The following is a 56,870-nucleotide window of genomic DNA, read 5'->3' as shown; positions in this document are numbered from 1 at the left end:
GGAAGCCAGCCAACGACGAGCGGAGAGTTGCGGTGCGATGCCCAAATGCCGATACCTGTACCGATCGCGGCACCCACCAGCACGTCGCTCTGCCAATGTGCGTGCACCTTCATGCGGGCGACGGCATCATATGCGGGAAGCAAGGCCAAGGCGTAGACAGCCGGATGTTCGTCGCCATAGTTCACGATGAAAGGCGTCACCGCCGCGGACAAGGCCGCAACTTCGCCGCTGGGAAAGCTTTGCCCGTGATGGAAGAAGCGGTCGGGGTCGTCGGTTTGCGAGGGGCGCTCGCGCCCGAAGGCGTGCTTGAGCGCCTGCGTGCCCGCGCCGGTGACCACCATGGCATCCACTGAGCGCCAGAATGTGTCGCCGAGTTCGTCATGGTCTCCGAGTGCGAGTGCGCCGACTCCCACGGTAACGATGCTGCCGTAGATCAGCACCTTCTGATTACTGCGTTTCCAGATGCCGCTGTTGTCGTAAAGCAGGCGATGGTCGATGCCCAGTGGACCTCCACTGGCAGCGGCGGTACCCGCGAACAAAAAGATAAAGATGAAGATAAAGGCACGCATGAGACTTTCCATGGCAGCCCGACAGCGTCACCAACGTACGCCGATGCTCTTACGATTACCTTTGCTGGCGAGCGCTACCCAATCCGTCGCGCCTCCGGCCATAAGCTGGTACTAAGCAAATTGAAAGCATGAAGACCCCGACACTGGCAGACGTTCGCAAGCCGAATCGGGTCAGTGAGGCCGCGCGACCATCAATTCGAAGCCGCTTACTTGCCGCCCACCACCAGAGGCCTTCGCACCTACCAGGAATACCTCGTGTGTTTTTGGGTCCAAGGCCAGCGTGCGCGCGCTTTTCAGCGTCGGGGTCGCGCCCATGGACTTATAGTGGTCGGCGTCGACCTGCTTCACGACATAAAGCGCGCCAGCGCGGCTCGCACTAAAAAGCAGGTGCGTGATCGGATCGTATGCAACGGCATCCGGATCCTTGCCGATGGCGACCCGCTCCACCTGGTGCCCGTCGTATGCGTCGGTGACGATCAACCAGCCGTTTGCGCAGACCGAGAACAGCCGGCCCGCTTTGGCATCGAAAGCAAGGCCTGTGGGTTCTTCGCACGGTGCGAGGGGCCAGACATGTTGACGTCCGACCTCATCGAACGTCAGATAGTCTCAGCCGCCCGCGCCGCCGAGCGCGTACCGCTGCACGACTGCATAAGAGCTTGCCGATGCGGCAGCAGCGGATGCGCAGACAGATAAGCCGGCAGCCAACATCACCACCAACCCGGATATATTCCTCATGGGCATTGTCCCCTGTGTGTGGATAGTTGGCGCCGCAGCGGTCCATACGTGTGCCGCACTTAAGCATTGCACCCGCGACTTAGTACCACCTTAATTCAGCCGGACGGCATGTCTGAGAATATCGTCCTCAGGATGCGAGCAACTCATCCAGCTGCGCGAACTGCTCGGGCAGGCCGTCCGCCGAACCAGCGAGGGCTTCATCGCGGGCCGCTTCGGTGGGATAGAGCTCGTGCAGCGTGACCAGCGTCTTGCCGTCGTTTTCCTCGAACGTCACCGTGGTCACGGCGCCCTGCTCGCTTTCTTCGTTCGTCCATACGAGGCGCTTGTTCGGCGTTACCTCCTTGTACGTGCCGAAGAACGCCATGGGCTGATCGAAGGCCGGGTGGCGGAACACGAGCCGATACGAGCCCCCGGTGCGAATATCCATGTCGCACGAGAGAAGCGACAGGCCAGCCGATTTGGGAACCCACCAAACCTTGAACAGTTCGGGATTGCTCCATGCTTCGAAGACGATGTGCGCCGGGGCATCGAATGTTCGTGTCACGACGAGTTCGCGGTCGGACTTGCGTTCCACGGCGGTGTGGTTCGTGGTGCCGGTACTACCTTCGTTTTCTTTGGGCATCTACCTTCTCCTCGCGTTTCATGTGTTCGACAAGCTTGTCCAGCGCATCAAAGCGTGCGCTCCAAAGTTGGCGGTGCCGCTCTATCCAGGCCGCCTCTTCCTCCAACCGGCGCTGTCCGAGCCTGCAGGTGCGGACGCGCCCGACCTTCTCCGTGATCACTAGCCCCGCCTCTTCCAGGACACTGACGTGCTTCTTCATGCCCGTGAGGGTCATGTGAAACCTTTCGGCAAGATCGCTGATGGAGGCGTCTGAACTTCCAAGCTGCTCCAGCACGCCGCGCCGGGTGACATCGGAGAGTGCGGCGAAGGTAGTGTCAAGACGAGTTTGATAGTGAACCATGTGGTTCACTGTAGAGCAGGCGCGGACGATTTACAAGCGGATCCACTCACACAGTCGTAAACCGCGCGTAGTCTTTCCGATGTTCCAATGAACTCGCTGGCCACACCTACCCAAATGGCATTCATAACACTAGGATCGTCCGTTGATCGGACGCAAGGAAATAGGCAATGACGAAGCTGGCAAACGGGTTCCTGCTTGCGGCTCTGCTGACAAGCGTCGCCCACGCACAGACCAATGCGGGTGATCAGAAATCGGACCCCGACCTTCCTTTCACCATGAAGAAGGTGGCCAGCCTCGATCTGCCTTGGCGCATCGCGTTCCTGCCCGATGGCCGCATGCTGGTGACCGAGAAAGTCGGTCGCCTGCAGCTGGTGACGCCCCAGGGCGCCAAGACTGAGGTCAAGGGCGTGCCCGCCAGCTATTTCGAAGGCCAGAACGGCATGCTGGGCGTCTTTCTTTCGCCCCATTACGCCCGTGACCACAACGTGTACCTCACGTATGTCGCGCCCGGTGACTATGGCGGCGGCCTGGCCATGGGTCGGGGTCAACTCGTGTTGGACGGCGACCAGGCCCATCTGGAGGGCTTCCAGGTGCTGTGGCGTCAGATGCCCACGGGCAAGGGTGGCCAGGCCGGCGCCCAGATCGCCTTTTCACCGGACGGTAAGTACCTCTTCCTCACCGTGGGCGACCGGCAGCGGTTCACGCCCGCACAGGATCCCGACCAGCCGGTAGGCAAGATCCTGCGGCTGACGCTGGACGGCAAACCTGCGCCGGGGAATCCGTGGGCGGGAAAGGTCGGCGCTCGCACCATTCCTCTTATCGATCCGGCCGCCGATACCGAGGCAGCGAAAACGGCGCCCGTGGTCAGCACCTATACGTTCCCCGGACCCAACCTGACGCCGGCGGAAACCTGGAGCACCGGCCACCGCACGCCTTATGGTCTCGCCTTCGCTCCTGACGGTCGACTATGGGAACTCGAGCATGGCCCGCGCGGCGGCGACGAACTGAACCTGATCCAGCGTGGCAAGAACTACGGTTGGCCGCTGGTTTCGTACGGCGCCAACTATAACGGCGTGCCCATCTCAAGCCCCGATTCTCGGCCCGACCTCGCCAAGCCTGTGATCTATTGGGTGCCGGTGATCGCGCCGGGCAATATCATGTTCTACAAGGGCAGCCTGTTTCCGCACTGGAATGGCAGCGCCTTGATCAGCGGTCTGGTCAGTCTGGGAATCGTTCGCGTCACGTTTGACGGCAAGGGCGGCGCAACCGCGGTCCAGCGCTGGGACCTCCGCAAGCGCGTTCGCGATATCGAGGAGGCGCCGGACGGCTCGCTCTGGCTGTTAGAGGATGCCGAACCCGGCGGCCTGTTCCACCTCACACCGACGCCTGCAGGGCAGCACAGCGAGCCGCCCCGCTAAAGATGTGCCCGTACTGGCTTCCGTGGTGCCGGCGCTCGATCCAGTCAGGATGACCGAGCCGCCCTTGACCATCAAAGGCAGCGCCTTCTGGACCGTGAAGATCGAGCCTTTCACGTTGGTGTCGAAGATCTCGTCGATGTGCTTGGCGGTGATCTCACCGAGCGGAAGCTGGCTTCCCGCCCCGGCATTGGCGAAGACGATTTCGCCGCGGCGCGGCCGATGCCGGGCGAGTCGCGGCTGGTTGAACTCCTTGGGAAGCCCCCTGTGCCACCAGGGTGAGTCCGGCGCGGAACGCCGTGGCGCCACCATTGGAAGGATGGCGGATCTTCGCTGCATCCACGGCGATAGTTAGCAAAGCGTCGGCCGCCACGTTACCCACGGCGACCACCGTGACAGCCGGCAGCGCATCGATCAGTTTGCGCAACCAGAGGACTCCGACGGCTTTTTCCGGCTTGCTGGGCGGTCGGTTCGACAACGGATCGTCCGCGAAGGGATGCCACGGGAAGGCGCCCCACAAGAGAGTGGACTCGGCGAGGCCCTGGTCACGGAGCGCCCGCCACACGATGGTCGACGACGGCTCCCGCCATGGCAAACGGCGTGACGTCAGCCGGCCGTCGAGCTTCCCTACCCTGGGCACGCCCTCCTCGAGCAGCAGGGCTTCCGAGGTGAAGGGCGACCCGGTGACCCGCGTGCCCTGATAGCCGGGCGCCTCACCTACCAGCAGCAGCTTGGGGGCGGGCGCGGACAGGTGTCGCCGGAGGCGTTCGCGGCGCTTTTCTACCGCCGCCGGGTCGATATCGTCGCTGGAGACATCATTCCAGGGATCGAACACACGGGGCATGTCCGACGTCGGAGCGGAAAAGAAGTCGGCAAGGAACGCTTCGATCTTGGGATGCGCGTGCACGCTCTGGCTCCGGATTTCAGTGTGAATCCGACACCGGGCAACTGGGCGTGGATCAGTCGACCAATTTTAGCACCTGGACATCCAACGCCTACGCGCACCTGCGGATCGGTCAGTCGTGGACGCGCGGGTAGCTCACCAGGCCGTCGTCGCGGACCAGTCCCGCCGGAGTCAGCCGAGCCTCTTCAACGTGCCCCACGTCGAAAACATGCAAGACGTCGCGTCCCGAAGCCATGGCATAGTCGGCATAGTTGTGGTCGTCGACATACTCGTGTACCCAGCTGCCTGAAGGAACCGTGCCACCGGGCGGGACAATGTCAGGTGAAGCAGGCGACCGCCCTTGCCCACTAGTCGGCGCGGGTCGGGATGCGCGCCTGCGACATCTAAGGTCGTCCTGTCCCGGGTTGTATTCCCAATGTCGTGTCCCGATCCGCCAGGCGATTCACGAGAGGAATAATCGCCAGCGCCAGTACGCCGGCGATGCCGGCGACGATCCCGATGCTGCCAAGGCCCCATGTGGGAATAGCGATGCCGCCAAGCACCGCTCCGACTGCGATGCCGGCATTCGCAGCCGCCACATTCGTGGTGCCTGCCAGCGCTTGCGAATGCGTCACGGACTTCATGACCCGAACCTGGGAGACCGGGAAGAGCGCCGTATACGCGATACTCCAGGCTGCCAGCGCGAACAGGAACCCAAGCCGGGAGCCGGTCATGGCGAATGCCGCGAGCATTCCGACGATGAGCAGGGCCACGAATCCGCCGGTGGCCGCGAGTGGCGAGCGGTCGACGAGTTTCCCTCCCAGCGCGTTACCCACGAGTCCAATCGCACCGAAGCCCATGAGCCACCAACCGACCTGAGCCGACGGCACCGAAGCCAGGCGCTCGAGTACGTCTGCCAGGTACGTGTACGCGGTGAACATGGCAACGAATACCACGACGGACAGCGCGACATTGCCCAGGAAGAAGGGTTCGCGAAATATCGCCGCCTGGTCGCGAAGATGTATGCGCGGCGAGCGCTCGATCCGCGGCATGGTGGCGGCCAGTGTCATGGCCATCACGGCGCACAGAACTGCCAGCAGCCAGAACGCCGCCCGCCAGCCCAGCGCGTCGCCGATCAGGGTCCCGAGAGGAATACCGAACAACAGCGCGGCGGAGATGCCGAGGTAAACCCGCGACACCGCCTGCCCCGCCCGATCGGCGCCGGCGAGCTTCGCGGCTGTCTCGCTGGCCGTTCCCCAGAACACCGGAAGAGCCAGCGCCGGTACGAACCTCGCGATAGCCAATACCCACAGTGACGATGCGCTGGCTGCCAGCGCGTTAGCAAGGGCGAACACGACGAGAATGGCGACGAAGAGTCTCTTCCGGTCCACATGCGACAGTGCCGCCGTAAGCGGGGGCCCCGAGAGTGCGACGACCACGGCGAACAGTGTGACCAGCTGTCCCGCCGTCGAGATGGAGATGCCGAGGTCTCGCGCCAGCGCAGGCAGCAGGCCGACGATCAGGTACTCCGTGGTGACAATGAGGAAGGCAGCGACGGCGAGAATGACCACCGGTAACCGAGACGACAGATTTGACATCCCGCCATGCTAAGGTTTCCCCTGCTTCCTATTCCGGGAAGCTTTTCCGGCCTTTGCGGAACCAGATTCCCTAATCGAATGCAGCCTTCGGAGCGACTCAACGGCATTGGCGTTTTCGTCGCGGTTGCCGATGCCGGCAGTTTCACGGCGGCCGCCGAGCGCCTGCATCTCACCGCTTCCGCTGTGGGCAAGGCCATCGGGCGGCTGGAAGCGCGACTCGGCAAGCGCTTGTTCGCCCGGTCTACGCGGCGCGTAACGCTTACCGACGAGGGAGAAGCTTATCTGCGCGTTTGCCGCTCGGTACTCGGCGAACTGGAGGAAGCCGAGCAGGTGCTGCTCTACGGAAGCGATGCGCCCGTCGGAAAGTTGCGTATCGACCTTCCTGTGACCTTCGGTCGCCTCAAGGTGATGCCGGTACTGCTTCCCTTCCTGGTGCGCCATGCGGATCTGCGCCCGGTCATCAGCTTCACCGACCGGTTCGTCGACATCGTGGACGAAGGCATCGATGTTGGCATCCGCGTCGGACACCAGGAGGTGTGGCCGGAAGCCATCGGCCGCGCCTATCTTGGCAAGGAGCGCAAGGTGTTCTGCGCATCGCCGGATTACCTGGCGGCACACGGCGAACCGACCGACGCGATGGCCCTGCGAACCCATTCGGCCGTGCTCTACGGTAAATCCGACGCGACTCCGGCACCCTGGCTTATCGGGTACGGTACCGCGCCTGTGGAGCAGTTCCTTCCGGAGGCACGCCTGATCCTGGGTAATGCCGAAGCGCAGGTCGACGCGGCCATGGCAGGTGCCGGCGTCGCGCAGCTACCGACGTGGTTGATCGACGAGCACCTCCAGCGGGGAGAACTTCGCCACGTCCTGCCCGGGTTCGACATCGAGGGCTTGCCGGTGCATGTCACCTGGCCTCGCAGCCGCCGGTTGCTGGCGAAAGTAGATGCCACGGTGACGCACCTGGTGAACACCGTGCCCGGCCTGCTCTCGCGCCAGCTCACACAGCCAACGGCCGGGGGTTGAGCGGCAACCGGCGGTGGATGGCCGTCGCAGCGATCGCCGCATGGCCCACCGCCACGCTGATCTGATTGAGCCCGCTCACGACATCGCCGGCGGCGAACAGCCCGGGGACGCTGGTCTCCATCACGTCGCTAACCAGAAGCTTCCCATCGCCGTCGGTCGCCGGCTCGAGCGGCGCCGCGAGTTGCGTGGCCGGATCGGACCCGAGCACCGGGTATACGGTGTCCAGCTGTAACGCATCGCCATCGTCCAGCATGGCGGTGCATCCGCCGGACGAAAACCGCAGGTCGCTCACGCCCGCATGCACACCGACCCCTGCCGCTTCGGCGCGTGCCCGCTGCTCCGCGCTCGGCGACGCCCGCCCCGCCGCCAGCACATGGACATTCGCGGAAAACGTCCTGAGAAAGATGGCGTGCCCCAGGCCTTCTTCGATGGGTGCGTAAACGCCGATGGCCTCGTCACGCGCCTCGTAGCCGTCGCAGACGGCGCACAGGCGCAAGCTGCCGGCGGCGATGGCCTGCTCCACGCCGTCGACCGCAGGAAGCCGATCGACCACCCCGGTGGCCAGCAACACGCTACGCGCGCACCAGTCCTGGCTGTTACCCGTCGCGCGGAACAGATCGTCTTCCCGCGCGAGTTCTTCGGCCCGCGCGCGAACGATCGGCACCTGGTGACTCTCCGCCTGCGCCCGGAAACGCGCGAGTAGTTCGTTCCCCGCCACGCCGAAGGGAAATCCAGGACAGTTGTGGCTGGCGGGGATCCAGCGTGCACGTGACTGTCCGGCATCGACGACGAGGATCCTGCGGCGGTATCGTGCGAGATAGGTCGCCGCGGTGAGACCGGCCGGCCCGGCTCCTATGATGAGGCAGTCATAGACGTCGCTCACGATCCGATTCCCGCAAAGAGGGCATAGATAAGAGGGTATACGTCTAACCGCAGCGTCGGCCCCGTGAAATCCCGGTATCGGGATCAGGGCAAAAGCACCCACCGCCGCTGAAGCGGCTCCCCCGGATTCGGTGCCGATCAAGGCCCCGCAATATCTCGCGCCCTGACTACCGGCACATGCGCGGTCGCCTGCGGGCTTCCTATGGTCGGGCGTTTGCTCCTTCCTCCAGGGACCTCCCCCACATGCGCTACTCCCTTCCGCTGGGCATCTTCCTCGCGCTCAGCACCGTTGCCTGCTCGCCTTCGGCTCCGCCTGCACCGCCGCCGCTGACGGACTTCACCACCAACTCCGGCGCGCCCCTTACGCCTGAGCAGCAGGCCATCACTTTCGAGCACGCCGATCTGCATTTCCGCGTGCACCCGGAAGCACGCCGCCTCGAAGGCGATACCACCCTCACCTTCCAGTTGAAGGCGCCGCTCAAGCGCATGGTGCTCGACCTCGACCGCAACCTGCCGATCGACGCCGTGGAAGTCGATGGCCAGCGCCTGGCCTCGTCGGGCTATCGCAACACCGACGGGCACCTGGAAGTCGATCTTCCGCATCCCTTGAGCGCCGGCGCCAGGACGTCGATACGCGTGATCTACCACGGCCGGCCGCATACCGCGGTCAAGCCACCGTGGGATGGCGGCATGGTCTGGTCGACCACGCCGGACGGCCAGCCCTGGATCGCCACGGCGGTGGAAGGCGAAGGCTGCGACCTCTTCTGGCCGTGCATCGACCATCCCACCGGCCGGCCGAAGCTCGTGGATGAATACGTCACCGTGCCGGCGCCGCTGGTGGCGGTGGGTAATGGGGTGTCCATGGGCATGGAAGAAAAGGACGGCATGCGCACCTACCATTGGCGAGCCCACGAAGTGAGCACGTACGGCATCTCGCTGAACATCGGCCCTTACCGCGAGCTTTCGGGCACGTACAAGAGCCGCTTCGGCGACAGTTATCCGATGCGCTACTTCTACGTGGACGACGAGGCCAAGGCGAAAACGCTCTTCGCCGAGTTCCCGCACATGCTGGACTTCCTGGAAGGCACGATCGGCCCCTATCCGTTCCGCTCGGAAAAAATGGGCGTGGCCGAAACGCCGTACAAGGGCATGGAACACCAGACGATCAATGCGTATGGAAACAACTACGCGAAGACACCGTACGGCTATGACGACCTCCTGCAACATGAACTCTCCCACGAGTGGTTCGGCAACCAGGTGACCAATGCCAACTGGGACGACATGTGGATCCACGAGGCATTCGCGACCTACATGCAGCCCCTGTACGCGGAATCGATCGGCGGCAAGCAAGCCTATTTCGCCAGCCTCATGCGCCTGCGCAGCATCCTGTCCAACCACCACGCCATCGTGTCGGGCACGCCGCTGCGCGAAGAGGACGTCTATAACGACGAGCGCGGCGGCCCGGGCCAGGATATCTACAACAAGGGTGCGCTGATGCTGCACACCCTGCGCAACTACATCGGCGACGACGCCTTCTATCGCTCGGTGCGCCTGATGGTGTACGGCACCGAGAATCCGGTGCCGGGCAATTTCTCGCCGCGCTATGGCACCACGAAAGAATTCATCGACATCGTCGACAAGGTCACCGGCAAGGACATGCACTGGTTCTTCAACGTCTACCTGTACCAGGCGGCGTTGCCCGACCTTCAGGTGACACAGGAAGGACAGGTGCTGCACCTTGCCTGGTCGGTACCTGGAAAGGGTCCCTTCCCGCTCCCGGTGGACGTGAAGGCCGGCGACCGCGTGGTGACCCTGCCCATGACCGACGGTCATGGCGACGTCACGCTGCCGAACGAGAACGCCTTGTACGTGATCGATCCGGATTCGAAGCTCCTCCGTCGCGATGCCGGCATGGAGGCGTTCCGGGATTACATGGAGCAAAAGCGCAAGGCGCAGAAGAAAACCGGATAAGCGGCTTTGCTATAGGCAATGCCCGGTCGCCGCACCCGAGCTAGGGTGTGGCGACCGCTGGTGGGAGACTGACGCGCAGCTCGCGATAGGCACGCGCGAGTTCGACGAGCGAGAAATGCCGGTTCAGGCCGCTCGGATTCGGCAGGACCCACGCCTCGCTTCCGCCGAATGTTTCCGCTTGCCGTCCCCACGCGAAGTACGCGCGGCCGCTGTGTACGATCCAGGCCGGTTTACCCAGGAAGGCGACGACGTGCGGCCGTAACCGGCGAATTTTCGCTTCAAGGTCGCACAACCCGGCACGAAGCTCAGATACGTTTACCTCGGCGGCGGTTCGCGAGGCGCGCGGTACAGCCGTCGTGAGGCCATAACCGAATTCCAGCAAGCGAACATCCTCTGCAGGCGTCAGCTGCACGGGCGTGAAACCCGCCAGATGCAGCGCGGGCCAGAACCTGTTCCCTCGACCGGCAAAGTGCTGCCCTATGCCGGCCGCATGCTGGCCAGGATTGATGCCGCAGAAGACGGCCGACAAGCCCGGGGCCAGGATGTCCGGGAGTTTCATGACTTCGGCCGCGCGCGCGTGAACTCGCGGGCAATACCACGCAGGAGCATGCGACCGATGGCCGGATCGCCGTAGTGCCCCGTGATCTGCGCACGGACCACCAGTCCTTCCATGACGACCGCCACCGCTTCGGCGACCTGCCGCGGGCGCGATAACCCCAGGCGGCCCGCCAACTCCTCGACGTAGTTCGCGATATCGGTCTCGTGATCCGCGACGACGCGCGCGATCGGCTCCTCGCCGTGAGCGCGCTCCGCGACGGTATTGGCGAAAGTGCAGCCACGGAAACCAGACTGGGCAAACCAGGAGTCCATCACGTCGGCGATGACCTCGAGCCCTGCCCCCTTCTTCGCCAGGCGGGCTTCCACTTCGGTGCGAAACCAGCCGATCCATTCCATGCGCCGGTTTTCCAGGAACGCCACGATAAGGTCCCGCTTGGCGGGGAAATGGCGGTAGAACGACATCTTGGCCACGCCGGACTCGGCAATGATCCGGTCGATACCGGTGGCGCGGAGACCGTCGCTGTAGAAGAGGCGGTCCGCGGTATCAAGGATGCGCTGGCGGGCGGGAATGGGGGTATTCGTGGTCTGGGTCATGGAGTGGCTCCTCCTTTCGTCCATCTTGACATACAGACCTGTCTCCCTCAACTATATGGACATAGACAGACCTGTCTTCTCCAGTATCCCCTCGTGAACGCCACGACCCGCAGCACCCTCCTCGATTTCTTCGCCGAAACATCGTTCCTGAGCGCGGGAAACGCCTCTTACGTCGAGCTCCTGGCCGAGCAGCCCGCCTAGACCCTCTCGGCCTGGACAAGAGTGGTTCCTCCGCGGAACTCGACCATGATGCGCACGGTTTCAAGGATGCTGACCCTTGCGTATGTGCTGCTCGCCGGTGCGGGATCATCGATGGTCCTGCTGGTGCTTGGCGTCATCGTGCTCGACATCGGCGTGCAGTCCGGCCTGGTGTCCAACCAGACGCGCGCGTTCTCGGTCGACCCGAATGCACAGGGACGCATCAACAGCCTCCGCCGTTACGCCATCGAACCGGCCTGACGTCGGCGAGCCCGGAAAGCGGCGGGAACTGTCGTGGCGGGACCATCCGTCGATCGTAGGTCAGGCCTGGAACAAACCGAATTGCGCGCTCGTCAGGTGGGCGAAGCTGTCGTTCATGGGAGACAGGATGGCGTCGGCGACGGGCTGCAGCTGGTTCGACAGATAGTGCTCATAGTCGATCCGCGAAGCCAGTGCCTCGAGCGGCTCTGGGCCGTTAACGGTCATGACGTAACTGATCCACCCGCCGTTCTGGTAACGGCGGGGCCGACCGTGACGCGTGTTGAAGTCGTCGGCCACCCGTGCCGCGCGCACTTGCGGGGGCGTGTTGCGCTGGTAGTCGCTGAGCTTGCCGCGCAACCGCTTACGGTAGACCAGCAGGTCGTCCAGTTCGCCCGCCAACAGGCGCCGCGCATACGTCTTGACGAAGTCGGCATACGGTTGCTCCTTGAAGATGAGCAGGTAGAGTGCCTGCTGGAACTTCTGGGCCAGCGGCGTCCAGTCGGTGCGCACTGTCTCCAGGCCGCGATACACGACCTCTTCCGTGCCGTCTTCAGCCACCACCAGTCCGGCATAACGCTTCTTGCTGCCCTCCTCGCTGCCGCGGATGGTGGGCATGAAGAACCGTTGGTAGTGCGTGTCGAATTCGATCTCCAGGGCGCTTTCGAGCCCCATCGTGTCTGCGAGGTGGGCTCGCCACCAGCGGTTCGCCTTATCGACCAGTGCTTCGGCGATCGCCTCCGCCTCGGTTTCGCTGCGGCGTTGTTTGAGCCAGATGAAGATCGAATCGGTGTCGCCGTAGATCGCCTCATAGCCCTCGGCTTCCACGAGTTCCCGCGTGCGGCGCATGATCTCGTGGCCGCGCAAGGTAACGGCCGACACCAGCCGGGGGTCGAAGAAGCGGCAATCCCGTGCTCCTAGCACGCCGCAAAAGGAGTTCATCAACAGCTTGAGCGCTTGCGACAGCGGCTGGTTGCCGAGGCGCTTGGCCTCGTCGCGGCGCTTCCATAACTGCGTGACGATGGCCGGGAGGCAATGCTTCCCACGGGAGAAATAGCTGCCGTCGAAACCGGGCACGGACGCCGACGGCGACGGATCGAGCAGCCCCTCCACCAGGCCCACCGAATCGACCAGGTAAGTGCGGATGATCGATGGATACAGACTCTTGTAGTCGAGCACCAGGACGGAATCGTAGATGCCCGGGCGCGAATTCATGACAAATCCGCCGGGAAACGGCGCATTCGGAATATCGCCGACATTCGGGGCGACATAACCCGCTCGGTGCATGCGCGGCAGGTAGTGGTGGCTGAAGGCGGCGATGGATCCACCGAAGTGGTCCGCCGCCAGGCCCGTCACCTGCGCCCGCTCGAGCAGGAACTCGAACAGCTTCGCCTTGGCGAAGATCCGCGTCACCAGCTCGCAATCCTTCAGGTTGTAGCGGGCGAGCGCCACCTTGTCTTCGCGGAAGCGGCGGTCGATCTCCGCCATGCGGTGGTACGGATCGTCGATCGCCTTGCCCTCGCCAAGCATGGTCTGGGCGACGTACTCCAGGCTGAAGGACGGCGAGCTCCATTGCGCGGCGCGCAGCGCTTCGATGCCGTCGATCACGAGGCGCCCCGCGGTGGGGGCGAAGAGGAAGCCTTCGCGCGTGCCGTGCGCCCGCCATTCGATCGGCAGGCCACCGCGTGCCAGCAACAACGGCACGCGATGCGTGTCCGCATGCTTCTGCAACAGATTCAGGTCGAACTGCACGAGGTTCCACCCGATGATGGCGTCCGGATCGTGTGCCTCGAACCAGGCGTTCAGGCGGTGGATGATCTGCGCCGGTTCCGCGACGTACTCGAGATCGAAGTCCTCCGGTGTTTCCGCGCCCGGCGCCGCTTCGCCGAGCATGTACACCTGTCGCTGCCCGCAGCCTTCCAGCGCCACGGAATACAGGTCGCCATGCGCGCTGGTCTCGATGTCCAGGGACACCGCGCGCAGGTTGGGCCGGTAATCCGCGCGGGGCGTGAGCCTGGGATCGAGGATGCGGTCTTCCTCCGCCACGCCGCCTTCGACACTCACAGCGGCGGTGATGAAGCGCTCCATCATGTAGCGGTCGTGGGGGCGTACGTCCGCCTCGTACAACGGCACACCGCGCTCCCTCAGGCGCCGCTCGAGCAACACCATCTGCTTATGACCGCGCGTATAGACACCCAGCACGGGCTCCTGGGCAAAGGTCTTCAACGGCAACGGGCGCAGCTCCGCGGCCACGCCCCTCCGCGCCACGGTCTCGATCTCGGTGCGCTTAGACTCTCCGGCGAATGCCACCGACCGCTGTGCGGACACGATGACCTGCCTGGGACCCTCGTCGGTGGCCACCCAGAAATCAAGATCGGTACCGTGCCCCGTATCCCGCCAACGGCGGGTAAGGATGAAGCCCGGTCGGCTGAGAGAACTCATCTTAGGGAGATGGCGCGCGCGCCCTTGCCAGAACCAGCGGCAATGATACCTGCCAGATAAGTCTGAACGTGCCATTAGGAAAATGTGCACGCAACCCGCGTTGCCGTTAACAGTGTCATGACGATCCTGCCTTAATGCCGACACAATGGTGACGTTTACTTGACGCGTGTCGCAAAAACAGCATTCCTCGCTTTAAGGCACGTGGAGTGCCATCTATGCTGAAGCAGTGCATCGATCCCTATTCCCCATGCAACAGGGGATCGGTACTGGCGAAGGACATCGTGTTACACACGAACGGCGTCGGCACGGGCGGAACGTCAATCGCCTGCCGAAGAGCGTCCGCCTCATGACCCCAGTAACGCACCAGGCAGGTGCGAAAGACGCCTTGTCCCCATGGGCAGCGCGGTATGTTGTTGCGTAAAAATACCATGAAACCAGTTACTTGCATCGACCAAGGCTTCCCGGCCCATTCAGAATAACAGCGTTATAAACGTCTGGACGTCCATTCAGATTCGGGAAAGACGCAGCCGCATGACGACTAAGATTGATCTGGTTCATGACGACGACACTATCGATCTCAACGCGTTGTTCGGTACGTTGCTCGACCATAAGTGGCTCATCGTGGCCATCACCGGCATGTTCTTCGTGGCCGGCGTGCTCTATACGATGCTTGCCACGCCCATCTACCAGGCGACGGCTGTCGTGCAGGTGGAGCAGAAAACGCCGAGCCTTCCAGGGCTGAGCGATCTCACCCAGTCGCTGGGGACGACCGCGTCGCAAGCCACCACCGAGATCGCGCTGATAACTTCCCGCCTCGTCGTGGGCACGGCGGTAAAGGACCTGCATCTCGACGTGCAGGTGCAACCGCAGCGCCTGCCGCTGTTCGGCGACTATCTCTCGCGAGGCCATAAGCCGGGTCAACTCGCCCCGCCCCGCTTCGGGCTCAGCCGCTACGGCTGGGGCGGCGAGGTCGTGGACATCTTCAGGCTCGACCTGCCCGACACATTGATGGGAAAGAAGCTCGAACTTCGCGCGGAAGACGGCAACAGGTACGCCCTGTACGACAACAACGACAAGCGCATCCTCGAAGGGTCGGCAGGCCAGTTGGTGCATGGGGCCGGCGCGACCATGCAGGTGAAGCAGCTCATCGCCAACCCCGGCACCCGCTTCGACGTGGTGGTGCAGCCGAGCCTCAGCACCATCGGCAAATTGCAGGGCGACGTGATGGCCCTGGAGCAAGGCAACGACTCGGGCATCATCGGGCTCACCTATAACAACGCCGATCCCGACCTGGCACAGCAGGTGCTCGCGCACATCACGTCGGCCTATGTACGCCAGAACGTGGAGCGCAATTCAGCGGAGGCCGCCAGCCAGCTGCAGTTCGTGAAGGACCAACTACCCAAGGTGCGCCAGGAACTGGACAGGGCCCAGGCGGCCATGAACGACTTCCAGACGAAGGCGCACTCAATCGATCTCAGCATGCAGACCAAGGGCCTGCTCGACCAGATCGTGGCGGTGGAAAACAGCATCCAGCAGCTGCACCTCCAGGAAGCGGACATCGAACGCCGGTTCACCCACGACCATCCAGCGTACAAGGCGCTGCAGCAGCAGATGGGCCAGCTCCAGGCGCAGAAGGACAAGATGCAGAAAGAGGTGGGCGATCTGCCGGACACCCAGCAGCAGCTTCTCAAGCTCAATCGCGATGTCCAGGTCAGCAGCACCACGTACACCAGCCTGCTCAACCAGGCACAGCAGCTGGACATCGCCCGCGCGGGCACGGTGGGCAACGTCCGGATCGTGGACACGGCGGCGGTGGACAAGACCCAGCCGGTGCAGCCGCGCAAGGCCCTGGTTGTCATCGTGGCAACCTTCCTCGGCGGCTTCCTCGCGCTGGCCTTCGTGTTCCTCAAGCAGGTTCTCAATCGCGGTATCGAAGACCCGGCGGCCATCGAAGACCTTGGCCTCCCGGTGTATGCATCGGTTCCGCTGGGTTCGGGACCCGGCGTCCGCGCGCCGAAGAACCGCCACGGCAAACCTGGCCGCGGCCCCTTGCTGGCGATCGGCTCTCCGTCCGATCTCGCGATCGAAGCCATCCGCAGCCTGCGCACCAGCCTGCATTTCGCCCGGCTCGAGGCAAAGAACAACATCCTCATGATCACGGGCTCCAGCCCGTTCGCGGGCAAGACCTTCGTCTCGGCCAACCTGGCGGCGGTGATCGCGCAGGCGGGCCAGCGCGTGTTGCTCGTGGATGGCGACATGCGCCGCGGCACGTTGCACCAGGTGCTGGGGATCAAGCCCAGGCTAGGACTGTCGGACCTGCTCGTGGGCGGAGCGGAATTAGCCGACGTGGTGCAGTCGGGTCCGATTCCGAACGTGTCCTTCGTGAGCCGCGGGCGGGTGCCACCCAATCCTTCCGAACTGCTGATGCACGAGAACTTCAGCCGGTTCATCGCCGCCGTGGTGCCGTCTTACGACCTGATCATCATCGATACGCCGCCGATCCTCGCCGTGACGGATGCCGCGGTGATCGGTCACCACGCTGGCACGAGCCTTCTCGTGGCTCGCTTCGGACTGAACAAGGTACGTGAGCTGGCCCTGGCGAAACAACGTTTCGAACACAACGGCGTGGAACTGAAGGGCGCGATCTTCAACGCCGTCGAACACCGCACGTCCGGTTACTCCACGTACGCCTACTACAAGTACAAGGCCGACCCGGCCTGAACCGCATGAAGCGAAGACCATGACGCGCATCCTGATCGTCGGAAACCACACCTGCGGAAACCGCGGCGACTGCGCCATCCTCCGCGGCCTGCTCGAATGCCTGGAGGACGCGCTTCCGGGCAGCCGGATCGACGTCACCAGCCGCTTTCCGGTGAGCTCCGAATACCTGCTGGGCCGCCCCCTGCTGCCCGACACATTGAACCGCTACTACCTGGATGCCCGCAGGAAGCGCTTCGGCGCGCTGCGCTCGACGGTGTTGCGCAGGCTTGTTCCGCGACTGCTCCATGGGCACCTGCGACGACGATGGTGGGCCCGCTGGGCTCCCCTTCCACGACTCCATCGCCAGTACATCGCCTCGCTGGCGGCATATGACATGGTGATCCAGGTGGGCGGTTCGTTCTTCGTGGACCTCTATGGCGCCACGCAATACGACCAGGCCAGTTGCGCCTTGCTCGCCGGTCGCCCCATCTACATGATCGGCCACAGTGTCGGCCCGTTCCAGCACACCTTCTTCCGCAAGGTCTCGCAGGATGTGATGGCACGTGTCGACGCACTGGCTTTGCGCGAGGAAGTCAGCGCGCGGCATATGCAGGATGCCGCCATTCCGCAGGACAGGCTGCGCTGGACGTCGGACACGGCGTGGCTCGTGCATCCCGGGGATCCCGGGGAAGTCGATACCGCGAAGCCCACGGTCGCCGTGACCTTCCGCGAACTCGCCCCCTTCGACAAGCGCCTGGGCGTGACCCAGGCGCAGTACGAAGGAGCCTTCGCCGAACTGCTGGATGCGGTGATCGAAGCCGGCTTCCACGTCCGCGCGTTTTCCACCTGCACGGCCATCGACGGTTACCCCAAGGACGATCGCATGATCGCACTGAAGGTGCGCGCACGCCTGCGCCGTCCGGAATCGTTCGACGTCGAAATGGATGAGCTCAACGATGTGCAGCTCGGCCGGCGCCTTGGTGCCTGCGTCCTCACCATCGGCACCCGTCTCCACAGCGCGATCATCTCGATGAACTTCGGTACCCCCTCCGTAGCGCTCAACTACGAGCACAAGTCCGAAGGCATCATGAAAAGGCTCGGCGTGGACGACCTTGCTATGCCGGTGCATTCCCTGCTCGACGGCACGCTGCGCGACAAGGTGCTCGCCCTGCTCGACGATTCCGGCCTGCGCGCGCGCGTCGCGTCCGCCGTGGCCCGCGAGAAAGCCTTCGCGCGCGAATCCCTGCTCGCCACGCTCGCCATAGGACCCTGAACCATGTCGGTCCTCTTCGTCCTTCCCGAGTTCCCCAGGTATTCGGAGACCTTCGTCATCGACCAGATCGTGGGTCTGCTCGACCGCGGCTTCGACGTGCGCATCCTTGCCGTCAGCCGCGGCGCGGCGCCGACGCCCGGCGACATCGTGGCCGTGCGCGGCCTGATGGACCGCGCCACCTTCATCTTTCCCCAGGCCGCCAGCGCATCGGCCAGCTGGCAGGTCGCGCTGCGACGTCTGCGCGACGTGCTGCCCGGCCTGCCCCTTTCGCGCGTACGCCGCGCGCTCTCGGTCCGGCGTTACGGCCATGCCGCGAAAAGTCTGGTGCTTGCTGGCGCGGCCCGGCGCCTGCGCGAGCCACTCAAGGCGCGGGCGATCATCGCCCACTTCGGCCCCACCGGCGTGCTCGCCGAGCACCTGCGGGCGTTGGGCCTGCTCGAAGGCCCCCTGTATACGGTCTTCCACGGTTACGACCTGTCCCAGCACAGCGTGCTCGAGCGGCATGTCCACGATTACCGGCGCCTGTTCGACAACGGCGACCACATGCTTCCCATCAGCGCGCTCTGGAGCAGGAAGCTCATGACGCTCGGCTGTGCCCCGGAAAAGATCCAGGTGCACCGCATGGGCGTCGATCTCGACAGCTTCCGCTTCGCCCCGCCGGAGGACAGGGTGCCGACGCAGACGCGCCCCCTGCGCGTCCTCTGCGTGGCCAGGCTGGTCGAGAAGAAGGGCGTGACCTATCTCTGCGATGCCGTGGCGCAGCTGGCGTGGCGTCGTGTACCCGTCGAGCTCGAGGTGATCGGCGACGGCCCGCTGCAAGGCGACCTCGAGCGCTTCGTCGCGGCGAAGGCCCTGGGCGAACGGATCTTCATCCGCGGCCGCCGCGACAAGGCGTATGTGCAGGCGGCGCTCGCGCGCTCAGACGTGTTCGCGCTGCCCAGCGTCACCGCGGTGGATGGCGACCAGGAAGGTATTCCTGTATCGCTGATGGAAGCGATGGCGAGCGGCGTGCCCTGCCTGTCCACCGTGCACAGCGGCATACCCGAATTGATCGAGGACGGCCGCTCGGGGTGGCTGGTGCCCGAGCGCGACGTCGATGCGCTGGCCGACACCCTGGCCAGCATCCAGCGCGGCGACCACGACCTTCCCGCCATCGCCCGGTATGCGCGCCATACCGTTGAAACCCACTTCAACCAGAGCCGGTTGCACGACCAGCTCGCCGCCCGGTTGGCCTAGGAGACCCGCGCCATGTCGTCCGCAAGACGCGATGCCCTCTGGACCGCCGGGTCCACGTCAGTCAGTGCCGCCAGCCAGCTGTTGCAGATCGCGGTACTCGCCCACCATGTCGATGCGCACCTGCTAGGCGCGCTCGCCATCGTGAACGTCGTCAATGCGATCGCCACGATGCTGCAGGACATGGGCCTCAGCAGTTACCTCGTACACAGGCAGGACATCACCCGCTCCGAACGCACTTCGCTGTTCATGATCAGCACCGGGCTAGGGCTGTGTTCCGCATTCGTACTGTTCATCGTCTCCTACCCTATCGCCGACTTCTATGGTTCAGAGGCGCTCGGAGACCTGCTCCGCCTGTCCACCGCGAACTTCGTGCTGCTGGGACTCGCCGCGCAGTACCAGGCCAGCCTGATCAAATCCTTCCGCCTGCCCGAACTGGCGCGTGTCGAAGTCAGCGGGCGGCTTTGCGGCCTCGCCACCCTGCTGATGCTCGTGCTCGTCTTCGGTGCCTCCATCGAGGCCGCGGTCTACGCGATGATCGTCAACAGCCTGGTGCGGCTGGTGTGCTTCCTGACGGTGGCCGAACCCGACTGGCACCCGGGCCGGGCGTACGACCGCCTCATCGTGCGCCAGGCGTTGCGCTATGGCGCGTTCCAGCTCGGATCGCAGGTGATCAACCAGCTCCGCAGCCAGGCGGATCAGATCATCCTCGGCAAGTTCCTCGGTCTCGCCGCGCTGGGTGTCTACTCACTCGCGAAAGAGCTGGTGCTGCAGCCAACGAAGCTGATCATGCCCGTGGTGCAGCGTCTGGCCTTGCCCAGGCTGGCAACGCGACAGGACGACCCGGCGGCGCTTCGCGATCTGTACCTCACGGGCCTGCGCGCCGTGTCGGTGGCCGCCGCGGGCGTGTTCATCATGCTGGCGGTGTTCGCACCCGCCGCGGTGACGATCCTTTACGGCCAGCGCTACGCGGGTGTATCGCACCTGATCCCGCTGATGCTGCTCTTCGGCATGCTGCGGCCGCTGGGCTCGCTGATCGGCGCGCTCAGCCAGAGCCTAGGCCGTTCCGACATCGAGTTCGGCTGGAACCTGAGGATCTTCAGCGTCACTCTGCTGGTGACGGTGATCGGCGCGTATTCCGGCTCGCTCGAAGTGATGGCGATGGCGCTGGCGGTGAGCCAGGTGCTGGCGACCGTGCTGTCGTACTACCTGTTCTCCTCCAAGATCATCCGCATCACCGCGCGGGAATTTTTCAGTTCCTGGATCGTGGAGAGCTTTGTGCCCTACGGCTTCCTCATGCTGGCGGTGGCGCTCTATCCCGGCGAGGACTGGAAGGCCAGCGTGGTCCGCTTCGTCCTCGTGACGCCGCCGCTGCTATGGGTGGCCTGGCGCACCCGCGACATGTGGCTCCATCGCTTCGAGCAACCGGTGAGTGCCTGATGAACGATACGACCGCACCTCTGGTCAGCGTGTACATACCCACCCGGAATCGTTCGGCGCTGCTGCGGCGTGCCCTGGATTCGGTACTTGAGCAGACCTGGCCCAGGATCGAGATCCTCGTCTGCGACGAGGCATCGACGGACGAGACACCGGAGGTCCTGGCCTGGTACGCGCGCTGCTATCCGGGCAAGTTCGTTTGCCTGCGCAACGAGACGCCGCAGGGCGCCTGCCGTGCCCGCAACCGTTGTATCGAACATGCGTCCGGCACCTATGTCACGGGGCTCGACGACGACGACTTCTTCCACCCGCAACGAATCGAGTGCCTCGTCAACCTGTATCGACGCCATCGGCCCTCGTTCGCATGCAGCCGTTTCCGCTACTTCCAGTCCGTTTCCCAGGTGACCTCATTGCGGGACCGGCTCCACGCCGAGGCGGAACTGGCCAGGGCCGATCCGCTCGACCTCCGGGAGCTGCTGTACGCGAACCTCGCCGGCAACCAGGTGCTCACCGAGCTGTCGCGCATGCGCGAGCTCGGTGGCTTCGACGAGGCCATGCCTTCCTGGCAGGACTACGACACGTGGATACGGCTGGTCGACCGCTTTGGCCCCGCCGTGCGCGCGCGAGCACTGCTTTCCTTCGTGGACGACGACCGCTCGCGTGCCCGGATCCGTAATTCGAGCAAGCGCGCCGAGGGTAGCGAGCGCTTCATCGCCAAGCACGAGCGGCTGATGAACGCCGACCAGCGGCGCAACCATCGCAACATCCAGTACGTGATGAACCGGGAGCGGCCACCGCTGGGCGAGATCGTGCGCAATGTGTCGCTAGGCGGTTACAAATCCACTATCAAGCTGTTGCTGCATAAGTTCTTCGGTGTGGCGATCGGATGAAGATCAACAAGACACGGGCCGCCGCGGTCGTCCTCATGGCGATGCTGTTCGTGCAGGTTCCCCTGACCCACAGCGCGGCCAGCAAGTCGCACGTGAACGTCTACCACATCCTCCTCCTGCTCATGCCCGTGATCTATGTCCCGGCCCTGCGCTACCTGAAATTCAATCCCGCCACCGCGTTCATCGCCACGATGGCCCTGACCTCGGCAGGTGCGGCGGCGGTATACGGGGGCGGCATGCGCTCCACGCTGATCGTGTTCGTGGCGGCAGCGTACTTCCTCGGCGTGGTGTTCGGGCGAAAGCTGCCCGACCTGGACCTGCGCCGTATCTTCGTGTGGATACTCGGCTGCTGCATCGTGTTCATCCTTCTCCGCGACGTTGTATACGCGGGCCAGCTGGGTGCCGTCTATGCGCGCAGCGAGGGTGCGTCGGGCGTGCTCTACATGTCCACCGGCGGCCGCAATATCGAGGCCAGCCTGCTGGCGCTCTTGTCCATTCTTCTCCTTGGCACCCGCGCCTACCCGATCGCCGCGGGCATCGCCTTTCTCACCAGCGCCATGATGCTTTCACGTGCCGGCCTGGTGGGCGCGGCGGTATCCATCGGGATTGCCGCCTATCGGGCGAGGAAGACGCGCTCGTACTACCTCTATACCTTCCTCGGCATCGCCATGATCGTGCTCGTCGGCGGGCTCGTGCTGTCGTCGGTGGTGGATATTCCCGTGCTGGACCGCTTCAACCTCCAGGCCGAGACCCGGCTCGAACACAAGAACGTCGGGCGCCTGGCCTTGTGGAACAGCGCCACGCAGGCACTGGAACAGAATTTGTTCGGGTACGGGGTGGGTAACGGCGTTCCGCTGATGGAACAGATTTCCGGCCTGACCTTCGTGGAGAACAACGTCCACGACATCTACCTGCAGTTCCTCCTCGAGGGTGGCGTTCAGTCGCTGCTGCTGTTCCTGGCGATGGTCGGACACATCCTGTTCCGTCCGGCCGAAGGACAGCAGCGCAACATCAAGGCCTTCCTGCTGTGCTACCTGATGCTGGCCTTTATCGAATTCAGCGGATACGAAGCCTACTTCTGGTTCTTCGTAGGCATGTTCTACGCGCGTAACGACATGCGCGTCCGGCTGCGCGAGGAATCGAGCAAACCACGCCCTGTAGGAGCGGGCCTGCCCGCGACATCTTTTCGACCCGGGGTAACAGGGCCTGTGACGTCTCGCGAAACGATGTCGCGGGCAGGCCCGCTCCTACAGGAGGAAGCTGGTCATGCTTGACGATTTCCGCGCGGACGTGCGCCGCTACACATCCCTGCCGGGTTACCGCGGCATGCTGTGGTGGATGCTGGACCAGTCGTTCTGGGTGATCCTGTGCTACCGCGTCATCGCCACGGCTCGTGGCAGCCGCCTGCACACGCCGCTGCGCGTGCTGGAGAAAGTGGCCGAGTTCGTCTTCAAGTGCTACCTGCCGACCACGACGACCATCGGCCCCGGTCTCGTGATCTACCATGCCTTCGGCGTCATCGTGAACGGCAAGACGACGATCGGCGCGAACTGCACGCTCTATGCGCGCGTGTGCATCGGCAACCGCTGGCCGGGCGACGGTACGCCGGTCATCGGCGACAACGTCACCATCGGCACCGGCGCATGCATCTTCGGACCCGTGGTCATTCCCGACAACTTCGTGGTGAAGGCCAATGCCGTCATCACCCCCTCCTCCCTAACCACGATCCCTGTTGGAGCAGCGTCATGAGCGAGGCCGCCGTGAGATTGTCCATTGTCATCATCACCTGGAATGAATTAGGGAACCTCGAGCGCTGCCTGCGCTCCCTGATGGACAAGGTGGACTTCGACCGCGACGAGGTGATCGTCGTGGACAACGGGTCCGTCGATGGCAGTGCCGAATTCGTCGCCACACTGCCGCAAGTTCGCTACTTCCCGCTGGAGCGGAATTTCGGCGTCGGACCGGCGCGGAACCGTGGCCTGTTCCTGGCCCGCGGCAAGTACTGCATGACCCTGGACAACGACACCATTTTCCTCACGAACGATCCCGGCAGCATCGTGGACGAGTTTTTCCAGGCGCACCCGGACGCGGGCGTGGTGGGCTTCGAACTGCTCAACATCGATCGCAGCCGGCAGGACTCGACGCGGCGCTTCCCCCGCTTCTACCAGCCGATCGCGGCGCGCGTGCCGTTGAGCCGCAGGTTGGGGTTCGTGCGCCGCGAATTGGAACGGCACCTGATGCTGGACACACGCTTCGACGAAGGCAGCGATCCGCTGGAAGTGGATTATGTGCTCGGCGCCAACCAGACCTTCACCAAGGAGGTGGCCGCGCTCCTGATGGGCTACGACGACCGCATCTTCTTCGGTCCCGAGGACGCCGAGTTCTGCGTGCGCACGCGAAAGATGGGCCTGCGCAATTACTACAGCCGGAAGATCTCCGTGATCCACGACTACAAGCGGCGCACGCGCAAGTTCTCGAAGCTGACCATCAAGCATCTCGCCGGCTTCGCCTATATGCTGAGGAAGCACGGCGGCGTGTATCGCTACTCGCTCAGCGAGCGGCGCTGAGGGGGCGTCATGGACCGTCGCGCTTTCCTCAAGCGGACTGCCTGCACGCTGGCCGTGACCGCCACCCTGCCCCTGTATGCCGTTGCCGCAGCTACCGACAGCGGCAAGCGCTACTACGTGGACAGTGCCGCCGGTGACGACGGTCACGACGGAAGCAGCGTCGCGCAAGCGTGGCGAAGCCTGGGCAGGCTTAACCGGGCACGGTTCGGTCCTGGGGATCGCATCTTCTTCAAGCGGGGCGGCGATTACCGGGGCGTGTTCGAACCCAAAGGCTCCGGCCGCGCGGGCGCACCGGTGGTGGTGGACGCCTATGGCGAGGGCGCCCTACCTCACCTGCACGGGGATGGCGCCGCCGCCTCCACGGTGCTGCTGCGGAATGTCGAATATTGGAACGTGCGCAACCTGGCGATCTCCAACCATGGCGCACAGGCCGCGCCGCGGCGCACGGCGCTGCATCTGCTGCATGAAGATGCCGGCGTCGTCCATGGCATGGTGTTGCAAGGGCTGCACATCCATGACGTCAACGGCTCGCCGGTAAAGAAGGACGGCGGGGGCAGCGCCATCCTGGTCGAAACCAAGGGCAAGGGCCGTCCCACGCGCCATGACGGTCTCACCATCGCGGACAACACGATCGAACGCTGCCAGCGCGACGGCATCCTCTTCCTTCGCGCCGGTGCCCGAGCCGGTGGCCTGGCTACCGGCGTGGTGGTGCGCGGCAACCGCATCAGCGGCGTTCCCGGCGATTGCATCCTGGTCAAAGGCTGCGACGGCGCCCTTGTGGAGCGTAATACGGTAAGCCAATGCGGGAACCTGCCGCGCGGCGAGGCCGCCGCGGGCATGTGGCCGTTCGACTGCGACAACACGCTGATCCAGTACAACGAGGTCAGCGGGCACAAGGCTCCGGCCGACGGGCAAGCTTACGACGCGGATTTCCATTGTCGGGGCACGATCATCCAGTACAACTACAGCCACGACAACGTGGGCGGCATGGCCCTTGTCTGCAACGACGGCCGGGACGCGCAAGGCATCGGCAACAGCGGCACCATCGTGCGCTACAACGTCAGTATCAACGACGCCCTGCGCAAGAGCGGAAGCGCCTCATTGCGCATTTCCGGCCCGGTGGATGGCAGTCAGATATACAACAACATCATCATCATTCCCGAGAAGCCCGATGCGGGTTCCCAGGTCACCGTCTTCAAGGCGACGAGCTGGAAAGGCGTACCCAGCAGCACGGCGATCCACGACAACATCGTGGTGGCCCCCGGCTCGCCCGGTATCGACATGAAGCTGGCAACGCAGACGCGACTCGGCGAGAACCATTTCGCGGAGAACAAACAGATGCTCGACCGCTTCCGGACACGCCGGCCCTCACTGGCGGAAGTGAATGCACTGGTGAAGGCGTGCTTCGCCAACGGCAAACCCGTAGACGACGCCATGGAGCGTATCGCGCGACTGGCGTAATCACTTGCCCGCTGCCGCGGCAGGCACCTATCCGGCTCCCCATGGAACCGCCCTACTGCGATACGGAGCCGGCTGACGCAGGCGAGGCCCTGCGCGCTTCGAGGGCCAGGATGATGCGCTTGCCAAGCGCCTGGCCTGGTACCTCCACGAAACGGTAGGTCACGGTCGACACCAGCACGGTTCCACCCAGTGCCAGCAGCACCGTGGCGAGGAAGTAAATATCCGGAGACAGATGGGTATCCGCGTGCAGCTTCCCCAGCACCTTCCGCGCCACCTGCAGCATGGCGAAATGCGTAAGGTAGCCGCTGAAGCTGATTTTTCCGATATGCCGCAGCGGCGCATTCACCAGCCAGCGGTAGGACTGCCGGTACAGGGACAGTGCAAGGATGGCGAAGGCGGCGCCATACAGGAAGACTGCCCTCGGGTCATCGATCCATTGCGGCGCGATCATCAGGATAGCCACCGCCAACATGAACCAGCAGCCATTATGGAGACGGTCGCCATTCCTGAAGAAGGATGTGAGCCGTCCCGCCTGTTCAAAAAGCACGAAGTAGGCACCGATGCCAAAGAGGAAGATCGGCAGCTGGTTGGGCAGCCAGATAAAGACGAACCGCTGCCACAGTTGCGCGTCGGCGATAGGCGGATGCCCGAGCAACGGCGTCCACGTCACGACATCCACGACAAGGAGCAACACCAGCGCCGCAAGCGTGCGAGGGAAGTTGTGCAGGGCCAGGAACACGAGAGGAAAGACGATATAGAACGACATCTCCACGCCGATGGACCAGCCACCGGGCACGACATCGTTCGCACCCAGCAACCAGGTGGGGTTCCACCCGTTGGTGAAGCTAAGCGTTCCCAGCACCGTCCCCGGCGGCGGGACGTCGTGCCCTTTCAGCACCGCCGGTGCCAGACAGTACACCGCGAACGCCAGGTAGAACATCGGGGCGATGCGGAAGAACCGGCGCAGATAGAAATTCAGCCAAGGCGTGGCTTCGGCGGAACGCTTCCGGGCGGAGAGGAAGAGGGTCAGTGCGCTGACCACGAAGAACAGCTGCACGCCACGCGCGCCCTGCGCGGCGTAGCGGCTCAGCCAGGGCGACATAAGCGCTTCGCGCCCCATCGCCTGGTAGATCTCGACGTTTCGCTGCGCGTGACTGATGAGCACGCCGATAATCGCGATGCCGCGCAGGGCATCCACGAAATCGAGCTGGACCTTCGGCGCGGCCTGCATCTCAGAAGCGCGGCTGCAGGTGCCAGCGCCAGGCGCTGTCGAGGATATCGTCGAGCGCACCGATCCGCGGCTGCCAGCCCAACCTCTCGCGTGCCTGCAGGCTGGACGCCACGAGCGTGGGGGGATCGCCCGGCCGGCGTTCGGCGATCGCATGGGGGACGGGGCGCCCCGTGACGCGCTGGGCGGCCGCTATGACTTCATGAACACTGAAGCCCTCGCCATTGCCTAGGTTGAACGTGAACGCTCCCTCATTTTTCTCCAGGAACTCGACCGCCAGCAGGTGCGCCGAGGCGAGGTCGTTCACGTGGACGTAGTCGCGCACGCACGTTCCATCGCGCGTCTCGTAGTCGTCGCCGAACACCTTGAGCCCGGGCCCGTTTCCGAGCACCGCCCGCAACAGGTTCGGTATGAGATGCGTCTCCGGGTGGTGCGATTCGCCGATCGCCCCGGAGGGATCAGCGCCGGCGGCATTGAAGTACCGCAGTGCCACCGAGCGCAAGCCATAAGCCCGGTAGGCGTCCTGCAGGACACGCTCGACCATCAGCTTGCTCTGGCCATAGGGGTTGATCGGATCGGTGGGATGGGTTTCGTCGATGGTATCGCTACGGGGGTTACCGAAGACCGCTGCCGTGGATGAGAAAACGAGCCGCCGGATGTCCGCCTCGCGCATCGCCGCCAGCAGTACGAGGGTATTGCCCACGTTGTTGCGATAGTACTGGTAGGGATCCACGACGGACTCTCCCACCAGTGAGCGAGCGCAGAAGTGCATCACCGCATCGAACTTGTGTGTCGCAAACAGGCGCCACAACCTCGCCGCGTCGCCGATGTCGCCATGTACGAACGTAACATCGTCGCCGGCCGCCTCGCGATGCCCCGTCGACAGGTCGTCGTAGACGATCACCTCGTGCTGGCTCTCGACAAGGTAACGCACCATGTGCGAACCCACGTACCCCGCACCGCCACAGATCAGGAACTTCAATCGATACCCCGCCAGGAGAGTGAATACAGGTGCCGAGCTCGCTTCTTAACCACGCACCTCCCTTACCGGAGCGACCACCGCGGGCGCTTCGCTGTGCACGAAGCCCTTGAAGATCGTGAGGAAGATGATGCGCAGGTCGAACGCCAGCGACCAGTGATTGATGTAGTAAAGATCGCATTCGATGCGCTTGACGAGATCCGTGTCGCCCCGCCACCCGTTAATCTGCGCCCATCCGGTGATGCCCGCCTTTACCAGGTGCTTGTGCATGTAGCCGGCGATCTCCCCCTTGAACTTCTCGACGAACATCGGCCGTTCCGGGCGTGGCCCGACGATCGACATGTCGCCACGCAGCACATTGATGAACTGCGGCAGTTCGTCGAGGCTGGTCTGGCGGATGAACCGGCCGAAGCGCGTGGTGGTCTTCGCCTGGGCGTTGCCCCACTGAACGGCCTTGTTCTTCTCCATGTCCACGGGCATGGAGCGGAACTTCAGCATCTCGAATTCCTTTCCATCCAGCCCCACGCGGCGCTGCCGGTAGAGCACGGGGCCAGGGCTGGAAAGTCTCACGCCGACCGCCAGCGCAAGCATCAGCGGGCTGATCATGAGCAGGATGCCGGCTGCGATCACGCGATCTTCGACCACCTTGAGGATCCATGCGTGACCCAGCAATGGGCTGTCGCGCAAGGTGACCATGGGTACGCCACCGCAATCTTCCATGCGGTGGTTGATCAACTGCCGCCCCAGCATGTCCGGCACGAACTTCACCGTCATCACCCGCGCTTCCATCCGGTCGAGCGCATAGCCGATGGCGCGATGCGCGCTCACCGGAAGCGCCACGAGCACTTCGTCCCATTCGCCGCCGTCGAGGATCTCGTCGATATGCAACAACGATCCGGCAGACGGAACGCCGTCGGGAACACCATGGTCGTACGTCGTCGAAACGTAAGCGGTGATCGTCAGGCCTAGCCCTGGGTTCGCCTTCACCTGCTCCACCATGTGCAAGCCGGATTCGGTCGCACCGATCAAGAGGCACCGACGCATGCCCACGCCGCGGCGACGCAGGTACCACAGCGCGGCCACCGCTACCTGTCGCACGGATGCCATGAGTGCAAGGCCCAGGAAGAAGGTGAGCATCACCCAGGCACGCGAGTACAACTCGCTGACTTTAAGCAGGTAACCCAGTGCGATAAGGGCGGCGAAGCCCGTCGCCCATGATGCTGCGATGCAGCAGTATTGCTCGAAAGAGCGTTGTCCAAGTGGCTGTTCATACGCCTTGAAGAAGACCGACGCGGCAAGCGTCGTGAGCAAGAGGATGACCAACGCCACCGCATAGAGGCTGCTCATTCGCAGCGTGTCGAAGCGGACGAAGTAAGCGAGATAGCCGGCGGCTATCGCGCAGAGCGGATCGCTTACCCGGAGCTCGAGATCCAGCAACGCATTGAATTTGGACAACTGCATGACAAGTACCTTCTGCCGAAGCGAGAGGCGCCGGGGTTGCCGGGATGCCCAGGTACGTGTCCCCACTGTAGGAACGGGCACCCCACCGCAACGACGGGACCCATTCCGACACGTTTCTATTCGCGTTCCCAGCACAGGGAATGCTCTTTAAGAAATGTCGTACTTATCCAGTACGACGGCTCATGCTGCACCGCAGGGAAAACATCGCGCAATTGGTTAACTGAAAATTTGGGAGTGGTGTCACAAAAACAATCGCCTGCAGCGTGCGTTCAGCGTGCTGCCTTGACCGTGGAACATAGTTGGGTGTGAATGAACGACGCATTGCGCGAACAAAAGCATGTTCATGAATGTGATGCGTGCATCATCCTCTTCACTCGGAGAAATAATGTGAGACGTCTATTTGTTGCGTGCGTTCTTCTCGCCGTGGTTGCTCCACTATGGGCCCAGAGCCAACGACCCGCCAATGCTGCGAACGCGTCCGACGGCGCGCAAAACGCTACCCGCAAGCCGCAGGTCGCTACGCCGAATCAGGCTCACCAGGCCGCCAAGGGCGCCATTTCGCCCGCTCGCATGGGTCCGGGCACGGCGGCGATGGCTGCGGCATCGGGCGCCACCGCCAACGATGCCAGCGGCACCGGCAACGATGGAACCGGTGGCACGGGTGGGACCGGCGGCACCGGTGGCACGGGTGGTACCGGCGGCACGGGGGGAACGCACTGAGCCGCCTGTCAGGCGTCTGGACGTCTAGATGTCCGTTATATCGTTCATGTTCCCGAGCGGTTAATGTTCGATCGGTTTAATGGCATCGACATCCTCCTCCACACGGCGCCACGCGAAGGATTTATTTCCCAATGAAGTTCCTGCCGACCCTCGGTCTGGCCGGGTGCTGTCTGCTACTCCAGGCATGCATCCTGGCACCCGGCCAGCACATGAAAACCGGCGAGCTGAACGACAAGGAGAGCGCGGCGGGCAGCCGTTACCAGCTGGTTCCCATCACGCCGAAGCTGATCGCAATGGATCGTGCCAGTGCAAGCGTGGCAGGCGTCGATCCGGCCCTTACGGCGTATAAACCGGACTCCTATCGCATCGGTGCCGGCGATTCGCTCTACATCACGGTGTGGGAACACCCCGAACTCACCTCGCCGGCCGGTTCGCAGCAGCAGACCGCTGCCAACGGGCGCCTGGTGCGTCCCGACGGCACGCTGTTCTATCCCTATGTGGGCCTGCTGCACGCAGCCGGCCTCACGGTGGAAGAACTGCGCACGGCGATCACCGACCGGCTCACGAAGTACATCGAGAAACCGCAGGTCGACATCAGCGTCGTCAATTTCGCCAGCCAGAAGGTAACCTTGAGCGGGGCCTTCGTGAAAACGGACCCGCAAGACATCACCATCACGCCTCTGACGTTGAGCCAGGCCATCGGCTCCGCCGGCGTCAACGCGCAACTGGCGGATTTGTCGGACGTGGTCCTGCGCCGCGACAACCACGAATACCACCTCGACCTCGATGCCCTCTCGCGCTCACGCGAAGGCGGTCAGGAAATCTACCTGAAGGGTGGCGACAGCATCTATCTGCCCTATAACGACCGCCACGAAGCCTATGTGATCGGCGAGGTGCTCCGGCCCCAGGCCATCGCGTTCAAGACCAGCGATCTCACCCTAACCCAGGCGCTCGGGCGAGCGGGCGGCCTCAACCAGACCAGCGCGCGCGGCAAGTCGGTTTACGTGATCCGCGGCGTGGAAGATTTCGAGAAGGCTCCGGCCACGATCTACCAGCTCGACGGCACGTCGCCTTCGGCGTTCGCCGTGGCCGCGCAGTTTTCCGTCAAGCCAGGGGATGTCGTCTTCGTCGGGGCCGCCGGCATCACGCGCTGGAACCGCTTCATCAGCCAGCTGTTGCCTCTTTCGGGGCTGATCAGCAACGCGGCCAACGCCCAATACAACCTGGATCGCGACAGCCAGCTCTGAGCGCAGTCACTCCACTCACCCTCTGAAACTGTACAGGCGACACAAATGAAGGTCACCATTTTCGGCACCGGCTACGTGGGTCTGGTTACCGGTGCCTGCCTCGCGGAGATGGGCAATCACGTGGTTTGCGTGGACGTGGACGAGGCGAAGATCGAAGGCCTCCGTCACGGCATCGTTCCCATCTTCGAGCCGGGGCTCGAGCCTATCGTCAAGCGCAACCACGCCTCAGGACGGCTGGACTTCACCACGGATCCCGGGCCAGCGATCGCACATGGCGATCTCATCTTCATCGCCGTGGGCACGCCGCCCGACGAAGACGGCAGCGCCGACATGAAGTACGTGCTGGGCGTGGCGCGCACCATCGGCGAGCACCTCGATGGCTACGCGGTGATCGTCAACAAGTCCACGGTGCCTGTCGGCACGGCCGATCGCGTACGCCAGGCCGTGAACGACGTGCTGGTTACACGCGGTGCCGCCGCCGATTTCGACGTGGTGTCGAATCCAGAATTCCTGAAGGAAGGCGACGCGGTGGAAGATTGCCTGCGTCCGGACCGCATCGTGGTGGGTTCGTCCAGCGATCGGGCCGTGGCGCGCCTGCGCAAACTCTATGCACCGTTCAACCGCAACCACGAACGCATGGTGGTGATGGACGAGCGCTCGGCGGAGCTGACCAAGTACGCCGCGAACGCGATGCTCGCGACCAAGATCAGTTTCATGAACGAGATCGCCAATATCGCCGAGCGCGTGGGAGCGGACGTGGAGCTGGTACGTCAGGGCATCGGCGCCGATCCACGCATCGGTTACCACTTCATCTACCCCGGCGTGGGTTATGGCGGCTCCTGTTTTCCGAAGGACGTGCAGGCCCTGGAGCGGATCGCACGTGGACATGATTACGACGCACGGCTGCTCGCGATGGTCGAGGCCGTCAATGCCGACCAGAAGACCCGGCTCTATAGCCAGATCTCCCGTTACTTCGACGGCGACCTCACGGGGAAGACCGTCGCCTTGTGGGGCCTGGCGTTCAAGCCGAACACCGACGACATGCGCGAAGCCCCCAGCCGCAAGCTGATGGAAGCGCTGTGGGTGGCCGGCGCGCGCGTGCGCGCATACGATCCCGAAGCCCGCGCGGAAACCCGGCGCATCTACGGCAAGCGTGACGACCTCGTGCTTTGCGACGATGCGTACGACACCCTGGAGGGTGCCGACGTGCTGGCCCTGGTCACGGAATGGAAAACCTTCCGCAGCCCCGACTTCGCACGGATCAAGGCCGGGCTGGCAAGCCCGGCCATCTTCGACGGTCGTAACCTTTACGATCCGCGCGCCGTCGAGGATGCAGGCATCGCTTATTACGGCATCGGACGCGGCCGATCCCTGCAGCGCTGAGAGCACAGGCGATCGTGGCCCGTCGCGAGATACCTTCCATGCGTCCGCCCCGACGGCCCCTCCTCCTCGGCAGCCTGGGGCTGGTGCTGGCCGCGTTGAGCGCATGCTCTTCGGTATCGCGCGGCAGCCTCGAGTCCGTGCGCCTTGCGATGCGGCGGGAAACCGTGCATCCCACGGCGGAATCGGTGGCGGCAACGCCCTACTTCCAGCTGCAGGTCAACGGTCCCGACGGCGAAGCCATCCTGATCCTTTCCCGCGTCGGGAACGGTGAACTGGGCTGGTACGGCACCGGACACGATGCGGTGGTGACGCGAGATGGGCTCGTGATCAAGACCATCGGCCTGCCGCAGAACCTGGACGGTTCGACCTTTCCCGCCGTCAATCCGTTCCACGACGGCTTGCAGCGCCTTACCGCTCCCCTCGATTACACGCGGCGGGCCGACTGGTCGCCGGGCTATCGCTATGGCGTCGAGCTGAAGGCCCGGCTGGAACCGAGGGCGATCGAAGACGTGGACATCCTCGGCACGGTGCATCGCCTGCGCCGTATCGACGAGCACCTGTCCGTGCCATCGCTCGGCGTGAGCATGACCAACCGCTACTGGGTCGATCCAGCCGATGGCTTCATCTGGAAAAGCCGGCAATACATCGCTCCGGGCCTGCCGCTCGAACTGATCCAATTGCAGCCGTATCGCGACACCGTGCCCGAGGCCGCCGCAGGGAAACGGGAAGCGGGTGCCTACCCGGGCGGCACCCGCCTGTCCGCTGTCGCGGCCAGGCAAGTCGATCCGGATGCCTACCTGCTCGGCGCCGCGTGGGTTCAGCCATCCCTGCAACGCGAGCAACTGCGCCTGCGTGCCGGCCTCGTGTACGAACTGGGCGCGATTCGCCTCAAGGCATTGGGCGCGGACGACATCGTGCTGTCGGGTGCGAGCAAGGCGTTCGAGACGTGGCTGTCGGGTCTTCCGATTACCGGGCGGCGCACGGGCGTGGCGCTGGACCCCGACCGACTCGAAGTCACGCCCGCGGATGACTGGCCCGTCCGCGAAGGCGATACGCTGCTCTATCCGCGGCGTCCTACGGACATCCGCGTGGTGGGCGCGGTAGACAAAGCCTGCCACTTGCCCCAGGTGCCGATGCAGGATGCGCGACGCTACCTTTCCGCCTGCACCGCATCGGCTGCCGCGGATCCGGATACGATCTACATCGTCCAGCCCGACGGCGCCGTTTTCGAGCAAGGCACCGCCTTGTGGAACCGCGGCCCGCCGCGTCCTCTCGCACCGGGTGCCTGGATCTACGTGCCGTTCGACAGGCATGCCATCGCCGGCGCGGCCGACGACACTTTCAACCGGGACGTCGCCAGCTTCCTCGCCACCCAGGTACTCGACGAAGGCGGTGGGGGCTGATGCGGCAGACCGCCTGGCATGGCTGCTGTCGCGCCGCCTTCGCGCTGCTCGCCGGAGGCGCTTCCGTCACCCATGCGCAGGAGATGTACACACAGAGCGACTTTGGCGGCGTGGGGCTCCTGCAGACACCCACCGCGCGCATGGCGCGCGAAGGCGAATTCAGCTTCGTACTCAGCCGCACCACGCCCTATACGAACTACAACGTATCGATGCAGCCCCTGCCCTGGCTCGAGGGGTCGTTCCGTTACACCAATGTCAGCAACCGGCTCTACGGACCGCGTTCGCTCAGCGGAAGCCAGACCTATAAGGATAAATCCATCGACGCCAAGGTGCGCCTCTGGCAGGAAAGCCGCTGGCTTCCCGCCGTGGCGGTCGGCGCCCGCGATATCGGCGGTACGGGCCTGTTCTCGAGCGAATACGTTGTAACGAGCAAGCGCGCGGGGCCGTTCGACTTCAGCGTGGGCCTGGCCTGGGGCTACATGGGTGCGCGCGGCGATATTGCGAACCCCCTGAACGTCATCAGCGACCGTTTCAGGACGCGTCCCGCCGGCGGCACAGGCACCGGCAAGTTCAGCACCAACAAGTTCCTGCGCGGACGGCCAGGCTTCTTCGGCGGCATCGAATATCGATCGCCCTGGGAGTGGCTGCTGCTGAAGGCCGAACTGGACGGCAACGACTACAAGCACCAGCCGCAGAACAACAACCAGCCGCAACGCTGGCCCGTGAACCTCGGCGCGGTGTTTCGCCTCAATCGCAACGTCGACCTGACCGTGGGCTACGAACGCGGCAACGTCGTCACCGCCGGCCTCAACCTGCACAGCAACCTCGCGACGCACGTCGACCCACCGAAGTCGTTCGATCCCAGGCCGGAACCGGTCGCCGTCGAAACGACGCAGACGGATGCCAGGCCGGCAGAACGGAAGGCGCCGGAGCAGGTCGACTGGCAAGCGGTGGCGAAGAACCTGCACGACAACGCAGGCATCGACGTGTCGCGGATCGGCCGGCGCGGTTCGGAGCTAGTCGTGCATGGCGAGCAGCAGCGCTTCTTTTATCCGGCGGAGGGTGTCGGGCGCGCCACACGCATCGTCGACAATCGGGTGGACGACAGCATAGGGTGGCTCACGGTAGCCAGCGAGCGGAACGGCCTGCCAACCGTGGAAACCAGCGTGCACCGGCCACGCTTCATCGAACTGCTCGACCATCGCCTCGACCTGGCGGACTTCCGTCGAAGCGTTGAACAGGACCCGGTGACGGCGCGCGATGAGGAAGTGCTGTACCGTGCGCCGCTGAAGCGCTTTACCGGCGGCCTGTCGCTTGGCTACCAGCAGAACCTTGGCGGCCCGGACGCCTTCGTCCTCTACCAGGTGTATGGCGCGGCGTCGGGCACACTCAACTTCAGTCGCAACCTCTGGCTGGACGGCGTACTGGCCGTCAACCTCTTCAACAACTACGACAAGTTCAAATACGACGCCCCGAGCAACCTGCCCCGCGTACGCACGAACCTGCGCCAATATCTCACTAGTTCGGACATCACCCTGCCGAACTTCCAGCTGACGGGCACGCATCGCCTTGGTCAGGACCTCTACGGCCTCGCTTACGCAGGCATGCTGGAAAGCATGTATGCCGGTGCCGGCGGAGAAGTCCTGTATCGCCCCTTCGGTGAACGATGGGCCGTGGGCGCGGACGTCAACTGGGTGAAACAGCGTGGCTTCGACCAGGACTTCTCGCTACGCCGTTACCACGTGATCACCGGCCAGGCCACCGGCTATTTCAATACCGGTTTCCACGACGTCACCGTGGCGGTGAGCGTGGGTCGTTACCTGGCCGGCGACTGGGGCAGCACGGTCGACGTATCGCGTGAGTTCCATAACGGCGCGCGCATGGGCGCGTATGCCACGATCACCACTAAATCGGGTGGCTCCGGCTACGGCGAAGGCAGCTTCGACAAGGGTATTTACGTGTCCATTCCCTTCGATATGCTGCTGCCGCATTCCTCGCGCAGTCGCGCCACCCTGCTCTGGCAGCCGCTGGTCCGCGACGGCGGTGCGCGCCTCAACAAGCGCTACACCCTTTACACGCTTACCAACGACCTGGATGGCGACCTGTTCGACAAGAACCTGGAGAAGATACGCGAATAGGCCCTTACAGGTAGTGCAACCAGCTGGTCACGCCCTGCTCGATCAACGCATAGGCCTGTTCGTACGCCGGCCGGCGCTGGCGGTACGGATCGGGGATATCGCGACTACCCAGCCATTTGTCGAGAAGAAAGACCTTGCCGCTGGCCTCCGGCGCCATGCGCCGGATCGCATCGACGTGGCTTCGTTCCATGACGAGGATGAGGTCGGACCGGCGCAACAGGTGTGCATCCAGTTGACGGGCGACGTGCCCTTCGCCATCCACGCCATGCTCGAGCAACAACGCCAGCGCTGTGGAATCCATGGAATGGCCCGTCATGGCGCTGAGACCGGCACTCGACACGGTGGCGCCATGGCCCGGGCCAAGGCGATCGCGAAGCAGGTACTCGGCGGTTGGACTTCGACAGATGTTGCCGACGCAGGCGATCAATATTCGTTGGAACATGGTGTGGCCATAATAGACGACAGACAGGAGAGCCGCACGTGACGCCATGGATCGCCATTACCGCCCTTGGCGACAGCGCGGTGCTGTTGCCGATGATCGCCTGGATCGCGATCTGCCTCATGCTGCCTCCGCCTCACCGGCGCGACGCGTGGCGCTGGGTGCTGGCCGCCGTCGTGTGCGGTGGGTGCGTGATGCTCTCCAAGCTGTTGTTCATGGCCTGGGGCATCCGGCCGCCGGGGCTCGACTACACGGGGTTCAGCGGACACACCGCCCTGGCGATCCTCGTCTGGCCGGCGGTGGCGGCCTTGCTCATGCGTAACCGTCCGGCGTACCAACGCTGGATGGCGGTCGCTTTCGGAGCGCTCATCGGCCTGGCCGTGGGCGTGTCCCGGCTGGCCCTGAGGTTCCACAGTCCGTCGGAGGTATGGCTGGGTGCCATCCTCGGCGCGGCGGTCGCCTTCTGGTTCCTGCGTGGTCTGTCGTCGACGCGGGCGACGCCCGGCGACCCCGCCGGTTGGCGGAAAGCGGTGCTGGGCTGCGGCACGCTGGCCATCCTGGTGCTCTGCTATGGACGGGTATTTCCGTCGCAACACCTCTTGCAGGATATGGCTGTGTGGCTGAGCGGCAGCCCGGATGTCTTTACGCGTCACGGAAGGCCGGGCTGACGCGCCTATACTGCCAACGCAGCGGAGCAGTGGAATGCCAAGCGTCCTTTCGGTCAACGTGGGCCTGCCACGCGACGTGGAATGGGAAGGCCGTGTCGTGCGTACCGGCATCTTCAAGGCGCCTGTCCCGGGCCGTGTCATGGCCCGCACGCTCAACATCGACGGCGACGGGCAGGCCGACAAGGCCGGCCACGGCGGCCCCAACCGTGCGGTGATGGTCTACCAGATCGAGTCCTACCGTTACTGGGAAACGTTCCTTGCGCGCCCGACGCTGGAATACGGCCAGTTCGGGGAGAACCTCACCATCGAAGGCCTCCCCGATAACGAGGTGCGCATAGGAGACCGCTACCAGATCGGCGGAGCGCTCTTCGAGGTTACGCAGCCACGCGTCACCTGCTACCGCGTGGGTATTCGCATGAAGCACCCGCAGATGGCGTCGCTGCTCGTGGCGCACCATCGACCTGGCTTTTACTTCAAGGTGATCGAAGAAGGAGAGATCGGTGCCGGCGATGCGATCGAAAGGGTTTCGCAGGGCCCGGAAGACCTCACGGTGGCCGATGTGGATGCCCTGCTCTACCTTCCCGGCCATTCGCGCGACACGCTGGAGCGCGCACTGCGCATACCGGCGCTCAGCCCCGGCTGGAAACAGTCGTTCGCACAGATGCTGGAAGACGAGGAGCGTCCCAAAGCCGCCGCGCGGGCGCTTCCGGCATGGACCGGTTACCGCAACCTGGTAGTGGAGAGCATTCGTAGCGAAAGCGACGTGGTACGCTCGTTCGTCTTCGTGAGCGCTGACGGATCGCCCCTGCCGCCGCCCCTGCCCGGGCAGTTCCTCGCCCTGCGCATCCGCCTCGAAGGCGGGCTTTCGCCGATCCTGCGCAGCTATTCCATCTCCGGCCATGTTCCGGAGCGCAGCTACCGCATCAGCGTCAAGCGCGCGGACGGCGAAGGCAGCCGCTTCCTGCACGACCACATCGCCGTGGGAGACCACGTGGAAGCCAGCGCGCCGCGAGGCGACTTCACGCTGGTAACGGACGGCTCACCGGTCGTCCTCGTCAGCGCGGGCATCGGCGTCACGCCACTCCTTTCCATGTTGCGCGCGCTGGCGACGGAACCTTCGCCGCGCGCGGTCTGGTGGATTCATTGCGCCCGCCGCGGCAGCGAGGATGTCTTCACGGCGGAGGCGCGCGACATACTCGCCGAGCTGCCCGGCTCGCGCGGCCTGGTGTTCTATAGCCGCCCCGTCGATACCGATAGGAAAGGTCGGGACTACGACGTGGCCGGACGCATCGACCGCGCGCAACTCGAGGGCCTGGGCCTGCCGGAGGACGCGCACTATTACCTCTGCGGCCCCCAGGCTTTCATGCGGCAGATGCTCGACGACCTCCAGACGCTCGGTGTGGCCGGCAACCGCGTCCACAGCGAAACCTTCGGCCCGGGAGCTTCCATCACGCCTGGCACCGTCGGCCCGGGAAGCCACATGCCTCATCCCCCGGCCACGGAAGGCTCCGGGCCGATAGTCACCTTCAATCGCAGCGGCCTGAGCGTGCATTGGGATGCCCGTTACGGATCCCTGCTGGAACTTGCCGAAGCATGCGACGTCGCGGTGCGCTGGTCCTGTCGTACGGGCGTGTGCCATACCTGTCAGTGCGGCCTCGTCGACGGCACGGTGGATTACGCACCCGACCCGCTCACGGCGCCACTGGACGGTGACGTGCTCATCTGTTGTTCGAAACCACGCGGGCCGGTGTCGCTCGACCTTTGACATTCACAGCGAGGTGGCGGGGCGACTTGCTGTCGGCAGGCGAGGTTGCTAGTTTCATCCGAGGTGAGACCGTCACCGTCGCCGGCGAGCCTCCATGGCCGAAGCAGCACATTATCGTTCCGCGCGGCTGGTCAGCGTGGTCGGTGGTGTACTGACGTTGATCCTCGGCATCGCGCTGGCGCTTGTGCTAAGGACCGACTACACACGCCGCATCCAGGCGGCGCGGGTACAAAACAAGGCCTTCGCCGATAGCGGTCAGCGCCTGCTGGGCGCTCAGTTGCGCAACCTGCAGCGGGCGATGGAAGGCGTTGCCGCCGACAGCAGCCAGCTGATGGCCACCGCACCGCTCCGTGCCCCCGCGCTCGTCACCGAAAACATGGCCGGCGTCGCGAGGAGGCGCCAGGGCGAAATCGCCGATCTCCTGCTCGTGGACGCGAGCGGCAAGGCCATCACCCAGGGCGAAGGCGATCCCGCCCTGCCGGTCTGGGTCCGGGATCATGCGTCCCAGGGCAAACTCCGCCTCGGTCCCCTGGAATCCAGGCAAGGTCATTGGCTCTTGCCGCTTGCCGTGCCTGCTGCCGACAACCGATGGGTGCTGGCCCGTCTGAAGCAGACCGAGTTACAGGACATCGTGGAGCACCTGCGCGCGGGCAACAAGGGCGTCGCGGCGATCACCGACCGCTACGGCAAGATCATCGCGCGCACGGGAAATTCGCCCGGCATCGTCGGTGACTCGGTCGACAGCCTATTCCAGCCGTTCGATCCCGAAAGCGACCGCCGCGTGAGCCGTATCGATGGCGTCGATCGCATGGTGGCCGCGAGCGGACCGGACGAGTACAGCCTGTGGGTAGGCGTCGGCGTGGCCACGCCCAGCGTATTGGGCGCATGGTACCGCTTCGCCTTCTTCAGCATCTTCCTGTATCTCGTGTACTGCTTCGGTTTCGTCTATCTGTACCGCCGACTGCGAGCGGGAGAACGAAAACAGACCCTCGACATCATCGAGCGAATGCATATCCAGGCGAAGCTCGCCGAGGCCGAGCAACGTTTCCGCCTGGCCTTCGACAGGAATCCCCTGCCTTACTGGATCTTCGACACCACGACGCTCGCCTTTCTCGAGGTCAACGAGGCAGCCATCCGCAACTATGGCTACTCGCGCGAGGAATTCCTTGCCATGCGGATCACCGACATCCGTTCGACCCAGGATGCGGAGACCGTAAGGCGCCTCGTGAAAGCACCTTCGCCGCCGGAGGACATCGACCCCAACAAGGTATGGGTTCACCGGCGGAAGGACGGCACGACCCTCGATGTTCACATCCATGTGGCGACCCTCGATTTCGCCGGGCACCGGGGAAGGCTCGTGCTCGCCGAGGACATCACCGAGCGCCTGCGATCCGAACGCGCCCTCACCTACCGCGCCACCCACGATATCGTTACCGGTCTTCCCAACACCGAGTCCCTGGTCGAATACCTCGACCATGGGCTGGGCGACGATGCGTGGTACGAACTCATCTACATCCACCTCCGGGGCATGGACCGGGTGAGCGACACCTTCGGCCTGGAAGTGGGTCGCAACGTCCTGCGCCAGGTGGCAGCGCGGTTCGCGGCCATCGGCGGTTCCCACGGCATGGTCGCCCATCGGCCGGGGGAACGCTTCATGGTGGCGATCAATAACCCGGCGCGCCGCGACGAGGTCGTGGGGAAGCTGCTGGACGCGGTAACCGAGCCTGTGGTCGTGAACGATACTTTCCACACATTGGACCCACAGCTCGGGTCGGCCTCGCATCCCGCCCACGGACGCCGGGCGGGACAGGTGATCGCCAGTGCGGCGCTGGCGGCGCATATGCGCGGCAACGACACCCATCCCATCCAGGTGTTCGAACCGACCATGGCCGAGCGCTCCGTCGAGCGCCTGACGATGGCCTCGCGGATGCGCCAGGCTATCGATTCGGGCGAACTGCTCATGCACTTCCAGCCGATCGTCGATGCCCCGACCGGTGCGGTGCGCAAGCTGGAAGCGCTGGTCCGCTGGCCCCAGCGTGACGGCACCTTCATTCCGCCAAACGTTTTCATCCCGCTATGCGAGGAAACCGGCCTGATCGTGCCCCTGGGGCGCTGGACACTGGATGCCGCGGCCCGGGCATGCCTCGCAGTGGCCGCCGCGGGACACGGAAACCTTCCGATCGCCATCAACATCTCCGCGGTGCAGTTCCAGCGCACTGACGTCGCAGCCCAGGTGCGGGCCACCACGGAGGCGCATCACCTGTCACCAGACGCACTGCAGGTCGAACTTACCGAAAGCAGCCTGATGGAACAGGAGCGTGCCGTGCCGGCGCTGCGAGTCCTCCGGTCCCAGGGCACACAGGTATCCCTGGACGACTTCGGCACCGGTTTCTCGAGCATGGCCTACCTCCGCGACCTGCCGATCGATTCGCTGAAGATCGACAGGTCCTTCATCGTTGACGTCGACACCGATGACCGGGCGGCATCGATCTGCCGCTCCATCATCGCGCTGGCGCATACGCTCGGCATGACGGTGGTTGCCGAAGGCGTGGAGCGCGAGTGCCAGTACGCGTGGTTGCGCGAGAACGGCTGCGACCAGATCCAGGGTTACTACGTCGTGGAGCCCATGCCGCTGGCTGGTTTGCTGGCCTATCTCGCTACCAGTCCGTCGCCACTATTGCGACAGGCACGCGCCCAGTCCTCCGAGGTCTAGGCTCTCCGCAACCCTGTTTCTCGCATCGCCCGGCTGCGTACAACGTTCGAATTCGAAAGGAACCCTGCATCCGGGAAAGACCGGCTGGCTCGGCGGGCCGACGATACCCCTCCACATCCGGCCGATGGGGCCAGGTCCCCTTTCCAGGACAGCACATGAAATCGCATCGGGACTGGCGCTGGTGCCTCGGCATCGTGCTGGCCGCGTTCGCGGCCGCCGCGCCGTATGCGGCTCCGGCGACGGAAGACCTGCGCGAGCCGAAGGAGTTCACCTATGGCGCCGATGGCGTCACCACGGTGACCCTCACGGCCGCGTTGTCGAAGGTCATGATCGGGAACACGCCTTACGAGTCGCTGGTGTTCAATGGCGATTACGACGCGCCCGTCATCCGCACCAAACCGGGCGGCACGATCCGGCTCACGCTCGACAACCAGATGGACGAGCTGACCAACCTCCATTTCCACGGCATGCAGGTCTCCCCACTGGACGAGGGCGACAGCATCTTCCGCCTGACCGATCCGCATACGAAAGGCCAGTACGTACTACGCCTGCCGCCGGAACATTCGCCCGGCCCATACTGGTACCACAGCCATTTCAACAAGGGTGCCGAGCGCCAGGTGTCCGGAGGCATTTCCGGCCCCATCCTCGTGGACGGCATCAAGGACCAGTTCCCCGAGCTGCGCGACGTGCGCGAGCGCATGCTCGTGCTGCGCAATTTCCAGAAGACATTCACCGGACGCCTCGCCAGCGAGATCGTCACCGGCTCGCCTTCCATCCGCACCATCAATGGGCAGTACCAGCCCGACATCCACCTTCGTCCCGGCGAAACGCAGCTGTGGCACCTGTTCAACGTGGATGCCAACCAGTATTTCCGCATCCGCATGGGCGGCCTGCGCGTGCAAATCATTTCGCAGGACGCCGACACCGTGGTGAAGGAAGTCTTCGCCGACGAACTGCTGCTCGGTCCGTCCGCCCGGGTGAGCATCCTCGTCACGGGGCCGGCCCCCGGACGCTACGCGCTGACCTTGGGTAGGGCCAACACCGGTCCGGCCGGCGACAGCTATGCCCGCGCCCTGCTCGGCACCCTGGTATCCGAAGGCGAAACGATGCCCACGGTGAAGATCACGAGCGCCTATCCCCAGGCGCGCAACCTTACCCGCGAGCCCATTGCCGCGCGCCGCCGCTTCGTTTTCCAGGATTCCGAGGACAACCCCAACGCGTTTTTCATCAATGGTCGCCGCTTCGATCCGGAACGCGTGGACACCACGGTGAAGCTCGGCGACATCGAGGAGTGGACGCTCTTCAATCCCAGCCAGGAACTCCACCAGTTCCACATCCACCAGCTCGATTTCCAGGTGACGAAGCTCAACGGCAAGCCGGTGGATTTCATCGGCTATCGCGACAACGTGTTCATTCCGGCGCTGGGATCGATCACCCTGCGCATTCCGTTCATCGATCCCGTGATCCTCGGCAAGTTCGTCTATCACTGCCACATCATGGAACACGAAGACGGCGGCATGATGCAGGTGATCCAGGTGGTGCGTCCGGCCGATTACGACCAGGCCGTGAAGCTGGAACCGCTGGGCGGCATCTATGGCGACAACCAGACCTGCGCCTACCTGCGCAATACGGGCCGAACTGCCATCGATGCCACGGCACCCGCACCGGCGCGGCCGCTGGGTGGCTCGCCGTGAAACGGCTCCACGCCATCCTCTTTGCTTCCTGCACGCTCGGCCTGGCCGGAACGGCGGGCGCCGATACCGGACGTTACCCGGGTTTCGGCATCGAATACGGCACTGCCATCCAGTACGACTTCAACGGGCTCAACGTGCCCGGGCAGCCGCACACGGTCACGACCAACGGCTATTTCGACATAACGAACGTCCTGCATTTCCGCTTCAATCCGGACGACGAGATCTTCCTTGGCACCGAGATCAGCCCCGTGACCGACGCCCGCCCCGGTCGACGCCGCTGGCTCGGCGGCACCGGGCTCAACGTCACCGATCTCAACTGGTACCACCAGGGGGAACTGGACACCTGGCGCCTCGGAAAGATCGCCCTGCCGTTCGGCCGGGCGCAAAGCGCCGCCCCCGGTTTGTATACCTCCGACTTCGTGTCGCCCTATGCGTTGAGCGGCCTCGTCGGCGCCACTTACCAGAGGCACTTCTATACCGACGCCATGGGCACCTTCGCGCCCAGCGTCGCCGTGTACGCGGCGGATACCTCGGTGCTGAGCCGCGCCTTCTTCCGGCCGTCCACGCAGGCCCACCGTTCCGACGGCGGCGCCACCAATACCGGCAAGCCGAACAACGTCACCGCGGTGCTGGACTGGCGCGCTCCCGCCGCGCTGCCGTATCTCGAGGTGCAGCTCGGCTACATGGCTAACCACAAGGGCGAGACCAATGACTCGTTCCCGGCGGCTTCCAACGAGCAGGCGTGGGTAACGTCGGTGCGCTACCTGATTCCATTCGAGCCAACCTCCCTGCTCTCGCCCACGCTATCGGGCCGTTTCGTCGACCTCGTGCCCTTCATCGAGTACGCGCGGGTGAACAACGAGAACGGTGTGCCGGGGTACGACACCAAATATCTGACGACCTCGCTCACCGTGGATACGGGCCGGTTCGCCTGGGGTCTCACGCACACGAATCGGCACATTTCCCCGGCGGGCTCGCCAGGCAGCAACGAATACCTCACCGAGGCAAGCGTGGTCTACCACCTGACCGGTCTGATCGACGTAGGCCTGTCTGGCGGTCGCTCGCGGCAAGCGGGTGACGACTCGAACCTGTTCGGTCTCCAACTCGTGCTCAACGGAGCCTTCTGATGGCGCGCTGGCTCGTCTACCTCGGTCTGCTCACCGCCACGCCTCTGGGTGCCCATGCCATCCCGGCATCCGTCGGAGGCCCATTCCATCTGGTCGACCAGGACGGCCACGCCGTCACCGACCGTACGTACCGGGGCAGGCCCTTGCTGATGTACTTCGGCTACACGTCCTGCCCGGACGTCTGCCCCGTGGACCTGGCCAGGATCGCTTCCATCGCGAAGACAGTTCGCGAACAGACCGGCATCGACGTGACACCGGTGTTCGTCACCGTGGACCCGGCGCGCGACACGCCGGAACGCATGAAGGCCTATGTGCGCGCCTTCAGTCCAAACGCCATCGGTCTCACGGGTTCCTCCGCTCAGATCAAGGCGGTGACCGATGCCTACCATGTTTACTTCCGCAAGGTACCGATGGACGGCGGCTACTTCGTGGACCATTCCACCGTGCTTTACCTCATCGGTCCGGACGGCGCCTTCCTCGGCCATTACGGCAGGAAGGCTCCCGAACAAGACGTTGCCACCCGCGTGGCGCAAACGCTCCAGGCCCATCGCTAGCGCCATTCCACGGCCGGCGGTCGCCGGTCCCCTCGCTCAGACGTCAAAGGAGATATCCATGCGCACCTCGCACCGTTACCTGTTCATCGCCATCGCCGTTGCCGGCACCGCGTTCTTTTCGCAGATCGTCGCCGCCGGCGGCGACAAGAAGTTCCCGTCGTTCGATTCGATTTCCGGCGGGGACAAGATGCTTGCACGCGACGAGGTCACGCCTGCGCTCGAGAAGAAGTATCCGGCGCTGACCGACCTGAAAGCACACTGGGATGACGCCGACATGGACCACGACGGCAAGATCAACAAGAAAGAGTACGAAGACTTCATGACCCAACCGAAGGACTGACGGCGATCGTGGGCGGCCGCGCCGGCACGACATGGCCGGCGTGACGGCCCGAGCCTATGCATAATCGGCAGCACGGCTCGTAACTACTTGCGGGAAGCCGCACGACATGTCTAGGATCGGGGCGTTCGCCGAGGGGATCCGATCCGTGACGCCTCCCGTCATCCACCGTGAATCGGCCTGGCGCGTGCCGGTAGTGGCGAACGACTGCATGGACCGGGTCGTCGCGTCGCGATGGACGTCGCCTCCGGTGGAAGCGCTGCGTGCCGTCACGCCCGCGAACGCCTACGTCCTGGCCATTTATCTCCGTGCAACCCGATGCATTCTCCGCATCGACGGCCTGGTCGTACATTCGGGACGGCTGCCCACCTGTTGCATTCTTGTAACATCGCCCTTGCAGGAAGTCTCGGCCGAGTTCTTCGAACCGGCCGATGTGCTTCATCTCTCCATACTCGACGACTTCTTCTTCGAACACTGCAGCGCCGAAGCGCGTGGTGACGCCCCCGTCGCCGGCATGTACCGGGATGAAGCCATAGAAATGATGGCGCGCGCGATCATTGCCACGCATGCGGCAGGGTGCATGGCCAAATGCACGGAGACGCTGGGCAAGCCGATCCTCGCGCGCCTGCTCCATCTGCACGCTTCGCCAAACCGCATGCAAACGTTCGCCAGGAAGGTCACCATCCAGGGCTGGCGGCTGCAACGCGCCACGACTTACGTCGACGCCAACCTCGGCAGACCCATCACACTGGCTGACATCGCCAGCGCCGCAGGCCTGTCGCCCATGCACTTCGCGGCGCAGTTTCGTGCGGCGACCGGGCACAAGCCTCACGAGTACCTGCAGCTGTGCCGCGTCGAACGCGCCAAGCAACTGCTCGACGACAAGAACCGTTCGCTCATCGACATCGCCCTGGACGTGGGCTTCCGCACGCAGGCGCACTTCACCACGGTATTCAAGCGCTTCGCGGGGCACACGCCACATTCATGGCGTGTGCGACTACCCGATTAGCGAAGAAAGGGGTCTCTCAGGCTTTCGACGAGCCCATGGTGACGGAATCCAGATGTTCCACGCGCACGATGTCACCCAGCCAGACAAGAGTGTTCCAGCCGGGTTTGTCTGGATCTTCCAGCTTCACCACCCCATTCATGCCCTCGTCGTCAGCGGCATTCTTGAACACCTGGATGGTCGGGGTGACCATGACGATCCCTTCGACAGGAGCGCCTTCCGCCATGTGCACGCGAACACGTGCGTTGATCGCTAGTTCCTCCACCCAGCGTTCGAGGCGCGCAACCTCGGCGGGATTCGTGTAGACCGTACTGGCGATGCGTCCCATCTTGTCTCCCGGAATGATCCTGGCCCAGCCGCCCGGGCATCCGCCCGCCGCGGCGATTCGTCCGCGCGTCAGGCAGCCGACTTCTCGGCGGCGCGCTGGTTGCCCGCCTGCTCCGCAAGCATCGTCAGCTTCTCGTCGGTGGCCTTCTCTTCCTTCAGCGTGGCCTGCAGAAGCGGTATGGCGTCCGAGTAACCGAGTTGCTTGGCGATGGCCGAAAGCGTGCCATAGGAAGCGATCTCATAATGCTCCACTTTCTGCGCGCCGCGAAGCCCCGATGCTAGGTACCGCTTCGTCATGCGATCAGCTTGATCGTGTGAATGCCACGACCACACTTCGCGCGGTTCAGGCCTCGATGCCCCCGGGCGAAAGGACATTGACGCGGACCACCGGTTGCCTGCACGCTCGCGTCCACATGCTCCCCGCGATTCGATCGAGGACGAAACGATGACCAGTGACCTGCGCAACCCCCTGAAGCGAGCGCGCAACATCGGCTCCGCGAAGTCCGGTGCCGGCGCCTGGATGGCGATGCAGTTCACCTCGCTCGTCCTGGTCGGCCTGTCCATCTGGTTCGTGATCCTGGTGCTGACACTGATGCACTCGGACTACGCGACCGTGCGGCACGCCATCGCCCATCCGGTCAATGCCACCCTGATGGCGACGTTCGTGGTCCTGGTCTGCTGGCATACCGAACTGGGGCTGCGAAACGTCTACGAGGACTACATCCACACGCGCTGGCTGGCGTTCTGGAGCGCGATCCTCACCCGGCTCGCGCTCCTCCTCATGGCGGTGCTTTCACTGCTGTCGATCGTCCGGGTCGCTATCGGACCATACGCCGGGCCCTGACGGGCCCCTGGTATCCGGAGCGCTTCAGCAGCCACGCCGCCACCAGCGTGGCGCCGACCAGCACGACCGCGGACTTCGCGCGCGGCGACCGCCTCGCATCGGAGAACGCACTCTCCACCACGTCCACGCGATCGGCAAACAGCAGCATCAGCCAGTGGCGCAGGTCGTTCTCGCTGTGGCGGAACGCGCGCCGCCGGATCCAGCCGCTGATGCCGCGCGGCGGCATGCTCGTACCGAACACGGGCGGACGCTTGAAGTGCTCGGTGGACTGCAGGATTTCCACGTCCGACTGCTGCGGCACCGGCTGGTCCCAATGCACGCCTTGGAGGCGGGGCAGCCGGCGTTCCATCGGTACGGCGGGACGATTGGCGCGGTCGAGGTCGGCCCTCCCGAATGTGCTCGATAAGCCGCGGAAGGTGACGCTTCTGTCAGCTGCGGCAGGTGCTCGAGCACCCACTCGGCCATGGCTTCTTCCTGCGGAAGGATCTGCTCGCAAACGCGCTGGGTTTCCACGTCGCCCACCGTCTGCGCGGCCGCGATCAGCGCGGTATACATGGCGATCTCGAGGTTCTCGAACACTTAGCTCGCCATGGCGCCCTTGACGATCTCGTCGGAGTTCGCCATGCCACCGGCCGCCTGTCCGAAGGCAGCGGCCTTGCCCATGATGTCCTTCATCACGGAGGGCTTTCCGCCCAGGCGCTCGTGATGGCGCGATGACACCCTCACTTCACGATTCAGCAGCGTAAATTCGCCATCACTAACGGTGCCCTCCTTCTTTACGTCGCTTTGGAAAAGATTGGCCTTCCCGCCAGCAAAGCCAGGAGCGAAGCCAGCATGTTCAACCACAACAAACGACTTCAGTACACCGTCCGCGTCAGCGAATCCAATCCCGGACTGGCGAACCTGATGCTGGAGCAGTTCGGTGGCCCGCAGGGCGAGCTCGCCGCCGCCATGCGTTACTTCACCCAGGCCCTGGCCGAGGAGGATCCGGGCCGGAAGGACATGCTCCTGGACATCGCCACCGAGGAACTCAGCCACCTCGAGGTCATCGGCTCGATCATCGCCATGTTGAACCGCGGCGCCAAGGGCCTCCTTGCCGAGACGGTCGACCAGCAGGCGGAGATGTACCGTGCACTGCAGGGCGCAGGTAACGACAGCCACGTGACGCAGATTCTCTACGGCGGCGGTCCGGCCCTGGTGAACTCCGCGGGCCAGCTATGGAACGCGGGGTACATCGACACTATCGGCGAACCCACCGCCGACCTCCGGTCGAACATCGCCGCCGAAGCGCGCGCGAAGATCGTCTACGAGCGGCTCATCAACGTGACCGAAGACTCGGGTGTGCGCGATGCCCTCACCTTCCTCATGACGCGCGAGGTGGCACACCAGAAGTCGTTCGAGAAAGCACTGTACTCCATGGACAAGAGCTTCCCGCCGGGCAAGCTTCCGGGCGATCCGCGCTTCACCGACGTCTACGTCAACGCATCGCGCGGCGAAGGCGACACCACCGGTCCGTGGTGCGAAGGCAAGGGCTTCAGCAAGGTCATCACGCCGACCGAAGACGCGCTTCCGGTCGATGGCGGCGACGGTCACTGTGAAGTGGGCCTGTCCGCGGAAGAGCAGACCGCGATCGATGCCCTCATCCTCAGGGGCAAGTCCGATCCGACCCGCGATCCGGTGACCGGTGCCGACCTGGGCATGTTGCAGCAGGACGCCACCAAGTAACGGTCGCATGGAGGAAGGCGGATTCGCGGCACGACAGGTTTGTCTCCGTCTTCACCCTTCCCGAGGGTGTGGAACCCGCTCCTACCGCCCGATCCGGAAACCGATCCGCAGGTCCGGACGAGCCACCTGGACTTCCCAGTGGTCGGTATCGGCACCTCGGCCGGGGCTTGGCGGCGCTCGGCCGTTTCTTCGAGGGACTGCCCGAGACGCCGGGCATGGCCTTCGTCGAGGAACGCGCTCTCGCCGTCGTGCTCACCGGCACCGGAGCCGATGGCTCAGTGGGCATCGCGCGCTGATGCGCGAGGCGGCAAGAATTGCCCTGCCGGACACCGTGGACGGGCCAGACGAGGCGCCGGCTGCAGGTCAATGGCCGACATCGATGAAGATGCCGTCAGCTATGCCCGCCAGGGAACCTATCCCGCCGCCGTTGCCGCGGACATTTCGCCGGGCCGCCTCACGCGGTTCCTCACCCGCAACGACAACGTCTACCAGGTGCCCAAGCCGCTCCGGGAGAAGGTCAACGACGATCTGCAGAACCTCGTCGCGTCCACCGACATCGCCACGGTCGCCGTCGCGCCGCGGAACAAGCGGCCCGCAGCGGCGACGAGCGCATGCGGCTGGTTGCCGACAGCGCCACCGACTACGCATTCATCACCACCGATCCAGAGGGCTGCATCACGTCCTGGAGCAAGGGTGCCGAACGCATCTTCGGCTACTCCGCCAGCGAGGCGATCGGTCGTGACGGCGACATCATCTTCACCCCCGAGGATCGCGCGCGCTCGGCGTTCCGCCTGGAGATGGACCAGGCGCGGACGGAGGGCCGCGCCAACGACGATCGTTGGCACCTGCATGCCGACGGGAAGCAGATCTTCTGCAGCGGCATCGCCACGCCGCGGACGAACTCGGCGGCGAGGACATCCCCGCGGAGACAACCCGTTCCGGCGTGCAAGGGCTCAAGGGCCGCAGGATCGTGCTCGCGGATGACTCGGAGGAACTCCTGGGGCCGTTCACCGAACTGCTGACGATGGAAGGAGCGCAGGTAGCGGCCGTGCGATCGGGCCAGGAGGCGCTCGAACTGCTTCTGACCGGCCAGCACGACACCCTGCTCTCGGACATCGGCATGCCCGGCATGGACGGCCTTACGCTGATCGAACACGTCCGCGCGTCCGATAAGGCCAGTGGTGTCATGGCCATCGCACTGACCGGCTTCGGCCGGTTGCAGGACGAGCGCAGGGCGTTGCAAGCCGGGTTCGACGCCTATCTGAGTAAACCGGTGTCGATGAACGCGCTGCTCGGCGAACTGGCGCGGGTCATGCGCCGGAAAAAAACACGGGGAATGAAAGAACGGTCGGCACCCGCCTCCTAGGACTCCGTGATTACCGGGTCGCTGGACAGCGGCAAGGTCACCACCACCATGATGCCGCGCGCCGGTTCGGGGTCCATTCTCCCGCCATGGCGTGCGGCGATCTCCGCGGCCACGCGCAGGTGCAGCGTGCGTGGCGAATCGAACGACGTATCGCCCGATGCGGCGTCCACCACGTCCTCCGCGGTCAACGACAACCGGCACGCGCCGTCAACTTCCGTGCCCTCCAGCATCGCTTCGCCGGCACCGCTCGCGCCCGCCAGCATGGCAAGGCGACGCATCAGGGCCGCCAGCGCGGGGCCTGACACCTTCACTCGCGGCGACATCCCCTGATAACCGATATACGTCCCTCCCTCACCGAGTTCAGCCAACGCCACGGAGAGGCATGCCCGGGGATCCGATTCACCAGGGCCGTCCTCGGCCATGTCGGCCATGGCGGAAAATACCGCCCGGAAACGCTGGCCGAAGGTTTCGAAGTCGCGCAGCAGCATGCCCACGGCATCGCGTGCCTCTGCCGGCTTGTGCTTCCCCAGGTAATGGTCGATCAGCTCGGCGTTTAGCAGCAGGGCGCCCAGCGGCGTGCTGAGCGCATGAGCCGCTTCCCGCCGGAAGCCGGCTTCGCCGAGGACGCTTTTCACGGGACGACTCCCTTGGAACGACATTCACACCATAGGCCACGCCATGTGAAGAGACGATCCGGAACTGACCTTGGCGCACGCTTGGCCAACATGTACTTATCGGAAGGCCGGGCACTCGTCGCGGCTGTTGTCCGCGATACCGGCAATGACCCAGCGACCATCCATGCGCACCAGGTGCACGAGGTCGGTGCCGCAGTGCTTCACCTCGCCGTCGATCAGGAACTCGTACGGCGTCCAGACCATGGCGAGGTCGCCGTCGATACGCACCAGCGGATCGTGGATGCGCTCCAGGATCTTGTTCCTGGCCGGCTTGATATGGTCGATGAATTCACCGAGGGTCATCCTCACCACCCTGCCCTTGCGCAGCAGGGCCACGCTGCCTTCGGGCTGTACCGTGGCGCGCATCGCGTCCTGGTCGTACTTCGCCATGCCATCGAACATCGCCTGCACCGGTGCGAGCACGGCGGCTTCTTCCTTGGTGGCGGCGAACCCAGGCGCGGCCATGAGGCTGGCAAGGGCGGCCGTGGCCACGGTGGCGAAAAGTCGAGCGTTCATGCGGTCTCCCCAGGCGCGTGATGACATCCGGCCATCCTAACGGGGCGGCAGCTGGCGGCACCATGGGACTTTAGGCATGCCCGGGGCCATGTGAGAGGAATCGACAAGCCCACTTTCCTGTTGCGTGCTATACGAAAGGATTACCTGACCTACTGCCGGAGCTCCACATGGCCACGACCAAGCTTGACGCCGACTTCCTTGCCCACCAGAAGCAGCGTCTCCTGGATCTCCGTCGCCAGCTGATCGATGTAGGCGATGCCGCGGGGGCCGACGAGCAATTGCTGCAATCGTCCGCCGGCGGCGAGCCACAGGACGCGAGTGACGACGGCGACCGCTTCGCCCAGCAGGCCAACGACGAGGCCGTGCTGAGCCATAGCAAAGCGCGCCTTACTGCCATCGATCGCGCGCTGGAGAAAATCGAGGAGCGCACGTACGGCATCAGCGACGGCAACGGCGACGTGATTCCTCGCGAACGGCTCGAAGCCGTGCCGGAGAGCTGTTACACCGTCGAGGAAGCCGTCGACCAGGAGCACCTCGCGCGCCGGCGCTGAGTCTCCAAACGGAGGCACGCGTGTCCTATCCGGCCACCCGGTGAGCCCTGACAATGACACGGGCTCGGTATCCGTTTCGAAACCCAACATGACGAAGGACGATCCGATGCCATTCATCGCCACCAAAGACGGTACCCAGATCTTCTACAAGGATTGGGGCAAGGGCCAGCCGCTGGTCTTCCATCACGGATGGCCGCTGAGCTCGGACGACTGGGATGCGCAGATGATGTTCTTCCTCGCGCAGGGTTTCCGCGTTATCGCACACGATCGCCGCGGTCATGGCCGTTCGACCCAGACCGACACCGGCAACGACATGGACACCTATGCCGCCGACGTCGCCGCGATGGTCGAGCACCTCGACCTGAAGAACGCCATCCACATCGGCCATTCCACCGGTGGTGGCGAAGTAGCCCGCTACGTGGCGAAGCACGGCAAGAGCCGCGTGGCGAAAGCCGTGCTCGTCAGCGCGGTACCACCGGTCATGGTGAAAAGCGCAGCCAACCCGGGCGGCCTCGACATTTCGGTGTTCGACGGCTTCCGCAAGGATCTCGCGGCGAACCGTGCGCAGTTCTATCGCGAAGTGCCCATACCGTTCTACGGTTACAACCGCCCCGGCAATGCCGCGAACGAAGGCACCGTGGGCAACTGGTGGCGCCAGGGCATGATTGGCGGCATCAAGGCGCAGTACGACTGCATCAAGGCTTTCTCGGAAACCGACTTCACCGAAGACCTGAAGCAGATCGACGTGCCCACGCTGGTGATGCACGGCGACGACGACCAGATCGTTCCCTTCGCCGATGCCGCGCCGCTGTCGGTGAAACTGCTTAAGCAGGGCGAGCTCAAGGTCTACAAAGGCTACCCGCACGGCATGCTCACGACGCATGCGGACGAACTCAACAAGGATCTCCTGGCCTTCATCAAGGCCTGATCCCCCAAGTGCGTGAAGACCCTGTGTAGGAGCGCGCCCTGCGCGCGACAGCTTTTCGCCAAGAGCACCAGGCCCTGCGGCTCTCGGCCCCAAAAGCTGTCGCGCGCAGGGCGCGCTCCTACGACATCAGACCCGCATTCTGTTGCGACGCAGGATGACAGTTATGTGGCGCTCCCTCATTCTCCGCCCGCAAGACGCTGAGGGGCGTCGCAAGAACTTGCGGGGATAAAACCGAATGATTCGTCGTCATCCGTCGGTGGGTTTGCGGCCACTTGCCGTTGCATGTGCCGTCGCGCTTTCTTTCGCATCCGGCGCTTCCGCGCAGGAACAACCACCGCAAGACCAGACGGGCACGCCGCCCGCGAAACCGGCGGACACCGCCACGAAGCCCGGGCGTACCGCGAATCCGGATGCCGCAAGCAACCTCGATGCCGTGATCGTCACCGGCATCCAGGGCAGTATCCAGAACGCGATCAAGGCAAAGCAGAACTCCGACAACATCATCGAGGCGATCTCCGCCGAAGACATCGGCAAACTGCCCGACAGCAGCATTGCCGAGAGCCTGGCGCGTCTCTCCGGCCTGGCCACGCAACGCGTGGACGGCCGGGCCAACCAGATTTCCATCCGCGGCCTGTCGCCCGACTTCGCAGGCACCACGTTGAACGGCCGCGAGCAGGCCACCATCGGCGAGAACCGCGGCGTCGACTTCGACCAGTATCCGTCCGAACTCATCAGCGGCGCGGCCGTGTACAAGACGCCAGACGCCAGCCTGATCGGCCAGGGCCTCTCCGGCACGGTGGACCTGCACACCATCCGGCCACTGGACCTGCCCAAGCGCGCCATCGCCGCCAATCTACGCGGGGAGACCAATTCGCACGGCAGTCTCAACCATGGCACGGGCGTGGGCGATACGGGGCATCGTGCCAGCTTCTCGTATATCGACCAGTTCCTCGACCATACGCTCGGCCTCGCCGTGGGTGTCGCGCAACTCGATTCGCCGGTGCAGGAGAAGCAGTACCAAGCCTGGTGGTGGAACATCAACAACGGGTCCGAAGGCGCCGATACGCATGGCGCGCCACATACCCCTGGCATGCCGGACAACGTGATTTCGCAGCAGGGCATGCAGCTGCGCGCCAAGTCCGAGAACCAGTTGCGCAACGGTCTCATGACCGTGCTGGAGTGGGCGCCCGACGACCATTACCACTCCACGCTGGACCTGTACTACTCCACGTTCGACCAGAAGACGTACCTCAATGGCGCCCAGTGGTCGAGCAGTTCTTACGACCCGGGAATAGCGTATTCGAACGTGGGCTACGTGCCGGCCCAGCCCTATCCGATCGTCACCACCGGACACATCGACGGATTGAAGTCGGTCCTGCAAAACGACTACACGAAGGAAAAGGACCGCCTGTTCTCGGCGGGCTGGAACAACCAGTACGACTTCGGTAATGGGTGGGTGATTACGGGGGACGCGTCGTATTCCAGTGCGAAGAAGCGGCTTCACGACGCCTATCTGTTCACCGGCCTTCCCGGCCAGGCCACGTCGTCCACCGACTTCGCCACGCCGGAGCACGAGGGCTTTCCCGATTTCCGTCCGGGCGTGAATTTCGCCGACCCGTCTGTGATCTTCTTCACCGATCCGAACCCCTACGGTTACGACGGCCGAGAGGAGTTCGACAAGCAGAAGGACACCATCAAGGCGTTCCGCTTCGAGGTGAGCCATCCAGTTGGCTGGATCTTCTCTGACGCGACGCTCGGCGTGAATTACTCGGATCGCCGCAAGACCAAACAGGCCGATGTGTACTTCGCCTGGCTCAACGGGAACGGCTCAACCAAAGAAACCTATGATCCCGGCTTCGCCGCGCCGATCGATCCGTCTTACCAGAGAGGCACTACGGATCTCAGCTACGGCGGCATTCCCGGCATCATCAATTACGACGTGCTCGGCGCGCTGGCCGGGCAGTTCTACCTCACCCAACGTAATGGACAAGGGGACTGGAGCCGCAACTACACGGTCAGGGAAAAGGTTCCCGTCGCGTACCTGAAGTTCAACATCGACACGACGCTGGGCGATGTGCCGCTGCGGGGCAACGTGGGCGTGCAGGCGGTACGCACCGACCAGTCGTCCGAGGCATTGCAGACCAATGGCGATGCCTTGGTCGGGCGGATTTCCGACGGCACCAGGTACACCAAGGTCCTGCCCAGCCTGAACCTTGTCGCCGAAATCGCCGACAAGCAATACCTGCGCTTCGGCCTGGCCAAGTCGATGGCCCGTGGGCGCATCGACGACGAGAAGGTCGCCACGTCAGCCAGTGTTGCACGGGTGACGGAAGGCCCCGCGTCCGGACAGGTGCTCTGGTCGGGCAGTGGCGGCAATCCCCAGCTCAAGCCGTATATCGCCGTTGGCGCGGACCTGTCGTGGGAGAAGTATTTCGGCACGGCAAGCTATGTGGCGGCAGCGGTGTTCAACAAGAACCTGCTGAACTACATCTACAACCAGACCACGCTCGACTACGACTTCTCGAACTACACAAACGACAACCCGACGCTCGTTCCCGACAGCGAGCGCGGACAGTTCGCCCGTCCGGAAAACGGCACGGGCGGCAAGATGCAGGGCGTGGAGCTTTCCGGCGCGCTGGAACTGGGCCTGCTCACGAAAGCCCTCGACGGCTTCGGCATGCAGGCCAACTTTTCGCTCACCAACAGCACGCTGCCGGTAAGCGCCGTATCCAGCATTCCCGGCAGCCCGTCCACCCTGCCCGGCCTGTCGCGCAAGGTCGCAAACCTTGCGCTGTACTACGAAAAATACGGCTGGTCGGTGCGCATCGCCGAACGCTATCGTTCGTCGTTCACCGGCGAGGCCGTGGCCTTGTTCGACCAGCTCGGTTACACGCAGGTGCTCGCCGACAAGCAGACCGACTTCCAGTTGGGCTATGCCTTCGATCACGGCAGATGGAACGGTCTGTCGATCCTGCTCCAGGTAAACAACCTGACCAACTCGCCCATGAAGTCACAACAGATCGCCAACCTGCAGAACGGCGTCAAGGCGGCGCGCCCGCTGGAATACGACACGTTCGGTCGAACGATGATGTTCGGGCTCAATTACAAACTATGACGCGAGAAAAAAAGGTTCTTCACGGAAGTCCGGGGACGCTGCATGGATACATCGGTTCATTCGCCCGGCGACTGCATGTTTCCAGCGGCTCGGACGGTGAGGCGCAGAGCCTTCGGTGCCCACCCTCGCTGCTCAGACAGGTCCTCCGCGTTCGATAGGGAGGGCCGCTTGTGCGGCCCGTGTGCTCATATGGCCTCCGGCCGCTCTCTTGTGCGGAACTCGCCTCGAGGGTGGGCACCGAAGACTCTCCCCATTCCTGAGGGCGGAGTGTCCGGAGAGCCGCCACGGCCGACGACGGCAGCCGCTGCTCGCG

The 56,870-nt window shown here is 64.2% G+C and carries 52 protein-coding genes and 3 pseudogenes (1 of these 55 running past the window's edge); 34 read left to right on the top strand and 21 right to left on the bottom strand.

Features of this window, described 5'->3' with window-relative positions; translation table 11 throughout:
• The 4 genes from VGM71_RS04610 to VGM71_RS04595 form a co-directional block, all read right to left on the bottom strand.
• Positions 1-569 carry the 5' portion of a phosphatase PAP2 family protein gene (locus VGM71_RS04610; protein ID WP_331542642.1) on the bottom strand. The gene continues 43 nt to the left of window position 1, outside the view, so only the first 569 of its 612 coding nucleotides appear in the window; the start codon lies at positions 567-569; its stop codon lies beyond the left edge, outside the window.
• Between the two features lie 171 nt (positions 570-740).
• Positions 741-1,049, bottom strand: coding sequence for a hypothetical protein (locus tag VGM71_RS04605; protein WP_331542641.1), 309 nt, complete (start codon positions 1,047-1,049; stop codon positions 741-743).
• Positions 1,050-1,431: 382 nt separating this feature from the next.
• Positions 1,432-1,926 (bottom strand): SRPBCC family protein, encoded by a 495-nt coding sequence (locus VGM71_RS04600; RefSeq protein WP_331542640.1) that lies wholly within the window; start codon positions 1,924-1,926, stop codon positions 1,432-1,434.
• On the bottom strand, positions 1,904-2,266 hold the full coding sequence (locus tag VGM71_RS04595) for a metalloregulator ArsR/SmtB family transcription factor (RefSeq protein ID WP_331542639.1): 363 nt from the start codon (positions 2,264-2,266) through the stop codon (positions 1,904-1,906). The genes VGM71_RS04600 and VGM71_RS04595 overlap by 23 nt, the downstream gene beginning before the upstream one ends.
• Before the next feature lie 167 nt (positions 2,267-2,433).
• Between VGM71_RS04595 and VGM71_RS04590 the strand changes: the two genes are divergently transcribed.
• A complete protein-coding gene (locus VGM71_RS04590; RefSeq protein WP_331542638.1) occupies positions 2,434-3,684 on the top strand; it encodes a PQQ-dependent sugar dehydrogenase in 1,251 nt (416 codons plus the stop codon).
• Between the two features lie 11 nt (positions 3,685-3,695).
• Here the strand turns inward: VGM71_RS04590 and VGM71_RS04585 are convergent.
• The 3 genes and pseudogenes from VGM71_RS04585 to VGM71_RS04575 form a co-directional block, all read right to left on the bottom strand.
• A pseudogene (locus VGM71_RS04585) lies at positions 3,696-3,888 on the bottom strand (SDR family NAD(P)-dependent oxidoreductase); the annotation flags it as partial.
• Positions 3,839-4,525: a uracil-DNA glycosylase gene (locus tag VGM71_RS04580; protein WP_331542651.1), complete on the bottom strand. Its 687-nt coding sequence runs from the start codon at positions 4,523-4,525 to the stop codon at positions 3,839-3,841. The pseudogene VGM71_RS04585 and the gene VGM71_RS04580, both read right to left, overlap by 50 nt.
• Before the next feature lie 443 nt (positions 4,526-4,968).
• Positions 4,969-6,162 (bottom strand): MFS transporter, encoded by a 1,194-nt coding sequence (locus tag VGM71_RS04575; RefSeq protein ID WP_331542637.1) that lies wholly within the window; start codon positions 6,160-6,162, stop codon positions 4,969-4,971.
• A gap of 78 nt (positions 6,163-6,240) precedes the next feature.
• Here VGM71_RS04575 and VGM71_RS04570 point away from each other — a divergent pair, with 78 nt between their 5' ends.
• Complete coding sequence (locus tag VGM71_RS04570) at positions 6,241-7,185, top strand: LysR family transcriptional regulator (RefSeq protein ID WP_331542636.1); 945 nt, start codon at positions 6,241-6,243, stop codon at positions 7,183-7,185.
• Here the strand turns inward: VGM71_RS04570 and VGM71_RS04565 are convergent.
• A complete protein-coding gene (locus tag VGM71_RS04565; RefSeq protein ID WP_331542635.1) occupies positions 7,160-8,068 on the bottom strand; it encodes an NAD(P)/FAD-dependent oxidoreductase in 909 nt (302 codons plus the stop codon). The two genes, VGM71_RS04570 and VGM71_RS04565, sit on opposite strands and share 26 nt — an antisense overlap.
• Before the next feature lie 242 nt (positions 8,069-8,310).
• On the opposite strand from VGM71_RS04565, the gene VGM71_RS04560 reads away from it, so the two are divergent.
• Positions 8,311-10,038, top strand: coding sequence for a M1 family metallopeptidase (locus VGM71_RS04560; RefSeq protein WP_331542634.1), 1,728 nt, complete (start codon positions 8,311-8,313; stop codon positions 10,036-10,038).
• A 40-nt stretch (positions 10,039-10,078) separates the two neighbouring features.
• Here the strand turns inward: VGM71_RS04560 and mug are convergent, their stop codons facing one another.
• Together mug and VGM71_RS04550 are read right to left on the bottom strand one after the other, a co-directional pair.
• Entirely contained in the window at positions 10,079-10,597 is a 519-nt protein-coding gene (gene mug / locus VGM71_RS04555) for a G/U mismatch-specific DNA glycosylase (RefSeq protein WP_331542633.1), read from the bottom strand.
• A complete protein-coding gene (locus VGM71_RS04550) occupies positions 10,594-11,190 on the bottom strand; it encodes a TetR/AcrR family transcriptional regulator (protein WP_331542632.1) in 597 nt (198 codons plus the stop codon). The genes mug and VGM71_RS04550 overlap by 4 nt, the downstream gene beginning before the upstream one ends.
• A 267-nt stretch (positions 11,191-11,457) precedes the next feature.
• Here VGM71_RS04550 and VGM71_RS04545 point away from each other — a divergent pair, with 267 nt between their 5' ends.
• Positions 11,458-11,649 carry a hypothetical protein gene (locus tag VGM71_RS04545; protein ID WP_331542631.1) on the top strand — a complete coding sequence of 64 codons (192 nt, stop codon included), beginning with the start codon at positions 11,458-11,460 and terminating at the stop codon, positions 11,647-11,649.
• Between the two features lie 60 nt (positions 11,650-11,709).
• Here VGM71_RS04545 and VGM71_RS04540 read toward each other — a convergent pair whose 3' ends face one another.
• On the bottom strand, positions 11,710-14,088 hold the full coding sequence (locus VGM71_RS04540; RefSeq protein WP_331542630.1) for a DNA polymerase II: 2,379 nt from the start codon (positions 14,086-14,088) through the stop codon (positions 11,710-11,712).
• A gap of 531 nt (positions 14,089-14,619) precedes the next feature.
• On the opposite strand from VGM71_RS04540, the gene VGM71_RS04535 reads away from it, so the two are divergent.
• Genes VGM71_RS04535 through VGM71_RS04495 form a run of 9 tightly spaced genes read left to right on the top strand, consistent with a single transcriptional unit; the run spans position 14,620 to position 25,649 of the window.
• A complete protein-coding gene (locus VGM71_RS04535) occupies positions 14,620-16,809 on the top strand; it encodes a polysaccharide biosynthesis tyrosine autokinase (RefSeq protein ID WP_331542629.1) in 2,190 nt (729 codons plus the stop codon).
• A 19-nt stretch (positions 16,810-16,828) separates the two neighbouring features.
• Positions 16,829-18,061 (top strand): colanic acid biosynthesis pyruvyl transferase WcaK, encoded by a 1,233-nt coding sequence (wcaK, locus tag VGM71_RS04530; protein WP_331542628.1) that lies wholly within the window; start codon positions 16,829-16,831, stop codon positions 18,059-18,061.
• 3 nt (positions 18,062-18,064) lie between these two features.
• Positions 18,065-19,297: a glycosyltransferase gene (locus VGM71_RS04525; RefSeq protein ID WP_331542627.1), complete on the top strand. Its 1,233-nt coding sequence runs from the start codon at positions 18,065-18,067 to the stop codon at positions 19,295-19,297.
• 12 nt (positions 19,298-19,309) lie between these two features.
• Entirely contained in the window at positions 19,310-20,734 is a 1,425-nt protein-coding gene (locus VGM71_RS04520; RefSeq protein WP_331542626.1) for a lipopolysaccharide biosynthesis protein, read from the top strand.
• Positions 20,734-21,621 carry a glycosyltransferase family 2 protein gene (locus VGM71_RS04515; protein WP_331542625.1) on the top strand — a complete coding sequence of 296 codons (888 nt, stop codon included), beginning with the start codon at positions 20,734-20,736 and terminating at the stop codon, positions 21,619-21,621. Before VGM71_RS04520 ends, VGM71_RS04515 begins: the two co-directional genes overlap by 1 nt.
• Entirely contained in the window at positions 21,618-22,895 is a 1,278-nt protein-coding gene (locus VGM71_RS04510) for an O-antigen ligase family protein (protein ID WP_331542624.1), read from the top strand. The genes VGM71_RS04515 and VGM71_RS04510 overlap by 4 nt, the downstream gene beginning before the upstream one ends.
• A complete protein-coding gene (locus tag VGM71_RS04505) occupies positions 22,888-23,370 on the top strand; it encodes a hypothetical protein (RefSeq protein WP_331542623.1) in 483 nt (160 codons plus the stop codon). The genes VGM71_RS04510 and VGM71_RS04505 overlap by 8 nt, the downstream gene beginning before the upstream one ends.
• On the top strand, positions 23,367-24,188 hold the full coding sequence (locus tag VGM71_RS04500) for a glycosyltransferase family 2 protein (RefSeq protein WP_331542622.1): 822 nt from the start codon (positions 23,367-23,369) through the stop codon (positions 24,186-24,188). The genes VGM71_RS04505 and VGM71_RS04500 overlap by 4 nt, the downstream gene beginning before the upstream one ends.
• 9 nt (positions 24,189-24,197) lie before the next feature.
• Positions 24,198-25,649 (top strand): right-handed parallel beta-helix repeat-containing protein, encoded by a 1,452-nt coding sequence (locus tag VGM71_RS04495; RefSeq protein WP_331542621.1) that lies wholly within the window; start codon positions 24,198-24,200, stop codon positions 25,647-25,649.
• A gap of 52 nt (positions 25,650-25,701) precedes the next feature.
• On the opposite strand, the gene VGM71_RS04490 is transcribed toward VGM71_RS04495, so the two are convergent.
• From VGM71_RS04490 to VGM71_RS04480, 3 genes are read right to left on the bottom strand one after another with little or no spacing between them, the layout of a single operon-like run.
• Positions 25,702-26,880, bottom strand: a complete 1,179-nt coding sequence (locus VGM71_RS04490) for an acyltransferase (protein ID WP_331542620.1) — start codon at positions 26,878-26,880, stop codon at positions 25,702-25,704.
• A gap of 1 nt (position 26,881) precedes the next feature.
• Positions 26,882-27,859, bottom strand: a complete 978-nt coding sequence (gene galE / locus VGM71_RS04485; RefSeq protein WP_331542619.1) for a UDP-glucose 4-epimerase GalE — start codon at positions 27,857-27,859, stop codon at positions 26,882-26,884.
• 45 nt (positions 27,860-27,904) lie between these two features.
• Positions 27,905-29,317: an undecaprenyl-phosphate glucose phosphotransferase gene (locus VGM71_RS04480; RefSeq protein ID WP_331542618.1), complete on the bottom strand. Its 1,413-nt coding sequence runs from the start codon at positions 29,315-29,317 to the stop codon at positions 27,905-27,907.
• Positions 29,318-29,887: 570 nt separating this feature from the next.
• Between VGM71_RS04480 and VGM71_RS04475 the strand changes: the two genes are divergently transcribed.
• The 5 genes from VGM71_RS04475 to VGM71_RS04455 all read left to right on the top strand — a co-directional run bounded on the left by VGM71_RS04475 (position 29,888) and on the right by VGM71_RS04455 (position 36,208).
• Positions 29,888-30,037, top strand: a complete 150-nt coding sequence (locus VGM71_RS04475; protein WP_331542617.1) for a hypothetical protein — start codon at positions 29,888-29,890, stop codon at positions 30,035-30,037.
• 131 nt (positions 30,038-30,168) lie between these two features.
• The gene (locus VGM71_RS04470) at positions 30,169-31,284 is read left to right on the top strand and encodes a polysaccharide biosynthesis/export family protein (protein ID WP_331542616.1); all 1,116 of its coding nucleotides are present in this window, start codon (positions 30,169-30,171) and stop codon (positions 31,282-31,284) included.
• Positions 31,285-31,329: 45 nt separating this feature from the next.
• Positions 31,330-32,667 (top strand): UDP-glucose/GDP-mannose dehydrogenase family protein, encoded by a 1,338-nt coding sequence (locus VGM71_RS04465; protein WP_331542615.1) that lies wholly within the window; start codon positions 31,330-31,332, stop codon positions 32,665-32,667.
• A gap of 38 nt (positions 32,668-32,705) precedes the next feature.
• Entirely contained in the window at positions 32,706-34,070 is a 1,365-nt protein-coding gene (locus tag VGM71_RS04460; protein WP_331542614.1) for a YjbF family lipoprotein, read from the top strand.
• On the top strand, positions 34,070-36,208 hold the full coding sequence (locus VGM71_RS04455; protein WP_331542613.1) for a YjbH domain-containing protein: 2,139 nt from the start codon (positions 34,070-34,072) through the stop codon (positions 36,206-36,208). Before VGM71_RS04460 ends, VGM71_RS04455 begins: the two co-directional genes overlap by 1 nt.
• Before the next feature lie 4 nt (positions 36,209-36,212).
• On the opposite strand, the gene VGM71_RS04450 is transcribed toward VGM71_RS04455, so the two are convergent.
• Positions 36,213-36,650: a low molecular weight protein-tyrosine-phosphatase gene (locus VGM71_RS04450; protein WP_331542612.1), complete on the bottom strand. Its 438-nt coding sequence runs from the start codon at positions 36,648-36,650 to the stop codon at positions 36,213-36,215.
• Positions 36,651-36,688: 38 nt separating this feature from the next.
• Here VGM71_RS04450 and VGM71_RS04445 point away from each other — a divergent pair, with 38 nt between their 5' ends.
• From VGM71_RS04445 to VGM71_RS04410, 8 genes are all read left to right on the top strand, one after another.
• A complete protein-coding gene (locus tag VGM71_RS04445) occupies positions 36,689-37,315 on the top strand; it encodes a phosphatase PAP2 family protein (protein ID WP_331542611.1) in 627 nt (208 codons plus the stop codon).
• A 34-nt stretch (positions 37,316-37,349) separates the two neighbouring features.
• Positions 37,350-39,080 carry an MOSC and FAD-binding oxidoreductase domain-containing protein gene (locus tag VGM71_RS04440; protein WP_331542610.1) on the top strand — a complete coding sequence of 577 codons (1,731 nt, stop codon included), beginning with the start codon at positions 37,350-37,352 and terminating at the stop codon, positions 39,078-39,080.
• Positions 39,081-39,174: 94 nt separating this feature from the next.
• Positions 39,175-41,793: a bifunctional diguanylate cyclase/phosphodiesterase gene (locus tag VGM71_RS04435; RefSeq protein ID WP_331542609.1), complete on the top strand. Its 2,619-nt coding sequence runs from the start codon at positions 39,175-39,177 to the stop codon at positions 41,791-41,793.
• Positions 41,794-41,948: 155 nt separating this feature from the next.
• Positions 41,949-43,487, top strand: coding sequence for a multicopper oxidase family protein (locus VGM71_RS04430; RefSeq protein ID WP_331542608.1), 1,539 nt, complete (start codon positions 41,949-41,951; stop codon positions 43,485-43,487).
• Entirely contained in the window at positions 43,484-44,614 is a 1,131-nt protein-coding gene (locus tag VGM71_RS04425; RefSeq protein WP_331542607.1) for a hypothetical protein, read from the top strand. The genes VGM71_RS04430 and VGM71_RS04425 overlap by 4 nt, the downstream gene beginning before the upstream one ends.
• Positions 44,614-45,168 carry an SCO family protein gene (locus tag VGM71_RS04420; RefSeq protein ID WP_331542606.1) on the top strand — a complete coding sequence of 185 codons (555 nt, stop codon included), beginning with the start codon at positions 44,614-44,616 and terminating at the stop codon, positions 45,166-45,168. Before VGM71_RS04425 ends, VGM71_RS04420 begins: the two co-directional genes overlap by 1 nt.
• Before the next feature lie 58 nt (positions 45,169-45,226).
• Entirely contained in the window at positions 45,227-45,508 is a 282-nt protein-coding gene (locus VGM71_RS04415; protein ID WP_331542605.1) for an EF-hand domain-containing protein, read from the top strand.
• Between the two features lie 145 nt (positions 45,509-45,653).
• On the top strand, positions 45,654-46,514 hold the full coding sequence (locus VGM71_RS04410) for an AraC family transcriptional regulator (RefSeq protein ID WP_331542604.1): 861 nt from the start codon (positions 45,654-45,656) through the stop codon (positions 46,512-46,514).
• A gap of 16 nt (positions 46,515-46,530) precedes the next feature.
• Here the strand turns inward: VGM71_RS04410 and VGM71_RS04405 are convergent, their stop codons facing one another.
• Positions 46,531-46,839 (bottom strand): DUF3247 family protein, encoded by a 309-nt coding sequence (locus tag VGM71_RS04405; protein ID WP_331542603.1) that lies wholly within the window; start codon positions 46,837-46,839, stop codon positions 46,531-46,533.
• Between the two features lie 68 nt (positions 46,840-46,907).
• Positions 46,908-47,117: pseudogene (locus tag VGM71_RS04400) on the bottom strand (ferritin-like domain-containing protein); the annotation flags it as partial.
• Positions 47,118-47,283: 166 nt separating this feature from the next.
• Here VGM71_RS04400 and sdhD point away from each other — a divergent pair.
• Positions 47,284-47,682, top strand: coding sequence for a succinate dehydrogenase, hydrophobic membrane anchor protein (gene sdhD / locus VGM71_RS04395; protein ID WP_331542602.1), 399 nt, complete (start codon positions 47,284-47,286; stop codon positions 47,680-47,682).
• On the opposite strand, the gene VGM71_RS04390 is transcribed toward sdhD, so the two are convergent.
• Complete coding sequence (locus VGM71_RS04390) at positions 47,657-48,031, bottom strand: hypothetical protein (RefSeq protein ID WP_331542601.1); 375 nt, start codon at positions 48,029-48,031, stop codon at positions 47,657-47,659. The two genes, sdhD and VGM71_RS04390, sit on opposite strands and share 26 nt — an antisense overlap.
• Positions 48,032-48,105: 74 nt before the next feature.
• Positions 48,106-48,384: pseudogene (locus VGM71_RS04385) on the bottom strand (DUF892 family protein); the annotation flags it as partial.
• A gap of 132 nt (positions 48,385-48,516) precedes the next feature.
• Between VGM71_RS04385 and VGM71_RS04380 the strand changes: the two are divergent.
• The 4 genes from VGM71_RS04380 (at position 48,517) to VGM71_RS04365 (ending at position 50,773) form a co-directional block, all read left to right on the top strand.
• On the top strand, positions 48,517-49,407 hold the full coding sequence (locus VGM71_RS04380) for a manganese catalase family protein (protein ID WP_331542600.1): 891 nt from the start codon (positions 48,517-48,519) through the stop codon (positions 49,405-49,407).
• Positions 49,408-49,475: 68 nt separating this feature from the next.
• On the top strand, positions 49,476-49,703 hold the full coding sequence (locus VGM71_RS04375) for a hypothetical protein (protein ID WP_331542599.1): 228 nt from the start codon (positions 49,476-49,478) through the stop codon (positions 49,701-49,703).
• A gap of 315 nt (positions 49,704-50,018) precedes the next feature.
• Positions 50,019-50,429 (top strand): PAS domain S-box protein, encoded by a 411-nt coding sequence (locus VGM71_RS04370; RefSeq protein ID WP_331542598.1) that lies wholly within the window; start codon positions 50,019-50,021, stop codon positions 50,427-50,429.
• A 2-nt stretch (positions 50,430-50,431) separates the two neighbouring features.
• On the top strand, positions 50,432-50,773 hold the full coding sequence (locus tag VGM71_RS04365; RefSeq protein ID WP_331542650.1) for a response regulator: 342 nt from the start codon (positions 50,432-50,434) through the stop codon (positions 50,771-50,773).
• Here VGM71_RS04365 and VGM71_RS04360 read toward each other — a convergent pair.
• Both VGM71_RS04360 and VGM71_RS04355 read right to left on the bottom strand, forming a co-directional pair.
• Complete coding sequence (locus tag VGM71_RS04360; protein ID WP_331542597.1) at positions 50,770-51,408, bottom strand: hypothetical protein; 639 nt, start codon at positions 51,406-51,408, stop codon at positions 50,770-50,772. The two genes, VGM71_RS04365 and VGM71_RS04360, sit on opposite strands and share 4 nt — an antisense overlap.
• Positions 51,409-51,504: 96 nt before the next feature.
• Positions 51,505-51,963, bottom strand: a complete 459-nt coding sequence (locus VGM71_RS04355) for a nuclear transport factor 2 family protein (RefSeq protein WP_331542596.1) — start codon at positions 51,961-51,963, stop codon at positions 51,505-51,507.
• Between the two features lie 167 nt (positions 51,964-52,130).
• On the opposite strand from VGM71_RS04355, the gene VGM71_RS04350 reads away from it, so the two are divergent.
• The 3 genes from VGM71_RS04350 to VGM71_RS04340 all read left to right on the top strand — a co-directional run bounded on the left by VGM71_RS04350 (position 52,131) and on the right by VGM71_RS04340 (position 56,557).
• Positions 52,131-52,514, top strand: coding sequence for a hypothetical protein (locus VGM71_RS04350; RefSeq protein ID WP_331542595.1), 384 nt, complete (start codon positions 52,131-52,133; stop codon positions 52,512-52,514).
• A gap of 106 nt (positions 52,515-52,620) precedes the next feature.
• On the top strand, positions 52,621-53,442 hold the full coding sequence (locus VGM71_RS04345) for an alpha/beta hydrolase (protein WP_331542594.1): 822 nt from the start codon (positions 52,621-52,623) through the stop codon (positions 53,440-53,442).
• 235 nt (positions 53,443-53,677) lie between these two features.
• Entirely contained in the window at positions 53,678-56,557 is a 2,880-nt protein-coding gene (locus VGM71_RS04340; RefSeq protein WP_331542593.1) for a TonB-dependent receptor, read from the top strand.
• Positions 56,558-56,870 lie beyond the last annotated feature (313 nt).

It is taken from the genome of Luteibacter sp., from assembly GCF_036499525.1.
In the GTDB taxonomy this organism is placed as follows: Bacteria; Pseudomonadota; Gammaproteobacteria; order Xanthomonadales; family Rhodanobacteraceae; genus Luteibacter.
The sequence above is the reverse complement of the archived record's forward strand: the minus strand, read 5'-3'. Positions and strand labels throughout refer to the sequence as shown.

What these genes read in the sequence shown, in the direction of transcription:
- VGM71_RS04340 (WP_331542593.1), top strand. Translation starts at nt 53,678, where the DNA reads ATGATTCGTCGTCATCCGTCGGTGGGTTTGCGGCCACTTGCCGTTGCA.
- VGM71_RS04570 (WP_331542636.1), top strand. Translation starts at nt 6,241, where the DNA reads ATGCAGCCTTCGGAGCGACTCAACGGCATTGGCGTTTTCGTCGCGGTT.
- VGM71_RS04470 (WP_331542616.1), top strand. Translation starts at nt 30,169, where the DNA reads ATGAAGTTCCTGCCGACCCTCGGTCTGGCCGGGTGCTGTCTGCTACTC.
- VGM71_RS04600 (WP_331542640.1), bottom strand. Translation starts at nt 1,926, where the DNA reads ATGCCCAAAGAAAACGAAGGTAGTACCGGCACCACGAACCACACCGCC.
- VGM71_RS04535 (WP_331542629.1), top strand. Translation starts at nt 14,620, where the DNA reads ATGACGACTAAGATTGATCTGGTTCATGACGACGACACTATCGATCTC.
- VGM71_RS04380 (WP_331542600.1), top strand. Translation starts at nt 48,517, where the DNA reads ATGTTCAACCACAACAAACGACTTCAGTACACCGTCCGCGTCAGCGAA.
- VGM71_RS04415 (WP_331542605.1), top strand. Translation starts at nt 45,227, where the DNA reads ATGCGCACCTCGCACCGTTACCTGTTCATCGCCATCGCCGTTGCCGGC.
- VGM71_RS04405 (WP_331542603.1), bottom strand. Translation starts at nt 46,839, where the DNA reads ATGGGACGCATCGCCAGTACGGTCTACACGAATCCCGCCGAGGTTGCG.
- VGM71_RS04455 (WP_331542613.1), top strand. Translation starts at nt 34,070, where the DNA reads ATGCGGCAGACCGCCTGGCATGGCTGCTGTCGCGCCGCCTTCGCGCTG.
- VGM71_RS04540 (WP_331542630.1), bottom strand. Translation starts at nt 14,088, where the DNA reads ATGAGTTCTCTCAGCCGACCGGGCTTCATCCTTACCCGCCGTTGGCGG.
- VGM71_RS04460 (WP_331542614.1), top strand. Translation starts at nt 32,706, where the DNA reads ATGCGTCCGCCCCGACGGCCCCTCCTCCTCGGCAGCCTGGGGCTGGTG.
- VGM71_RS04490 (WP_331542620.1), bottom strand. Translation starts at nt 26,880, where the DNA reads ATGCAGGCCGCGCCGAAGGTCCAGCTCGATTTCGTGGATGCCCTGCGC.
- VGM71_RS04515 (WP_331542625.1), top strand. Translation starts at nt 20,734, where the DNA reads ATGAACGATACGACCGCACCTCTGGTCAGCGTGTACATACCCACCCGG.
- VGM71_RS04595 (WP_331542639.1), bottom strand. Translation starts at nt 2,266, where the DNA reads ATGGTTCACTATCAAACTCGTCTTGACACTACCTTCGCCGCACTCTCC.
- VGM71_RS04435 (WP_331542609.1), top strand. Translation starts at nt 39,175, where the DNA reads ATGGCCGAAGCAGCACATTATCGTTCCGCGCGGCTGGTCAGCGTGGTC.
- VGM71_RS04475 (WP_331542617.1), top strand. Translation starts at nt 29,888, where the DNA reads ATGGGTCCGGGCACGGCGGCGATGGCTGCGGCATCGGGCGCCACCGCC.
- VGM71_RS04390 (WP_331542601.1), bottom strand. Translation starts at nt 48,031, where the DNA reads ATGGAACGCCGGCTGCCCCGCCTCCAAGGCGTGCATTGGGACCAGCCG.
- VGM71_RS04355 (WP_331542596.1), bottom strand. Translation starts at nt 51,963, where the DNA reads ATGAACGCTCGACTTTTCGCCACCGTGGCCACGGCCGCCCTTGCCAGC.
- mug (WP_331542633.1), bottom strand. Translation starts at nt 10,597, where the DNA reads ATGAAACTCCCGGACATCCTGGCCCCGGGCTTGTCGGCCGTCTTCTGC.
- VGM71_RS04525 (WP_331542627.1), top strand. Translation starts at nt 18,065, where the DNA reads ATGTCGGTCCTCTTCGTCCTTCCCGAGTTCCCCAGGTATTCGGAGACC.
- VGM71_RS04495 (WP_331542621.1), top strand. Translation starts at nt 24,198, where the DNA reads ATGGACCGTCGCGCTTTCCTCAAGCGGACTGCCTGCACGCTGGCCGTG.
- sdhD (WP_331542602.1), top strand. Translation starts at nt 47,284, where the DNA reads ATGACCAGTGACCTGCGCAACCCCCTGAAGCGAGCGCGCAACATCGGC.
- wcaK (WP_331542628.1), top strand. Translation starts at nt 16,829, where the DNA reads ATGACGCGCATCCTGATCGTCGGAAACCACACCTGCGGAAACCGCGGC.
- VGM71_RS04440 (WP_331542610.1), top strand. Translation starts at nt 37,350, where the DNA reads ATGCCAAGCGTCCTTTCGGTCAACGTGGGCCTGCCACGCGACGTGGAA.
- VGM71_RS04520 (WP_331542626.1), top strand. Translation starts at nt 19,310, where the DNA reads ATGTCGTCCGCAAGACGCGATGCCCTCTGGACCGCCGGGTCCACGTCA.
- VGM71_RS04550 (WP_331542632.1), bottom strand. Translation starts at nt 11,190, where the DNA reads ATGACCCAGACCACGAATACCCCCATTCCCGCCCGCCAGCGCATCCTT.
- VGM71_RS04545 (WP_331542631.1), top strand. Translation starts at nt 11,458, where the DNA reads ATGCTGACCCTTGCGTATGTGCTGCTCGCCGGTGCGGGATCATCGATG.
- VGM71_RS04350 (WP_331542595.1), top strand. Translation starts at nt 52,131, where the DNA reads ATGGCCACGACCAAGCTTGACGCCGACTTCCTTGCCCACCAGAAGCAG.
- VGM71_RS04500 (WP_331542622.1), top strand. Translation starts at nt 23,367, where the DNA reads ATGAGCGAGGCCGCCGTGAGATTGTCCATTGTCATCATCACCTGGAAT.
- VGM71_RS04560 (WP_331542634.1), top strand. Translation starts at nt 8,311, where the DNA reads ATGCGCTACTCCCTTCCGCTGGGCATCTTCCTCGCGCTCAGCACCGTT.
- VGM71_RS04420 (WP_331542606.1), top strand. Translation starts at nt 44,614, where the DNA reads ATGGCGCGCTGGCTCGTCTACCTCGGTCTGCTCACCGCCACGCCTCTG.
- VGM71_RS04505 (WP_331542623.1), top strand. Translation starts at nt 22,888, where the DNA reads ATGCTTGACGATTTCCGCGCGGACGTGCGCCGCTACACATCCCTGCCG.
- VGM71_RS04590 (WP_331542638.1), top strand. Translation starts at nt 2,434, where the DNA reads ATGACGAAGCTGGCAAACGGGTTCCTGCTTGCGGCTCTGCTGACAAGC.
- VGM71_RS04480 (WP_331542618.1), bottom strand. Translation starts at nt 29,317, where the DNA reads ATGCAGTTGTCCAAATTCAATGCGTTGCTGGATCTCGAGCTCCGGGTA.
- VGM71_RS04430 (WP_331542608.1), top strand. Translation starts at nt 41,949, where the DNA reads ATGAAATCGCATCGGGACTGGCGCTGGTGCCTCGGCATCGTGCTGGCC.
- VGM71_RS04370 (WP_331542598.1), top strand. Translation starts at nt 50,019, where the DNA reads ATGCGGCTGGTTGCCGACAGCGCCACCGACTACGCATTCATCACCACC.
- VGM71_RS04580 (WP_331542651.1), bottom strand. Translation starts at nt 4,525, where the DNA reads ATGCCCCGTGTGTTCGATCCCTGGAATGATGTCTCCAGCGACGATATC.
- VGM71_RS04510 (WP_331542624.1), top strand. Translation starts at nt 21,618, where the DNA reads ATGAAGATCAACAAGACACGGGCCGCCGCGGTCGTCCTCATGGCGATG.
- VGM71_RS04345 (WP_331542594.1), top strand. Translation starts at nt 52,621, where the DNA reads ATGCCATTCATCGCCACCAAAGACGGTACCCAGATCTTCTACAAGGAT.
- VGM71_RS04575 (WP_331542637.1), bottom strand. Translation starts at nt 6,162, where the DNA reads ATGTCAAATCTGTCGTCTCGGTTACCGGTGGTCATTCTCGCCGTCGCT.
- VGM71_RS04465 (WP_331542615.1), top strand. Translation starts at nt 31,330, where the DNA reads ATGAAGGTCACCATTTTCGGCACCGGCTACGTGGGTCTGGTTACCGGT.
- VGM71_RS04450 (WP_331542612.1), bottom strand. Translation starts at nt 36,650, where the DNA reads ATGTTCCAACGAATATTGATCGCCTGCGTCGGCAACATCTGTCGAAGT.
- VGM71_RS04365 (WP_331542650.1), top strand. Translation starts at nt 50,432, where the DNA reads ATGGAAGGAGCGCAGGTAGCGGCCGTGCGATCGGGCCAGGAGGCGCTC.